This is a genomic window from Hydrogenophaga sp. ZJX-1 (assembly GCF_048590325.1).
In the GTDB taxonomy this organism is placed as follows: Bacteria; Pseudomonadota; Gammaproteobacteria; order Burkholderiales; family Burkholderiaceae_C; genus Hydrogenophaga.
In genome coordinates this window covers 1-56152 of the sequence record NZ_JBMBRA010000006.1, presented here as the reverse complement: position 1 = coordinate 56152, position 56152 = coordinate 1, and the positions used below count along the sequence as shown (strand labels likewise).

Here is a 56152-nt window from a genome sequence, read left to right as displayed (position 1 = left end):
GGGGCGCATCGTCTCTCATTCAGGAGCTGGTGTCGGCGTGGGCGCCGAGTGTGCCGGTCGTCGTGATCAGCGGGGGTCTGTTCGTGGGGCCACGCTCGGCGCGCATCGACACCTATCCGCACATTCCCGGCGCCAACCGGCGCATCGCGGACCTGACCGGCGTCCGCTTCGGCGACAGCTACGACGAGCTGCTGCGCGATGGCAGCTTCGTGCTCGACTCCCTGGGCGCCGCGGCAGCGTTCGCGGCCCTGCGCGCCCAGGCGCCTTCGCGCGCGGCGGGGCTGGCCCATCGCCTTCAGGAAGCTTTCTACGTACACGGGCGCAGTCTGTCCGAGCCGGCAACGGCCATCGACATCGCCCGCCAGGAAGGCCTGGACGCCGTGCAGGTCGAACAGGACCTCGAAAGCGGCCGGGCGCGCGAATGGGCCCTCCGGGATTTCGAGATGGCGCGTGCCCTGGAAGTCAGCAGCTACCCGACCCTGCTGGCCCTTCACTCGGGCCAGGTCATCCCGTTGCCCTGTACGGGCGCTTCTGCGTCGGCGATCACGGCCGCCGCGGGCTGGCCGATCGGCACCGCTGCTTCGGTCCACCACCAGAGAACCACATGACCACCCTTCTCACCCTGAACGGTGTGCACAAGGCCTATGGCCGGACACCCGTGATCCGTGGCCTGGACCTGACGGTCGCCGACGGCGAGTTCGTCGGCGTCATCGGTCCCAACGGCGCCGGCAAGACGACCGCGTTCGGCCTCATCGCCGGCAACCTGCGCTGCGACAGCGGGACCATCCATCTGCAGGGGCAGGACATCACCGCACTGAGCGCCGACCAGCGCTGCCGCGCAGGCATCGGCCGCACCTTCCAGATTCCACAGCCCTTTGCCGGCCTGAGCGTCTACGAGAACGCGCTCGTGGCGGCGACCTACGGCGCCGGCCTGGACTCGGAACCGGCTGCTGAAGCGGCCTGCGATGCCCTGCGCCGCTGCGGCCTGTCGGCACAAGGCAACCAGCCGGCCGGCAGCCTGACGCTGCTGCAGCGCAAACGGCTGGAAGTCGCTCGGGCCCTGGCCACGTCGCCCCGGCTGCTGCTGCTCGACGAAGTGGGCGGCGGCCTGACCGATGCCGAGGTGCACGAACTGCTCGAACTGGTCAGCGAGATCCACGCCCAGGGCGTGACCGTGCTGTGGATCGAGCACCTGGTCCACGCGCTGGTGAAGGTGGCGCGGCGCCTGGTGGTGCTGACCGACGGCGCCTTGCTGGCCGATGGCCGCCCGGCCGAGGTGATTGCCAGCCGGCTGGTGCGCGAGACCTATCTGGGCTCCGAACTGGAAATGGAAGCGGAGGTGGAACATGCTGCAGGTTGAACAACTGGATGCGCACTACGGCCTGTTCCAGGCGCTGTTCGGTGTGAGCCTGCAGGTGGAGCCGGGCCAGACACTGGCCCTGATCGGCTCCAACGGCGCCGGCAAGACCACGCTGCTGCGCACCCTGGCCGGGGCGCTGCGTGCCCGTCCGGACAGCATCTGCCTCGACGGCCAGAACATCAGCGCGGGACACGAGCTGGACCGCCTGCGCCAGGGCATTGCCCTGGTGCCCGAAGGACGGCGGCTGTTTCCCAGCCTCACGGTGCGAGAACACCTGGCCCTGGCGCAGCGCAACGGCCGGCCCGGCGACTGGACCACCGAACGTGTGCTGGACGAGATGCCGGTGCTGCGCGACCTGCTGGCGCGGCCGGCCACCGCCATGTCCGGTGGACAGCAGCAACTGGTGGCGATTGCCCGCGCGTTGCTGTGCAACCCCCGCTACCTGTTGTGCGACGAGGTGTCGCTGGGCCTGTCTCCGCTGGCGGTGGAGGAGGTCTATCGGCTGCTGCGCCAGGCCAGCCAATCCGGCATGGCGCTGGTGCTGGTGGAACAGAACGTCCGCCGAGCCCTCAACGATTCCGACCGCTACGTCTGCCTGCAAAAGGGGCGCGTGGTGCTGGAAGGTGAGTCCCTGCAAGCCAACCACCACGACGTGGCCGCTGCGTATTTCGGAGTCGAGACGGCATGAACACCCTGATTGAAGTCCTGCTCAACGGCATCCTGCTGGGCTCGCTCTACGCCATGTTTGCGCTCGGGCTGAGCCTGAGCCTGGGCGTGATGAAGATGATCAACCTGGCCCACGGCGACCTGATCGTGCTCGGCGCCTACCTGTCGATGGTGGTGATGTCCACCACCGGCTGGTCCGCACTGGCCAGCCTGGCACTGGTGCTGCCCGCCATGTTCTGCATCGGCTGGCTGCTGCAGACCACGCTGCTCAACCGCGTGGTGGGCGCACACGAGCTGTCCCCGCTGCTGGCGACCTTCGGTCTGTCGGTGGTGATCCAGAACCTGCTGCAGGAGGTCTTCAGCGCCGACACGCGCAGCCTGCCGTCCGGCGACCTGACCCTGCAAGGCCTGAACCTGGGTGGCGTGTCGGTGGGGGTGTTCCCGCTGCTGATCGCCGCCGTCAGTGTGCTGATGTACGCCGGCACCCACCTGCTGGTGGCCCACACCCACTGGGGCCGCCAGGCGCGCGCCGTGTCCGACGACGCGCCCACCGCGCGGCTGGTGGGCGTGAACGACAAGCGCTTCTTTGCGCTGATGGCGGGCTTCGTGATGGTGGTCACCGGACTGGCCGCGGTGCTCTACGGCATGCGCACCCCGTTCGCGCCCATGGCCGGTCCGGAACGCCTGCTGTTTGCCTTCGAGGCCGTGGTGCTGGGCGGTCTGGGCAGCCTGTGGGGCAGCTTCTTCGGTGGCCTGCTGATCGGGCTGGCCCAGGTGCTCGGGTCCCAGATCAACCCCGGCCTGGGCGCCTTCTTCGGGCACCTCACCTTCTTCGTGGTCCTGCTCGTGCGCCCGCAGGGTCTGTTCAGCCCCATGAACCGCAAGCATTGACAAGGACATTCCCATGCGCGCAGCCATTCACTCTCTCCTGTCTTCCTGGCGCGGCCTGGCCATGACGCTGGCCGGCCTGGCCCTGCTGGCCGCCCTGCCCTGGCTCACCGGCTTTGGCACCCAGCGCCTGCTGGTGGAGGTGTTCACCGTGTTCGCCATCGCCATGGCCTGGAACCTGCTCGCCGGCTTCGGCGGCATGGTGGTGGTGGGGCTGCATGTGTTCGTGGGCGTGGGCGCCTACGCCCTGTTCTTCCTCTCCAACACCCTGGGCTGGAACCCCTGGGCCACGCTGCCGCTGGCCATGGCCGTGACCGCCCTGTTCGCAGCGGTCGTGGCCCTGCCCATGTTCCGCCTCAGCGGCGCCCACTTCGCGGTGGGCACCTGGGTGCTGGCCGAGCTGATGCGCATCCTGGTGCTCAACGCCGACTCACTGGGCGCGGGCGGCGGCATGCCGCTGAGCAACCTGGGCGACTTCAACCGCGCCGAACGCAACCTGGGCACCTACTGGGCCGCGCTGGCGGTGGCGGCACTGGCCCTGTTCTGGGCCAGGGGTCTGCTCAAGAGCCCGCTCGGCCTGGCGCTGACCAGCATCCGCGACGGCGAGGAAGCGGCACGCGCCAGCGGGGTGCCGGTGCGGCGCACCAAGCTGGCGCTGTGGCTGATGTGCGCCGCCCTCACCGGCGTGGCCGGCGCCGTGGCCTACATGAACACGCTGCAGGTGAGCCCCGACGCCAGCTTCGGCCTGGGCTGGACCGCCATGGCGATCTTCATTTCCGTGCTCGGCGGCATCGGCCGCATCGAGGGCCCCGTCATCGGCACGGCCATCTATTTCCTGCTGCGCGAGCTCGGCGCCGACTATGGCGTCTGGTACTTCGTGGCGCTCGGTCTCATTGCCATCGCCACGATGGTCCTGTCTCCCCAGGGCACCTGGGGGCTGGTGCTGCGCCGCTGGCCCGCACTGGACCCGCTGCGCACCCGGCGATGGATGCCCTGAAGTCCGCCACATCGCCCCATCCCACTTCCCATTCCACAACCCCACCAGGAGCACACCATGGGCATTTCCCACCCCAAGTACAAAGTCGCTGTTGTCCAGGCCGCCCCCGTCTGGCTGGACCTTGACGGCACCGTCGACAAATGCATCCGTCTCATCAACGAGGCCGCCGACAAGGGCTGCAAGCTGATCGCATTCCCGGAAACCTTCATCCCCGGATACTGCTTCCACGTGTGGATGGGGACGCCGGCGTGGACCATCATGCGCGGCTACGTGCAGCGCTACTTCGACAACTCGTTGTCGTACGACAGTCCGCAGGCCGAACGCCTGCGCCAGGCGGTCAAAAAGGCGGGCATCACCGCCGTGTTGGGCCTGTCCGAGCGCGATGGCGGCAGCCTTTACATCGCGCAGTGGCTGATCGGCCCGGATGGTGAAACCATCGCCCAGCGCCGCAAGTTGCGCGCCACGCACAGTGAACGCACGGTGTACGGCGAGGGCGACGGCAGCGACCTGGCGGTCCACGAGACCGCCGAACTGGGTCGCCTGGGCGCCCTGTGCTGCTGGGAACACCTGCAGCCGCTGAACAAGTATGCGATGTACGCCCAGCACGAACAGGTGCACGTGGCGGCCTGGCCTTGCTTCTCGCTCTACGAGCCGTTCGCACACGCCCTGGGCTGGCAGACCAACAACGCCGTGTCCAAGGTCTACGCGGTGGAAGGCAGCTGTTTCGTGCTGGCGCCCAGCATGGTGATCACCCAGGACATGGTGGACGACCTGTGCGACAGCGAGGACAAGCGCATGCTGATCCACGCCGGCGGCGGCCACGCCACCATCTACGGGCCCGATGGCTCGGAACTGGCGCCGAAGTTGCCCGAGACCGAAGAAGGCCTGCTGATCGCCGAGATCGACCTCGGCGTGATCGGCATCGCCAAGAATGCGGCCGACCCGGCCGGTCACTACTCGCGGCCTGATGTCACCCGCCTGCTGTTCAACAAGAAGTCGACGCGGCCTGTCGAACATTTCAGCCTGCCGGTGGACACCGTCGAGACCGCCGAAGGAGACCCGGCTTGACCGAGTCCGCCATCGCGCCGCACCTGCGCTGCCCGCGCAGCCAGCCTGTGCGCACGCCTGTGAACTACGTGCCCCCCGTGCCCGCGTTCACCGCCCGCTATGCGCCCGGCCAGACGCACGCCGTCATGGCCTACCACGGCGTGCAGTACCGGGACCCGGCCGACCGCGCGTCGGCGGTGGCTGGGCTGCAGACCTTGCGCCATGCCGTGCACGGCGCCGACGCACCCCGCTTCTCCGACCTGGCACAGTACCGCGACCCCGAGGGTTGGGACACGCTGGTGTGGACGGCCTACTGGTCCGACCGGGCGAGCCACCAGCGCTGGCAGCAGCATCCGGCGGTGCAGGCCTTCTGGCAATGCGATGAACGCCTGAACGGCAACATGGGATGGTTTCGTGAAATGGCCTGCCCCGGGGTTGAGCGCTTCGAGACCCTGATGTCATCGCCCGACGGGCAGGAGGCCGTGGCGCGCCTGGCCGATGCGGTGAGCGGCGAGATCCTGGAACACGCCTACTGGGGCGGCATGCGCGACCGTCTGCCGGCCTCGCAGACGGATGCACTGGCCGGCGCCCATCCCACCCGCCCCACCCCACCCAGACCTGGCAAACGGGTGGTCATCGAAGGCCAGCACAACATCGCCCTGATCCGCAGCGGCCAGAACTGGGAACACACCGCCGGCGCGGAGCGCGAGCGCTACCTGGGTGAGGTCGAGCCTGTGCTGCGCGAGGGCATGGCGTTCCTGGCCTCGTCAGAGGGCCTGGGGGTCGGCTGCCTGAGCAACCGCTACCTGCGCGTGCTCGACGACCACTGGGCGCCCACCGACCGCAGCTACGGACTGAGCTGGTGGCAGAGCCTGGCGCACATGGAGGCCTGGGCCGAGCAGCATCCCACCCACCTGAAGATCTTCGGTGCCTTCATGGGCATGCTCCAGGCCATCGCCGCACCGCCCAGCCTGCTCCTGTACCACGAGGTGAGCGTGCTGCAGGCCGGCGATGTGCATTTCGAGTACCTCAACTGCCACCCTGGCACGGGCCTGCTGGCGATCGACTGACACGCAACGCGGCGACGTCGGTCTCACCCAGCAGAATCATCGTGCGCTCCAGTTCGCTGGCCAGCGATGTCAGGACGCGCTCGATGCCGGACTGTCCTTTGACCGCAAGTCCATACAACACGGGCCTGCCGATCAACACGGCATGGGCACCCTGGGCCAGGGCCCGTGCCACATCCGAACCGCGGCGGATGCCACTGTCCATCAACACGGGAATGGCCCCACGAACGGCATCCACGACCCGTGGCAGCTGATCGATGGATGTGGGCGCCACGTCGAGCTGCCGTGCCCCGTGATTGGAAACAATCAGCGCATCGACACCTTCTTGCTTCGCACGCCACGCGTCCTCGGGGTGAAGAACGCCCTTGACCAGCAAGGGACCGTCCCAGTGCCGCCTCAACCAGGACAACGAGGCCCAATCCAGGCCACGGTCCATGGCGCGGGCCAACAGCGCAGCCTGGGCCTGGGCAGACATCCGGGCGCTCGGGTCTTCCACCAGGTTGACGAATTTGGGTCCACCGCCCATGGCCTGGCGCATTGACCAGGCCGGATGCCGCATGAGATCGATGGCCAGGGGAAGAGTAGGCTTGAATGGCACCTTGAAGCCATTGCGAACGTCCTTCTCACGCAAGCCGCTCACAGGGACGTCCACGGTCAGCACCAGCGCAGAGAACTTCGCGGCCTTGGCGCGCCGCAGCAACTGCTCGGCGACGCTGCGGTCCTCCATCACGTACAGCTGCAGCCACAACTGCGCTTGAGGCGCTGCCTCGCGCACCGCTTCCAGTCGTTCGTTCGATGCCGTCGACAGGACAAATGGCACGCCCATGGTTTGTGCCGCCGCCGCCCCCATGAGGTCACCGCCCGGCCGGATCAAACCGTTCAGACCCGTGGGAGCGATGGCAAAGGGCTGAGTCCAGGTCTGATCAAACAGGGACACCGTGGGGTCGATGCGTCGGGTGTCCCGCAAGACGCGCGGCGTCAGCGAGACGGCGTCCAGCGCGCTGCGGTTGCGCGCAAGACACCGCTCGTCTTCGGCCGCGCCGTCCACATACTCGTAGACAAAGCGCGGAAGGGTCCGGCGCGCCGCCGCTCTCCAGTCGTTCACGTTCAACATGTCAGCAGCGCGCCGGGTGTTCACTTGCTGAACTGCTTGACCAGCGCACGCGCCTCTTCCAGCAGCTTCTTGCCGTCGGCGCCCTTGGCGGCGGCCTCCTTCATCCAGTCATCGTCCACGGAGTCGGTCGCCTTGACCCAGCGCTGGTACTCCGCGGGGCTCAGGTTCACCAGGGTGCCGCCAGCGTCCTTGGCCGCCTTCTTGTAGGTCTCGACCACGGCGTCGAACCCCACCTCACCGGCCCATGCGGAAGTGGCCAGGCCGCTGTTGTTGTCGATCACCTTTTTCAGGTCGGCGGGCAGCGCGTTGTACTTCTGCTCGTTCATGCCGAACAGGAAGATGGTGTTCGAGATGCGCGGCACACCGTCCGGCACGTCCAGGTGGTACTTGGCCAGTTCGGCCAGACGGATCGCGGGTGTACCTTCCCAGGGCACGGCAGCCCCATCGACCACGCTCTTGGACAGGGCCTCGGGCACCGCAGGCAGCGGCATGGCCACCGGCGTCGCCCCCAGCGCCGAAATCATGCGGGCGTTCGAGCGCGTCGCCGCCCGGATCTTCAGACCCTTGAAGTCTTCCAGGGTCTGGGGCTTCTTGTCCTTGAAGTGGAACAGCGCGCCATCGTGCACGTGCATGAAGATGCGGTGCACGCCCTTGAACTCGTCCTGGGCGTTCTTGTCGACATAGGTCCACAGCGCCTGGCTGCCGGCCTTGGCGGAGCTGGCCATCCAGGGCAGCTCGAACACTTCGGACTTGGTGAAACGGCCCGCCGCATAGGTGGGCACGGTCCAGACGACGTCCACCACACCGTCCTTGACCTGGTCGTACAGCTGGCCCGGGGCACCGCCCAGTTGCATGGACGGGAAGATCTGGCACTTCAGGCGGTCGGCCGATTCCTTGGCGATCTTGTCGCACCAGGGCTGGATGAGCTTGACGTGCGCGCTGGAGGTGGGCGGCAGGAAGTGGTGCACGCGCAGCGTCACCTGCTGGGCGGCGGCGGGCAGTGCCGCCGCGGCGGTCAGCGCCGCGAAAATTCCAGCCAGTGCGGCCTTGGGCATGAATGTCGTCGTGCTCATGTTGTCTCCTTCAGAGTGAATGAAATGGGGGGATCGGACTGAAATGGGGGGATCGGACAGGCACCCGGCGTCAGGACGCCGTCGCCTCCATCTGTTTGACCAGGGTGTGCAGGGTGGACACGCAAGGTGTGGGAACAGCAAGCCGTTCACCGTGCGCGCGGACCTGGCCGTTGATGGCGTCGACCTCGGTCGGCCGCCGGGCCAGCAGGTCCTGCAGCATTGAGGGCTTGTGGTGCACATGGTGTTCCATGGCGTGGTCGAGGTCGTGGTGCACACCGTCGGCATCCACCAGCACGCCCGCGGCCCGCGCCACGTCGATGACTTCCTGCGAGGTCCGGTGCACCAGGGCCCGGGTGTCCGGGCTCTGGCCGAGCTGGCCCACCGTGCTGCCGGTGACCGCGCAGATGCCGTTGAGCGCCGCGTTGAAGGCCACCTTGCGCCAGATGGCGGCCAGCACCTGGTCGTCCATCTCACAGCTCAGGCCGGCCTGGTTGAAATCCGCCGCCAGCTGGACCAGCGCGGGCTTGCGCTGCCCGTCCGCCGACATGAAGCGGCTGTGGCCCTTGCCGTGCGACTGCACATGACCGGGGCCCTTCATATCGGCCGGCACCGTGGTGACCCCGATGGCAATCCGCTCGCGGGGCACGAAGGCCTGCAGCTTCTCGACATTGCCCAGCCCGTTCTGCAGGCTGAGCACACAGGTGTGAGGTCCGATCAGGTGCTGCGCGGCGCGCAAGGCGCTGTCGGTGTGCAGCGTCTTGGTGAAGACGATCAGCCAGTCGGGCGGGGTCGTCCCCTGCTCGGGTCGGCAGGCCTTCACCCGCACGTTCTGGCTGCCCTGGTCCGTGTCGAGGGTCAGGCCCGCACGCTGGATTTCGCCGATGTGCCGTTCGTTGACGTCCAGCAGTTCCACGGTGTGGCCCTGCGCGGCCAGCAGACCGCCGAACAGGGAGCCCATGGCCCCTGCCCCCAGGATGGTGACGTTCATGGCGCGCTCAGAACGGGTAGTGCCGCGGCGTGGTCTGCAGCGTGATCCAGCGCAGCTCGGTGAAAGCCTCGATGCCGGCCTGGCCACCGAAGCGCCCCCAGCCGCTGGCCTTGACGCCGCCAAAGGGCATCTGCGCCTCGTCGTGCACCGTGGGGCCGTTCACATGGCAGATGCCCGACTCGATGCGCTGGGCCACGCGCCAGCCGCGCGCGGTGTCGGCGGTGAAGACCGCGGCTGACAACCCGAAGGCGTTGTCGTTGGCGCAGGCAATGGCGGCCTCTTCACCGTCCACCCGCACGATGGCCTTGACCGGCGCGAAGGTCTCCTCGCTGTAGATGCGCATCTCGCGCGTCACGTGGTCCAGCAGCGTGGCCGGCATCAGCGTGTTCTCGGCCTTGCCGCCGCAGACCAGCTGGGCACCCTTGGCCAAGGCATCGTCGATCAGTTCGTTGACGCGATGGACGGTGCGCATGTCGACCACCGAGCCCAGCACCACCGGGCCCTGGCGCGGGTCGCCCAGCGGCAGGGCCTGGGCCTTCGCCGCGAGCTTGCCCACGAAGGCATCGGCCACCTTGGCATCGACCACGATGCGCTCGGTGGACATGCAGATCTGCCCCGAGTTGGCAAAGGCACCGAAGGCGGCGCCGTTGACGGCCGCATCCAGGTCGGCGTCGTCGAGCACCAGCAGGGGCGCCTTGCCGCCGAGTTCAAGGACAGACGCCTTGAGGTGGGTGGCGCACTTGGTGGCGATGATGCGGCCGACGTGGGTCGAGCCGGTGAAGTTCACGCGCCGCACGGCCGGGTGGGCGATCATGGCTTCCACCACCTCGGCCGCGTCGGCCGGCGCATTGGTCACGAAGTTGACGACACCCTTGGGCAGGCCGGCTTCCTGCAGCGCCTGGATGATCAGGCCATGGGTCGCCGGGCACAGCTCGCTGCCCTTGAGCACCACGGTGTTGCCGCAGGCCAGTGGCACGGCCACGGCGCGCACGCCCAGGATCACCGGGGCGTTCCAGGGTGCCATGCCGAGCACCACGCCAGCGGCCTGGCGCGTGGCCATGGCCAGGCTGCCCGGCACGTTGGACGGAATCACCTGGCCGTTGATCTGGGTGGTCAGCGATGCGGCTTCGACCAGCATGTCGGCGGCCAGGTGCACGTTGAAGCCGGCCCACAGGCCGGAGGCGCCGACCTCGGCGGCCATGGCGGCGGTGAACTCGGCCGCCTTGGCCTCCAGCGCGTGGGCGGCCTTGAGCAGCAAGCCGCGGCGTTCACCGGGCGAGGTGGCGGCCCAGGCCGGGAAAGCCGCAGCGGCGGCCTCGACGGCGGCCACCGCATCCTGCACGGACGCGGCGGGCGCGGTGGTGGCCACCTGGCCGTCCAGCGGGTTGGAACGGGTGAAGGTTGCGCCGCTTTGCGCCTGCACGGCTTCGCCGTTGATGAGCATGTTGATGGTGGTCATGTTTGTCTCCTGGAAGGTGGTTGGTTGAAAGAGGCGGTGATCAACTGACGACCAGTTCAACGAGACAGGGCCCCTTGGCCGCCAGGGCGGTCTCCAGGCTCTTTCTCAGTTGCTCCGGTCGTTCGACCCGACTGGCCGGTACGCCCTGTCCGTTGGCCAGCGACACGAAGTCGAGGTGGGGCAGATCGGTGCCCGCGGGCTTGTCCCCCTTGGCGTAACCGAACACGGGGGCAAAGTCCTGCAGCGCAGCGTAGCGCTGGTTGTTCAGGATGACAAAGGTGATCGGCAACCCCAGTTGCGAAGCGGCGTACAGCGCCTGGATCGAATACATGCTCGATCCATCGCCCATGAGTGCGATGGTGCGGCCCTTGAGCCGCTTGCGTTGGCGACCCAGCGCGACACCGACCGCCGCCGGCATGCCGTAGCCCAGGCCACCGCTGGCCATGGTGTAGAAGCTTTCCGCGCCGTTCATGGGCAGGTTCTGCTGCATCACGCCACGCGAACCGGGCGCTTCTTCGACCACCACGTCCTTGGCATCCCGCGCCTGGTCCAGTGCCTGCAGCACATAGGCCACGCTCATCGGCTGACCCGCCTCCTCGGGGAGGGGTGCCGGGCGTCGACTCGGGGAGCGGCGCTTGACCGCCTTGGTGCCATCGATGAGGGCTGCAATGGCCAGATCCAGACTCGCGACGACACTGTTGCCGCCGGGCGTCCAGGCCGCCATGTGCGGGTCGTCCACGATCTGCCACAGGGTCGTGCCCTCGGGCACGTGTGGCCCCTCCCCTTCGACGTGGTAGGAGAACGCAGCCGCGCCGAGCACCAGCACCAGGTCGTGCTCGGCCAGTGTCGCCACGATGCGCTCGCGCATGGCCGGCAGAAAGCCACCGAACAGGTCGTGCCTCTCGGGAAAACCGCAGCGTGCGCTCATGGGCGCGGTGTAGACCGCGGCCCGGTGCTGCTCGGCCAGGGTCACCAGCAGGTTCACCGCGCCATCGCGGTCGACACCCGTGCCCGCCACGATGGCCGGGCGCTTGGCCTTGTCCAGGGCCTTGGCCACGGCACGGATGGCAACGGGATCCGGCGCGATGGAGCGGGTCACGGTGCGGGGCGGCACCCAGGCGCTGGGCCTGTCCCAGTCGTCGGCCGGAATCGAGACGAACACCGGTCCGCAGGGCGGCTGCATGGCCAGGTGGTAGGCGCGGGCCAGCGCCAGCGGCACGTCCTCGGCACGCGCCGGCTCACAGGCCCACTTGACGTAGGGCTTGGGCAGGTCGGTGGCTTGCGCCGCAAACAGGAACGGGTCGAACGGCAGGATCGAGCGCGCCTGCTGCCCGGCGGTGACGATGAGCGGGGTCTGGTTCTTGAAGGCGGTGAAGATGTTGCCCATCGCGTGCCCCACCCCCGCGGCCGAGTGCAGGTTCACCAGCGCCGCGTTGCGGGTGGCCTGCGCGTAGCCGTCGGCCATGCCCACCACCACCGACTCCTGCAGCCCCAGGATGTAGCGGAAGTCCTCGGGAAAGTCGCGGAACATGGGTAGCTCGGTCGAGCCCGGGTTGCCGAACACGGTGTCGATGCCGACATCGCGCATCCACTGGTGCACCGCCTCCCGCACGGTGGGGCGCCGGGCTTGCTGGTTTGTCTCTGCTGCGGTCTTGCGTTTCATGGGCTTCATGGGCTTCATGGGCTTCCTCGTCTGAAAACGCTCGCAGTGTGTGCGCTCCATCGCAATTCGCCAATTAGATGAACCTACTAAGTGACATGCCTGAAACTTATAATGAGGCAATGGACCTGAACCTGCTCCGCGTCTTTGACGCCATCTACGCAGCCCGCAGCATCAGCAAGGCCGCTGATCGGCTGGGCATGTCCCAGCCGGCGTGCAGCCAGGCGCTGAGCCGGCTTCGCATCGAGTTGCGGGACCCGCTGTTCGAGCGCACGGCGGGTGGCGTGAAACCCACCGAGCGCGCGGACCGTCTGGCCCGTTCGGTGCAGGGCGGGCTGGCGCTGCTGGACGAAGGTCTGCGCGAGCCCGATGCGTTCCACCCCCAGACCAGCCGCGCCGAGCTCCGGCTTCACCTCACCGACATCGGCGAGATGCGCTTTCTTCCCCGCCTGGTGCAGGCACTGCAGTCCCAGGCCCCTGGCATCCGGGTCACCACCATGCCCTGGCCCCAGAAGGACATCGCCGAAGCCCTGCACAACGGCGATCTGCACCTGGCCATCGGCTTCCTGCCGCAAACCCAGGGCACGCAAAAGATAGAACTGCTCAAGGACCGGTATGCGCTGATGGTCAAGGCAGGGCACCCGCTGATACGGGGTCGGACCAAGGGCGGCGTCTCCACCCGCGCCTTGAGCCGCTTCGACTTCGTCACCTTGCGCTCGCACAGCGAGACGCAGCGCATACTCAGCGTGCTCCAGCTGGAAGATCGCATCCGGCTCAGGGCGTCGAGTTTCCTGGCCCTGCCCGCGATCGTGCGCTCAACCGATCTGGCGGTGGTGATCCCCAAGGCGATTGCGCAGGAGTTCGAGCCGCGCGATGAATTTCACCTGCTGGACGCCGACCTGCCGCAGCAGGACTTCACGGTGTCGCTGCACTGGGGACGCAGACATGAGCACGACCCTTTCCTGCGGTGGGTGCGCGCGTTGGTCGTCGAGCTGTTCAAGCAGTGATTGTGACCCTGTACCCGATTCAGTACCGCCCAGAGACAGAGATTTCCGGCTCCTCTGAGATCGTGGTTGCGGGCAGTTGCCTGCAACGACGGCGCAGACCGTCATGCGCAAGCCTCCCGCCTTTCGCTCACGCGTTCCGAGGCATGCGAACGCTGGTAGGCCAGGTAGGCGCACGCGGTATCGGCAAGCCCCGTTCCCACGGACTTGAACACGGTGATGCACGAGCCCGAGCTCGGCCACGGCGCCCGGCCGCCGTACAGCGTGGGCAGGTCCAGCGTCTTGTCCAGCTTCGTCGCTTGTGACGCGTTCCACAGGACGATGTCGCCCGCCTCCTCCATGCTTTGGGGCAACCACTCCACGATCACGCGCGAGGCCCGGTCCAGCGTCGCGTCGTCCAGCTCCCGCCCTTTCGGTGAACTGATGCCGATCGCGGCCACGAACGCCCTGGGTTTGAGCCAATGGCCGAGGAACACCGGCTCCGTCGAACGGGTGGCGGTCACCACGACGTCCGCGCCCCGCACGGCCTCTTCCGCCGAACAGGCATGCACGCTGGCGCCGGTGCGTTGCGCGAGCTGCCGACACCAGTCCTCATCACCCAAGGGATCGACCACCGCGATGTCCTGAAACCGGAACACGCCACACAGCGCATCGGCTTGCGCACGGCCCTGCAGGCCGGCGCCGAACAGCGCCAGCTTGCCCGCGCTCGCCGGAACCACCTTGCGGGCGATCAGGGCCGTCTGTGCCGCCGTGCGAAAGCGGGTGAGTTCATTGCCCTCCAGCACGGCGAGCGCCGTGTTGGTGTCCAGGTCAAACAGATTGACGAGAAAACTGAAGCGACCGGCCAGCGTGGGGTACACCTTGACCGCCGCCACGTTGCGGCCGGTCCAGAGGCCCCCCATCGAACTGAGCCGCGCATTGGCACATTCACTGCGGGTTCGCGGGTGCACGCTGGCACGCCCGGCGCCAAAGTCCTGGTAGGCCTGGTCCAGCACCTCGGCCACGCCCGCGTAGTCGAGGAGCCTGGCGATGTCGGCATCGCTGATGAAGGATGGGTTCATGGATCAACAGAAGTGAATGGGTTGAAAAGAAGACGGGTCATGGAATGCCGTACTTGTTGGGAAACCGGATGTTTTCTTTCATGTAGATGCTCATGGGGATGCGCAGACGTTCACCGTCGAACCACTTCCGGTAGATGGACAGAAGCTCCCCCGAATGCATCAGGTCCAGCAAGCTGCGATCCACCACCTCTCTCAACGCAAGATCTCCCTTGGGCAGCATGAAGGCGTAGGGCTCCACCGTCATGAACGGCCCGCTCACCGCCAGCTCGTCTTTGAGCTTTGAAAGCGCCATCAGTCCATAGAGCAGCACGTCGTCCTGGGCGTAGGCGTCCACCGCGCCCTCCTCCAGCAACTTCAACCCCTCGGCATCGGACCCGACCATGACCACCTGAACGCCCTGCTCCAGCTGCAATTTCCTGAAGCGGGTTTCTGCCGTCGTGCCACGCGTGACCGCGACGCGCTTGCGCGCGAGATCGTTGACCCTGCCCACCCGCAGCGTTTTCCTTGCGAGCAGTCGAAGGCCGGTGTTGAAGAACGTGTGGGAAAAATCCACGTCCTTTTGCCGGGCCAGGGTGTTGGTGTTGCCCCCGCACTCCAGATCGATCGCTCCGGCCTTGAGCATCGGGATGCGATCCGATGCCTGGATAGGCAGGAACTCCGGGGACAGGTCGGGGCGAGCCAGCCGCAGTCGAAGTCTGTCGATCACCCGTTTGCAGATATCGATCGAATACCCCACGGTTTGACCTTGCGCGTCCTGAAACGCGAACGTACCGGGCGTGGGTATGTACCCCACCCGGATGCGACCACTTTGGGCCATGCGGGACAAGGCCGGGCTCTCGTGAAGCGAGGACACGAAATCCGCGGCCCCTGCAGCCAGCGATGCGCACAGCAGCCAAGCGGTCAACAGGTGCCGGCCTGACCGGCGAAGGATCGGGTTCACGTGCCACCCCGCCTTCAGTCCAGACCACCGGGACGCAGCCGGTGCCAGGACGTGGCCTGCTCGAAGGCATGGCCCAGGCGCAACATCAGCGGTTCGTCCCAAGGACGTCCGATGAACTGGATGGAGATCGGCATGCCCTCGGGCGAAAGGCCCGCCGGAACAGCCAGCGAGCACAGGTTCATGAGGTTGACGAAGCGCCCGAAGCGCGAGAGGGGCGTGGCAAGTTCGTCCACATCGGCCACCGGAATCGCCGATATGGCGTTGGTGGGAAACACACAGGCGTCGATGCCATCCATGGCCGCCAACATGTCGTTTCTGGCCAGATCGCGCGCCCGCAGCAGCCGCAGGTATTCCCCCGCCGCCGTATCGCGCCCCAGCAGGATGCGCCGGCGGATGTTGGCGTCGAACTTCAGATCCGAACGTTCAAAGAGCGCCCCCAGGTTGTCGTATCCCTCTGCGCTCATCAACTGGCCTGCGATGCGCATGGAATCGGCGCAGCTTTGAGGAAGCGGCTTCTCCACGAGCTGCATGCCCAGACCCTGGAGCGTGGCCAGCGCCTCGTCGTACGCCGCCAGCACCGCCGCTTCCACCCCTTCCCGCTCCTGCGCGGGCAACACCCAGAGACGGGCGCCGCGCGGCATCGCGTTCACACCGTCGATGACCCGCCGGACAGGCGCGTCTTGCGACACCGGATCGCGCGGATCGGCACCGGCCATCACGTCCAGCAGCAGGGCGCAATCGCGCACGCTGCGCGCCAGCGGCCCCACCGTGTCGTGGGTGGGGCACAACTCGATCAGGCCGTGCCGGCTGATCAGGCCGTGCGTGGTCTTCAGCCCCACCAGACCACACAGCCCGGCGGGTATGCGCACCGATCCACCGGTGTCTGTGCCGATGGCGGCGCAGGCCAGACCCGCGGCCACCGCCACCGCGGACCCGCTGCTGGACCCCCCGGGGACCCGGTGCGTCTGCAGATCCCAGGGATTCCAGGGCGTGCCCATGACCTCATTGGTTCCCCATCCCCCAAAGGCGTACTCCACCGTGTGGGTCTTGCCGACCACGATGGCGCCCGCACTGCGCAGGCGCTCCACCACCGTTGCCGTGGTGGTTGAAATCCTGGCCGGCAGGGCCACCGAGCCACCGGTGATGGGCTTGCCGCCAATGTCGAACAGGTCTTTCACCGCCACGGTGACTCCGTGCAACGGGCCCAGACGGACTCCAGCACGGCGCAAGCCGTCCATGGCCCGCGCGGCTTCGCGTGCTTCCTCGGCATAGACGTCGACGAAGGCATGCAGCTGGTGGTCCAGCCGCTGGATGCGATCCAGTTGCTGCTCCACCAGAGACTCGCTGGTGAGCTCGCCGGCCTCCATGGCATGTGTCACCGCTTCGATGGAAGCAAAAGCAGGATGGAACTGAACAACGCTCATGCCACCCCCAATACACGTCGACCCCGGTTCAGCCGCCGCTCCAGCAGCCGCGAGAGCATCGACAGCGGAAACGCGATCCCGAAATAGAACAGCCCCACCAGCAGGAAGATGTGCAGCGGCAGGAAGGACTCGCTGGAAATGGCCCGGGCCGCCAGCATGAGTTCGTCGGTGGCAATGAGCGCACACAAGGAACTGTCCTTGAGCAAGGCCACATAGGTGTTGAGCAAGGGCGGCAGCATGATGCGCAGCGCCTGAGGAAACACCACGTGGACGAACACCTGGAACGGCGAGAGCCCCACCGCCAGCGCAGACTCCATCTGGCCCCGGTGGATGGACGTCAAGCCACCCCGAAGGATCTCGGCCACATACGCCGAACCATGCAGCCCCAGACCGAGCGCACCGGCCCAATAACCCGACAGCGTCAGCCCCAGCGGTGGAAGGGCGAAGTACAGGGCCAGCAGCAGCGCCAGCAAGGGAACGGTCCGCACGAACTGCACATAGGCATTGGCCGCCACCGCCAACGCCACGGCACCGCTGCGCTGCATGGCGACCAGCAAGGCCCCCAGGCACAAAGCCAGCACGAAGCCCACGAGCGAGAGACGGGCTGTCACGAGGGCGCCGTCCACCAGCCGTGGCCCCCAGTCGGGCAGGTACTCCAGGTAGGTCAAAAAGAACTCTGTCATCGTGCCCTCTCCATGGCCTGTTCGACCCGTTTGAAGCCCCAGGCCACGGGCAACACCATGGCCGCGTACAGCAGCATCGCCGCCAGGTAGATCAGCGTGGTCTCGAAGGTCGATGTCACGAGATTCCTCGCATAGAACATGATTTCGGGCGCGGCTATGGCCGAGGCGATCGAGGTGTCCTTGATCAGCGCGGTGGTGTAGTTCGCCAGCGACGGAAACGTTGCGCGAAACATCTGCGGCACGAGCACGAAGCGCAGCGTCTGGCCCGGCGTGAGGCCGACCGCCAGGGCCGCTTCGCGCTGCCCCACATGCAGCGACTTCAAACCCGCGGCAAACACATCACACAGCACCGCCGCGCCCACCAGGCCCAGCCCGACCACGGCCGCGAACAGCGGCGACAGGCGCACACCGACCGTGGCGAGACCGAAATACAGCAGAAACAAATGCGCCAGCGCCGGGACGTTGCGCATCCATTCGATGTAGGCCGCCAGGCCCAGCTGCAGCAGGCGGTTGCGCGAGAAGACGCGCAGCACCGCCAGGCCAAGGCCCAGCAGGCTGGCGATCACGAAAGCGCCCACGGCCACCTGGAGCGCGGTGACCGCACCGGCCGCCAGGGTGCCCAGAATGCTGGCAAAGGTCCCCATGGCCGGCATCATGTGGCGTGGCCGGCGCTGGCGCCAACCTGTCCGAGAAAGCTGCGCGTGCGGTCCACGCGCGGCGTGTCGATGACCTCGGCAGCGCTGCCTTGTTCCACGATGTGCCCCTGGTCCATGAAGATGACCCGGTCGGCCACGTCGCGGGCAAACCGGATCTCGTGGGTCACCAGGACCATGGAGCGCCCCTCTTCCGCCAGCTCGCGGATCACCCCCAGCACCTCACCCACCAGCTCCGGGTCCAGTGCCGACGTGGGCTCATCGAACAGGATCAGCTTGGGCCGCTGCGCCAGCGCCCTGGCGATGGCCACACGCTGCTGCTGACCGCCCGAAAGCCGCTCCGGGTATTCATCGGCCTTGTGGCGCAGGTGCACCTTGTCCAGCATCTCCTCGGCCATTTCGTGGGCCTCGGCCCGCGCCATGCCACCGGCCCGGATGGAGCCGAGCGCCACGTTGTCGCGAACGTTCAAGTGCGGCCAGAGGTAGAAGCCCTGAAACACCATGCCGATCTCGGCGCGCTGCGGGGCCAGTTCCCGGTCGGACATCAGGCGCAGCCCCCCACGTCCGTCGGGCAACTGCCCGATGCGCTCGTCTTCCAGAAAAATGGAGCCCCCCGTGGGGCGTTCCAGGAAGTTGATGCATCGCAGGCAGGTGGACTTGCCCGACCCGCTCGGCCCGATCAGGGACAAGGTTTCGCCTTTGCGCAGGTCCAGGGAAATGCCCTTGAGGACATGGAGCGGGCCGTAGCTCTTCTGGAGCCCTTCGACGCGCAGGAGGTGCTGGTTCATGGACACGGTCTCACTTGCAGGCGGGGAGTTGCCAGTTGGCCGGGCGGTCAACGCCGGCGCGGAAGTTCTTGCCCGCTGGCACGTACCAGACGTCCTGCACCAGGCCGTAGCGTTCGCCGATCTTCTTGAGCTCGCACTTCTGCCACAGCTTGGCGATCTCGGCGTTCACCGCAGCGGCCAGCTCGGGGTTGTCCTTGCTCAGGCCGAACACCACCTGGCCCAGCCCGGTCAGCAGCGGGAAATCGGGGTTGTTGTCGGTGAAGGCGTTGAAGCGCAGGTTCCACTGCGCATTGCGGGAGATGGCGAACTGCACCACCGGCGGATCGCCGATCACGGCGTCGACGCGGCCTGCCAGCAAGTCGCGCACGGCGGCGTCCGAGGTGTCGTACTGACTCAGCTGCAGGCCGTTGATCTTGCGCAGCTCGGGAATGAAAGAGAAGCCGGTGATGGTGCCAACCTTCTTGCCTTCCAGATCCTTCAGGGTGGACCAGTTCGTCCTGGACGACTGCATGATCCCGTTCTTGAAGTAGTGGATCGGGTCGGAGAGCGTCATGATCTTCGAGCGCTGTTCGGTCCAGCCCATGGTGCCGGCCATCACGTCCACGCGCCTGGATTGGACCGAGGCGATGGTGCCCGACCACTCCATCAGCGCGGGCTTGACCTTGAGCTTGAGGGCGTCGGCCACCCGCTGCAGGATCTCGCCGTCGTAGCCGATCATGCTGCCGTCCTGGTAGCCGGTGCCAGGCATGTCGCCCGTGAACGCCACGGTGAAGAACCCCTTCTCGATCGTCTGGGGAGACGGCTGGGCAATGGCCAGCGGCATGAAAGCCGCGGCACCAACAACGGCGCACATGGCGCGTACCAGAAACGAACGTTTCATATCGACTCCAGGGGAAAAAATGGTTGGTGAAAAGTGGGGGAAGAACGCCGACGTGGCGTGAAATGGATCATCGGTTTGCACTCCCGTTTTGATGTTGCAGGGGACCGCTGTTAAATTGAACGTATGCGACATGCAGGGAAACCCCTAGGCCCCATGGACAACCAGCCCAGCCATCCCGCCCCCACCCCGACGGAGTCCGACGCCAACGTTCTCGGTGAGGAGGACGGAGGGAACCTGATTCACCGCCTGGACGCGGCGACAGGCCGGAACACGCAGGACGGCGCCGTGGAACTGCGCATCGGCATCCTGCTGTGGCCCCGGTTTCCGCTGCTCTCGCTCGCGGGTTTGAGCGACGCGCTCCGGCATGCCGCCGACGTGGGCGACCAGAGCCGGCAGGTGCGTTGCTCGTGGAGCGTGCTGGGCATTCCCGGGACACACATCACCGCGAGCTCGGGGGTGGAGATTCCGGTGCAGGAAGCACTCAGGCCAAGCGAAAAATACGACTACGTCGCCGTCATCGGGGGTTTGCTGCCGTTCATGGGCACCGTCGACCGCCTGTACCTGGACTACCTGCGCCAGGTCGATGCCGCAGGCACGCCCCTCATCGGCATCTGCACCGGCACCTTTGCCCTGGCCGGCGCCGGTCTCATGAAAGGCAAGCTGGCCTGCGTGCACCCCTTCCACGTCGACGACTGGAAACGGATGTTCCCCAAGGAGCGGTACACCACCAACTGCGACCACGTGTTCGACGGCAACCGCATCAGTTGCGCCGGAGGCGTGTCGATCATCGAACTGGCGGCCGAGCTGATCCGCATCCACTGCGGGCCAGACCGCGCCGCCAAGGTCGTGCATCAGATGACCGTCTCACAACGCTCTTCCTCGTCGCACATTGCCCGCCGGCACGCCCTCGGCTATGCGTCGGTGGACAGCGAGAAGCTGCGCCAGGCCATCGTCCTGATGGAGAAGAACCTGTCGACCCCGCTTGAAATTGGTGTCATCGCCCGACTGGTGGACTCCAGCACGCGCCAGCTGGAGCGCGTCTTCCTGGCCGAGACGGGAGCATCGCCTTCGGAGTTCTACCGGAACTCCCGCTTGAAATATGGCCGATGGTTGTTGACCACAACAGATTCAACGGTGAATGACATCGCGTTCGAGTGTGGGTTCTCCGACGCCGGACACTTCATCAGGCATTTTCAGCAGTGCTATGGAGTCTCACCGGGGCGCCTGAGGAAAGCGTTGAAGCAACCGAGTTGAAGAGTGCAACCTGGAGCTGGAATTGACAGACGACTGGTTCTGGAGGTCAAACGGTCGCCCGATGACTTGCTGGGCTGATGTCCGTGATTCCGCCGGCGCGCTCCGAAGCGGCCTGTCAGCGCGGCTCTGTGGCCCCGCTGGTGCTTGACGAGCGACAGCGACGTGGTGACACGAGAGCTCATCCTGCAAGGCCCTGAACTCGATGGGAGACCATTGCGGGCGTCCCGTTTCTGGGTGCAGCACGTCGATGCGACAACCGGCTGAAGGCGCGTCGCGTCCGGAGTTCCGGATCAGGACGGTGCCGTGTGAAATGATGCGGCATGCCATTGAGTTCCGAAGACCTCCAACAAATCGCCGCGCGCACCCTGGCGCACTACGAGCAGCACGCCCAGAGCTACTGGGAAGGCACGCGCGATCACGACGTCAGCCAGAACATCGCTGCACTGCTGAAGCACATACCCGGGCCACCGCCCTTTGACCTGCTGGATTTTGGCTGCGGGCCCGGGCGCGACCTGCACACCTTCAAGGCGCTGGGCCACCGAGCCGTGGGCCTGGAGGGCGCGCCCAGCGCGGCGGCGCTGGCGCGCGTCCACAGCGGCTGTGAGGTGCTGGAGCAGAGCTTCCTGCACCTCGAACTGCCCGCGCAGCGCTACGACGGTGTGTTTGCGAATGCCGTGCTGTTTCATGTGCCCTCCCAGGTGCTGCCGCAGGTGCTGCGACAACTGCAGGCCTGCCTGCGACCGGGCGGCGTGCTGTTCAGCTCCAATCCGCGCGGCGATGGCCAGGAAGGCTGGAACGGTGAGCGCTACGGCGCATTTCACGACTGGCCCACCTGGCGCGCCTTGGTGACGGCCGCCGGCTTCGACGAGTTGGAGCACTTCTACCGTCCGACGGGCCTACCGATCGAGCAACAGCCGTGGCTGGCGAGCGTGTGGCGCAAGCGCTGAGCACTGGCTACACGGCACGGGGCATCTGCTGGTCTCGCCGCTGCGGCCGGTTGGCAGCGATAGCTGTCGACCGAGGCCATTCAGTGCCATTGCTGTTGATTCATCTCCCAGACGGAGCAACCGTGGGTCCCTGAGCGACAGCCTGCCGCGTTGGCACGCTTACGCCCGGATCAGGAAGTTACGCATCATGCCCATGTCCTCGTGCTCGAGGTTGTGGCAGTGATAGAGAAACAGGCCTGGATGATCGGCAAAGCGCAGCAGCAGCCGCACACGTTCGCCGGGCATGAGCAGCACGGTGTCTTTCCAGCCCTCGTCCACCAGGCCGGCGCTCAGGCTGCGCCAAGCCGATGACGCCTGCGGGTGCACGCGCCGGTCCATGACGCGGAACTGGACGCCATGGATGTGCAAGGGGTGCGGCAAGCCGCCCATCATGCCCATGCCGGCTTCGTTGACGAACTGCCACACCTCGGTGCTGCCCAGGCGCACGACTTCATCGTCCGCCACGCGCTCCATCTCGAATACACGGCCATTGAGTCCCCAGGCCATGCCGCCGGCGGTGACGTGGAAGGTGCGCGGATTGTTCAGATTGATCGCCTGCTCCGGCTGCAGCGGCGCGATGTGCGCCAGCCGCGCAGGCACTTTGCCGGCCACGGCAGCCCCTGACCCCATGCGCAGCCCGAGCACGGAAAACGATGCGCCCTGATCCAGCGCGCCTGCGCCGCCACCCATGCGTCCCATGCCACCCATGCCACCCATGCCGCCCATGCCGCCCATGCCGCCCATGCCGCCCATCATGGAGCCGCCTTGTGCTGCAAAGGCCAGACTTTGCAGGCTCAAATCGTCTCCGGCAGCTCGTGCCGAGAAATCGACCCACAGTTCCACGCGCTCGGCCGGCGCCAGCGTGACGTAGGGGCGCTGCACGGGCTCGGCCAGCAGACCGCCGTCGGTGCCGATCACGGTCATGGGCGTTCCGTCGTTCCAGGCCAGCTTGTAGATGCGGGAATTGGAGCCATTCAGCAAACGCACGCGGTAGGGACGGCGCTCGACATCCAGCATGGCATTGGGGCGGCCATTGACCAGGATGTGGTCACCCAGAAAGCCCGCCATGCGCGTCATCATGCCGCCCATGCCGCCACCGCTGCCGTAGTGCAGCTGGTTGTCGGGGCCAAAGCTGCGGTCCTGAATGACCAGCGCGAGATCGTGTTCGCCGCCGGGCAGGTCCAGGGCGCGATCTTCCTCGTCGCTGACGATCAGGAGACCCGCCAAACCGCCGTACACCTGGGTGCCCGTCAGGCCATGCGGATGGGGGTGGAACCAGTAGGTGCCGGCGCGGTTGGTGATTTCGAACTCGTAGACGATCTGCCCGCCCGGTGGCACCGCAAAACGGGGGTGGCCGTCCATGGCCTCGGGCACCAGCATGCCGTGCCAGTGCACCACACTGGGCTGGGGCAACTGGTTGATGAAATGGATGCGCACGCGCATGCCGCGGCGCACGCGGATGATGGGGCCCAGGTAGCTCCCGGGCAAGGTGCTCACCGCGCCGGCATCGCCCTGGAGCACCCTGGCGTGGTAGCGCCAGACCTGGGTTGCCGGCCCGCGCAGGATGCCGACCTGATCGGGCGCGGCGCGCAGTTCCAGCTCCAGATCAGGAATGAAAGCAGCGCGAGCCAGTGTGGGCACGGCACCCAGCAGGGCCGCACCGCTCACGGCGCCGAGAAATTCCCGACGGCCCGGGCGTTGAAAGGCATGCATCTATTGCGCCCCCGCCCAGCCGCTGCCGCGGCGTGCGCGCGCGAGTTCCTTGCGCTGGCTGTCGCTCAGCAGCGCATCCACCTTCTGCTGCAGTTCGATGGCGGCTTCGAGGCGCTGGCGCTGCAGGTCGTGCAGGGCCAGCGCGGCCGTGCGGATGGCGGCCCAGTCGCGCTGTTCGGCGACCTGCAATCGCATCAGGGTCGCCTGCGCAGCCCAGACCTGTTGCGCGAGCGTGTTCAGACGGCCCGAAGGCTCGTTCTGCAAGGCCTCCAGCTGACGCGACTGCTCGGGCGTGAGATCCGGCAACGCCCAGGGCATCATGGCGCCGCCATACATGCCGTACATGCCGTAGCCCATGCCCGGCATGCCTGCGGCGTTGGGGCCCATCGTGCCCCAGCCGCCTTCATCGCCCCAGCCCGGTCCATAGCCACCGCGCCCCATCATGCCCGGCCCCATGCCGCGCCAGAGTGGCCCGCCCTCGCCGCGATAGCCTCCGCCCCAGTTGCCCATCTGACCCCAGCCACCGCCCATGTGGCCCCAGCCGGGTCCCGCCTGGTAGTAGCCACTGCGGCCCTGGCCAAAGGCAAGAAAGCCCACGACGACGACCAGGACCAGCCAGGCGGCGATCCAGTACCCATGTTTGCGACTCATGACTGTCTCCTGTGAATTTCGGGCGCGAAACCGGCGCGACGCCAGGGTTGCACCGGCCCAAGGGTGCCTGCGGCCTCTGCCTATTGCGTCAGCTCACGCTTGATCTTGAGGTACTCGGCCTCATCGATCTCGCCGCGCGCATAGCGCTCCTTGAGGATGTCCATGGCCGAGCGTGAGCCGCCGACGCTGTGACCGTGGTCCGGGCGGCCCGAGGTCTGTCCCAGCCATCGCACCAGCATGACGACGCCCACGATGACGATGACCCACCACAGGACCATGAAGACCCCCCCGAAACCGAAAGGCATGCCGTATCCGTCCATCATGTTCGTTCTCCTTGTTTTTGAATTGTGTGCGAGTCGTGCGAAACGGGCTAGTTCCGTGGTGCGGCGAGCTCGCGCGCCTGATGACTCAAAGCTTGATCTGCCTCAAGCGCAGCGCATTGCCGATCACCGACACGGCACTGAAGCTCAGGGTCATGCTGCTCACCAGCAAGCTGATGGCTGGGCGTTGGGAGGCATGTGACCTCGACGCCGGATGCTGGGACAGACCGGCGTCACGCGTGAAGACGAAGACGCCGCACGTGGTGCCCCGCTCCACCCGGGCGGTCACCCGGCCACGAAGCATGCAAACCACGGGCCAGAAACCGGCCTCAGCGGCGTTATTCAAAACAATCCGAGGTACTGCGGTCATGGGACTTCCGCGCCCGGCTGGCGCCAGGCCAACGACCGTTTTCACACCTCCTCGACTGGAGGGTACCGATCCGTTGCGGGCGTCCGGCTTCAGGCCCGAGCCGGTCACGCAGAACGGTTGTGGAGAATGATCAGACCCGCAGCACGTCGCCCTTCAGCGAATAGAGGATCGCCACCACCTCATGGATTTCGGTGGTGCCGACCCCCTGCCCTTGCATGGCGGCCACGAAGTCGTCGATGGTCGCGATCAGTTCCTGCTCGTTGATGTTCATCCCGGCATGCGCGGTGCGCAGGTCGCGGCCCTCATAGCGCTGTGGTCCACCCGCGCCCATGCAGAAGAACTGCGCGCCCATGCGTTTCGCGTGGGCCAGGTCCTTGCCGCTGAAGCGGGGGGCGAGCAGTGGGTTGACGGCGTGGCGATCCACCGCGTCGTCGACGATGGCGGTGATCCCCTCGGACTCACCGAGTCTCTGGTAAAGCGATGCGGTCATGGTGGTCTCCTGGTTTCAGTGCTGCCGGATCAACCACGAGTCGTACTCGATGGAACCCGGGTCCGGGGCGGTGTCGCCGAGCGCCTGGCTCGGCTCCGCGAGCGCCTGGTCGATGGCCGAGTCGAGCCGGGCGAACGCATCGGGCGTCAGCATCGCGGGCAGCGTCAGCGTCGCTGTGCCGTAGGGGGGAATCAGGATGGAAATCTGTTGCGTGGTCATGGTGCGCTCCTGTGGGTTGTCGCGGGTCTTGGGCAACCCGCGGACCACAGCATCGCCATCCGGTGTTCCTGAAACGTTCCCGGCCGCTGGGGGCATTGCGCTTGCCGGTCGGGAACCGCACACTTGACCCACCATGGTCCTTTCCCTCGCCATCGAAGCATCCGAGCCGGCCAGCCACCTCGGGGTAAGCCTGCTGGGCGGCTTCTCGGTGTCGATCGACGGCACCGAGGTCACCGCCGAGCGCTGGCCCAGCCTGCGCTCGGCCCAGCTGGTGCAGCTGCTGAGCCTGGCGCCGCAGCGGCGCATGACGCGCGACCAGGTCGTCGACACGCTGTGGCCGCAACTCGATCCCGAGGCCGGCGCAGCGAACCTGCGCAAGGCCGCGCACCACGCCCGACAGGCACTCGGTCGGCACGATGCCTTGGTGCTGCACGGCGGCGAGGTGGTGCTGTGGGCCCACGGCCACGTCACCGTCGATGCCGACCGCTTCGAGCAACTCGCGCAGGCGGCGCTTGCCAGCGGCGAGCTTGAAGCCTGCGCGCAGGCGGTCGACGCCTACACCGGCGACCTGCTGCCGGGCTCGACCTACGAAGCCTGGGCCGAACCGGCACGCGAACGGCTGCACGCACGTTTCATGGCGCTGCTTCGGGCCAGCGCCCAGTGGGAACGCCTGGCCCGGGTGGAACCCACCGATGAGCCCGCCCACCGCGAGCTGATGGCGCGCGAGCTCGCGACCGGCAACCGGGCGGCCGCCGTGCGCTGGTACGCGCACCTGCGCGAGGCGCTAGAACGGGAGCTCGGCGTCGCGCCCGACCGCGACACCGAGGCGCTGTACGGGCAGTGCGTCGCGGGCCTGCAGCCAGCGGGTCCGGCCACCATCGGGCGGGCGTTGCTCCGCGCCCAGGCCGTGGCCTGGCTGGGCATGAGCGCCAACGAACGGCCCGGCGGCATCGTGCTGCGCGGCCCCGCGGGTATCGGCAAGACCGCTTTCTGCCGTGAACTCGCTGCGCTGGCCCGGGAGCGCGGCTGGACGGTGGTCTCCGTGGACGCCGCACAGCCGGGACGCGCCTACGCGGTGATCGCCGCCTTGACCGAACGGCTGGTCGTGTCCGACCGCGCCTTGCTCGACCGCATCGGCGCACCGGCGCGCTCGGTGCTGGCCCAGCTCAGCCCGCTCGCGGCACCGGCCGCCGCCCTGGCCGGTCCACTGGGGCGGCACCAGGTGATCGGCGCGCTCCGGCGCCTGCTGCTGGCCGCCTCGGGCGGCGGCGACGTCATGGTGCTGGTGGACGACGCGCACCTGATCGGCGATGCCGACGCCGACGTGTTGATGCACCTGGCCTCCGCCGGTCCACCGGTGTGCGTGGTGCTGGCAACGCGCCCGCCCGCGCTGGGGTCGGCGCTTGGCCGAGGCGTATCGCGCCTGGTCGGCAGCGGCGTCATGCAGGCGCTCGATCTTGAGCCCCTGGACGACGACGAGGCCCGTCGGCTCGTGATCCAGGCGGCACCGTGTCCGCTGTCCGAACAGAATGTGTCGCACATCGTTGGCGTGGCCGAGGGCAACCCGTTTGCCGCGATCGAGCTGGCGCGCTGTGCAGAACCCACGGGCGCGCAGCGCCTGCCCCGCAACATCGCCGAAGCCATCCTCGCCCGTCTGTGCGACGTGCCCGATGCGGCGCTGGCATCGCTGAAGTGGATGGCCCTGGCCGGCGACGCCTTCGACGCCACCACGGCCGCGGCCCTGGCGCCGGACGCCGAGGCACACGCGTTTGCGGCCCTGGACCTGGCGCTGGCCGCGGGCGTGCTGGTTCTGGCCGGCACGGGCTACCGGTTTCGGCACGACCTCGTGCGCCAGGTGCTGATCGAGCAGATCCCGCCGCACCAGCGGTTGAAGATGCACCGCCAGGCCGCGCAGCGCCTGAGCGAACTCGACGCCGCGCCTGCCCTCGTGGCGCGCCACTGGCTCGACGGCGGAAACCCGCGCGATGCCGTGCCCTGCCTGCTTGCGGCGGCGCGCGACGCGGTGCGCCTGGCCGCCTTCAGTGACGCCCTGCGCCATCTGGAGCCCGTGCTGGCCTTCGATGCCGGCCATGCCGAGGCGCTGCGCCTGCGCGCGGAGGCCCTGGATGCGATGGGTGACCCGGCAGCGGTGGCCGCGTACCGGACGGCCGCCCTGGCCGCTGACGAACCGATGTCGCACAACCTGCGTGCCAAGGGTGCCCTGGCGCTGATCAAGCAAGGCAACCCCAAGGGTGCACTCGAAGAGCTGGTGGGCGTGCGGCCAAACAGTGTGGACGGGCTGCTGTGCGAGGCGCTGACCTACAGTGGCGCCGCGGCCCTCGGCGCGGCCGACCCGGCCATGGGCACGCGCAAGGCGGCCGAGGCCAGGCGGCTCGCCTTGCAGGCCGGCGATGTCTCGGCCATCGTGACCGCTTCGTGGGCCCAGGCGGCCGCGGCGCACGCCCGCGGGGAACTGCACCAGAGCGTCTGGGCCGACCTGCAGGACACACGCCAGCTGCCGCACCTGGCCGTGCGCGTGTTCGACGGGCAGCTCTGCATCCTGCAGCGCTTCCTCTATGGGGCTCGGCCCTATCCCGAGGTCATCGCCTTTGCACAAGGGCTGGCGGCCGAAGCCGCGCGCATCGGCGCCGCGCGCGGGCACGCTTTTGGCGTCACGTTGCGCGGCGAGGCCGAGCTGCTGGCCGGCGATCTGGCCGCGGCCGAAGAGCACCTGACACAGGGTGTGCGCCTGCACCATGCCATCGGTGGCGCGACCGGCGAGGCGTTTTCGATGCAGCGGCTGGCCGAGGTCGCGATGTACCGCGGGCGGCTCGACGACGCCCGTGCCCTGATCGACGAGGCGCTGGACCTGGCGCGGCAGACCGACATCGGCTTTCACCTGCTGGACCGGATCTACGGGACGCGCATCCGCCTGGCCCGCAACCCGACCGCCGCGCTGCATGCGCTGGAGGATGCCCGCGAGGCCGTGCGCGGCCCGCTGGAGACCTGCCCCGGTTGCCGCATCACCTTCGCCGTGCCGGCGGCGATCGCCGCAGCGCGGGCCGGGCGCCTCGATCTGGCCGAGGAGTACACCGGCCAGAGCGCCTATCTGGCGGACGTGGTGATGCGCTTGCCGGCCTGGCATGCGGCGCACGACGAAGTGCTCGGCCACATGGCCGTCGCACGCGGCGAAGGCCCGCTTGTGGCTGCCTCGCGCTTTGCGGAGGCGGCTGTGCGCTTTCGTGGCGCCGGCCACCCGATCGATGCGCTGCGCTGCGAGCGGCTCGCGGTGGTTCCCGAATCGGGCGGAACGAAGGGGTCTGGCGCGGCTTGAGTGTTCGGCGATCTGGCCGGCACCCGCCCGATTCCCGTGGAGGGTATCTCCCGACCGGGATGACAGATTCGCAATCGTGCACCCGTGACCGGCCTGCCGGTCTCAGTGGGCACCGTGGCGAACGCGAACGCCGCGAATCCAGGCCATCAGGTCGATGTGGCTGGAAGTGCCGGCGCCGGGGGCCTCGGCCTTGGCAAGGGATTTCTTGAGCTGGGGTTTGTGCCGCGGCTGGTGTTGGGTCGGGCTGCCCAGTGAGAGCTTTTCCAGGATGGCGCAATGGGGTTGGTCGTCGCCGTGGCAGGCGTTCACCAGCACCGACAGGCCGTCCATCATCTGATCGATTTCGCGTCGCTTTTCTTCGAGGTCGGCCAGGTGGCGCTGGGCCACGGCCTTGACTTCGCGGCTGGTGCGCCGTGAATCGCTCCACAGGCCGATGAGCTCGGCGATCTGGGCCACCGAAAACCCGAGGTGGCGCGACTGGCGGACGAATCTCAACACCGAGACTTCGCGATCGCCATAGAGACGGTACCCCGATTCGCTGCGCTCGGCCTCGGGCAGCAGGCCGATCTGCTCATAGTGACGAATCATCTTGGCAGAGACGCCTGCGGCCGCAGCCGCTTCGCCGATGTTCATGAGGGTCGCCATGGTGTGCTCCGTGGGCTGGTTGAGTGCATGGATCGAAGGATGTAGCTTGTCATGGCGGGAAGGTCAAGACCCTCACCGGGAGGGTCTTGACCTTCGCGGGTCAGCGCGGGGGGTAGCCGGCTTCGGTGAGCGCTTCGACCAGGGCCTCGCGCTCTTCACCGCTTTTCACGCTGACAAGCTGCCGTGGCAGATCGAGCTGGATCTCGCAGGCTGGATCGATCAGCTTGAGGGTCACATTGACCTTGGAGGCGCAATGACCGCAGGTCATGTCGGGGAGGTGGAATTCGTGCATGGATGGCTCCGCAAAGGGTTGAGGGAAGCTGCACTCTGGGCATTGCCACGGGGGCAAGGTCAAGCCGCATCGGCGGTTGCGCTTGACACCGTGTCAAGGCCAAACATCCGCTCCACCCTCAATCATTGGAGCCTGTCATGAACACCGCCACCTTGTCGCTCATCGAGCATCAGTTCCCCATCGAAGGCATGACCTGCGCCTCGTGCGTCGGCCGCGTCGAAAAGGCCTTGAAGGCCGTTGCCGGCGTGAAGGCCGTCAGCGTCAACCTGGCCACCGAACGGGCAACGGTGAACGCCGCCCCATCCACCACCGGGGCCAGTCTGGTGGCCGCGGTACAGAAGGCCGGCTACAGCGTTGGCACGGAGCCGACCGAGGACGGCCGTGCCGTGCCGGCCAGAAGCCAGGGCGAGCCCTGGTGGCCGGTGGCACTGGCCGCCGCGCTGTCGCTGCCCCTGGTTCTGCCCATGCTCGCCATGCTTTTTGGCACCCAATGGACGATCAACGGCTGGCTGCAGCTCGCGCTGGCCACGCCCGTGCAATTCTGGCTGGGCGCGCGCTTCTACCGCGCCGGCTGGAAGGCGGTGCGCGCCGGCGCCGGCAACATGGACCTGCTGGTGGCCCTGGGCACCAGCGCCGGCTATGGTCTGAGCGTCTACCTGCTGTTCAAACACGCGGAACACGGTACGCCGCACCTGTACTTCGAGGCCTCGGCGGTGATCGTCACGCTGGTGCTGCTGGGCAAATGGCTGGAGTCGCGCGCCAAGCGCCAGACCACCGCCGCCATCACGGCCCTCAACGCCCTCAAGCCCGAGGTGGCGCGCGTGCGCATGCCCGACGGCGACGTGGACGTGCCGATGGCGCGCGTGAAGGTCGGTGACACCGTGGTGATCCGCCCCGGTGAACGCATCCCGGTGGACGGTGTCATCACCATCGGCTCCAGCCAGGTGGACGAATCGCTGATCACGGGCGAGAGCCTGCCGGTGGCCAAGCACGCGGGAGACAAGGTCACGGGTGGCGCTGTCAATGCCGAGGGCCTGTTGCTGGTGGAGACCACCGCCGTGGGCGCCGAGTCCACGCTCTCGCGCATCGTGCGCATGGTCGAGTCGGCGCAGGCCAGGAAGGCCCCGATACAGCGCATCGTGGACCGCGTGAGCGCCATCTTCGTGCCGGTGGTGCTGGTGATCGCTGCGCTCACCCTGCTCGGCTGGGGCCTGGCCACCGGCCACTGGGAACAGGCCATCCTGAATGCGGTGGCGGTGCTGGTGATTGCGTGTCCGTGTGCCCTGGGCCTGGCCACGCCCACGGCCATCATGGCCGGCACCGGTGTGGCAGCGCGTCAGGGCATCCTGATCAAGGACGCCGAAGCGCTGGAAGTGGCGCACCGCATCGACACCGTGGCGTTCGACAAGACGGGCACGCTCACCGAAGGCAAGCCGACGCTGGTCGCGGCGCTGGCAGCGCCCGGTCATGAAGAGCAGCTGCTGTCCTGGAGTGCCGCCATCCAGGCGGGCAGCGAACACCCGCTGGCACGCGCCGTGATGAACGCCGCCGAACAGGCTGGCCTGGCCCTGCTCTCGGCCGCCAAGGTGAGCGCCGTGCCTGGACGCGGGATGTCGGCCGAGGTACAAGGCCGTGCCTTGCGTCTGGGCAGCCCGCGCTACATGCAGGAACTCGGCGTGGACACATCGGTACTGGCCGAGTCCGCGCGCAAGCTCCAGGACGACGGGCGCACGGTCTCGTGGCTCGCCGATGTGACGGATTCACCCGCTCTGGTGGGCATGCTGGCATTCGGCGATGCGCCCAAGGCCAGCGCCATCACCGCCATCCGAAGCCTGCAGGCCCTGGGCATTCGCACGGTGATGGTCACCGGTGACAACCTGGGCAGCGCCCTGGCGGTGGGCAGTGCGCTCGGCATCGACCAGATCGAGGCCGAGGTGCTGCCCGCTGACAAGGCGTCCATCGTGAACCGCCTGAAAGACGGTGGCCGCTCGGTGGCCATGGTGGGCGACGGCATCAACGACGCGCCGGCCCTGGCGTCGGCCGACGTGGGCATCGCCATGTCCACCGGCACCGACGTGGCCATGCACGCCGCCGGCATCACGCTCATGCGGGGCGATCCTGCGCTGGTGGCCGACGCCATCGACATCTCGCGCCGCACCTACCGCAAGATCCGCCAGAACCTGTTCTGGGCCTTTGCCTACAACGTGATCGGTATCCCGCTGGCGGCGGCCGGCCTGCTCAACCCGGTGGTGGCCGGCGCGGCCATGGCGCTGAGCAGCGTGAGCGTGGTGAGCAATGCGCTGTTGCTGCGGGCTTGGCACAGGAGAGGCTGAGGTGCAAGGGGGCTTCAGTCGATGGGTCGATCCGTCTTCGCGGCCACCGCCCCCCTGGGCTTGCGCATCAGCCGATAGATCACCGGCACCACCAGCATGGACAGCAGTGGTGCGCTCAGCATGCCGCCCACCATCGGCGCGGCAATGCGCTGCATCACCTCGCTGCCCGCGCCCGCGCCCCAGAACAGGGGCAGCAGACCGGCCACGATCACCGCGACCGTCATCGCCTTGGGGCGAACCCGCAAGACCGCGCCTTCGCGGATCGCGTCGAGCAGGTCGACATCGGTGTCCAGCCCCTGCTCCAGCCGCGCGGCCCAGGCCTGCTTCAGGTACAGCAGCATGATCACGCCGAACTCGGCCGCCACGCCAGCCAGCGCGATGAAGCCGACCACGCTGGCCACCGACAGGTTGTGCCCCAGCGCCCAGAGCAGCCAGATGCCGCCGATGAGGGCGAAGGGCAGCGTGGCCATGATGAGCAGGGCTTCGTCGAGGCGGCGAAAGGTCAGGTACAGCAGCAGGAAGATCACCAGCAGCGTGAAAGGCACCACCAGCTTGAGCTGCGCGCTGGCCCGCTCCAGGAACTCGAACTGGCCCGACCACGACACCGAATAGCCAGCCGGCAATGTCACCTGCTGGGCCACCGCCTGCTGCATGTCCAGCACGGCACCCCGCAGGTCGCGGTCGCGGATGTCCACGTAGACGAAACCGGCCAGGCGCGCGTTTTCGCTGCGCAGCATGGGTGGGCCGTCGGCGATGCGCAGACGGGCCACGTCGGCGAGCACCAGGCGCTGGCCGCGCGGGGTGACGATGGGCAGCTCGCGCAGGGCGGTGAGCGAGTCGCGCGCATCGCGCGGGTAACGCAGGTTGATCGGATACCGCTGCAGCCCTTCCACGGTCTCGCCGATGTTCATGCCACCCACCGCGCCGGAGACCACGTCCTGAACGTCGGCGATGTTCAGACCGTAGCGCGCCGCCTCGTCGCGGCGGATGTCGACGTCGATGTAGCGCCCCCCGCTCAGGCGCTCGGCCAGCGCGCTGGTGACACCGGGAACGCCCTTGACCACCGTTTCAATCTGCTGCGTGAGGCGGTTGATGGTCGCCAGGTCGGCGCCGGCCACCTTCACACCCACCGGGCTCTTGATGCCGGTGGCGAGCATGTCGATGCGGTTGCGGATCGGTGGCACCCAGATGTTGGCCAGACCGGGCACGCGCACGGTGCGATCCAGCTCGTCCACCAGTTTCTCTGGCGTCATGCCCGCGCGCCATTGCTCGCGCGGCTTGAACTGGATGGTGGTCTCGAACATCTCCAGCGGCGCCGGGTCGGTGGCGCTGTCGGCGCGGCCAGCCTTGCCGTACACACTGTGCACCTCGGGCACGGTCTTGATCAGGCGGTCGGTCTGCTGCAGCAATTCGCTGGCCTTGGCGGCCGAGAGGCCGGGCAGCGCGGTGGGCATGTAAAGCAGGTCACCCTCGTCCATCGGCGGCATGAATTCGGCGCCGATGTGCTTCAGCGGCCAGAGGCTCGCACCCAGCAGCAAGGCGGCCACCAGCAGCGTGCGCTTCGGCCCCCTGAGAACGGCGTCGAGCACCGGTCGGTACAGCGTGATCAGGCCGCGGTTGAGCGGGTTGGCGGTCTCCTCGGGAATGCGCCCGCGCACCAGGAAGCCCATCAGCACCGGGATCAGGGTGACCGCCAGACCCGCGGCCGCCGCCATGGCGTAGGTCTTGGTGTAGGCCAGTGGCGCGAACAGCCGCCCCTCCTGCGCCTGCAGCGTGAACACCGGGATGAAGCTCAGGGTGATGATCAGCAGCGAGAAGAACAGGGCCGGGCCGACCTCCGCCGCCGCGTTGCCGATGACGCGCCAGCGCGGCTCACCCGCGAGCGTCTCGCCCGGGTGCTCGTGCCCCCAGCGCTCCAGGTGCTTGTGGGCGTTTTCGATCATCACCACCGCGGCATCAACCATGGCGCCAATGGCGATGGCGATGCCGCCGAGCGACATGATGTTGGCGTTCACGCCCTGCTGGTTCATCACGATGAAGGCCGCCAGAATGCCCAGCGGCAGCGAGACGATGGCCACCAGGGCGCTGCGCAGGTGAAACAGGAACAGCGCGCACACCAGGGCGACCACGCCAAACTCCTCCAGCAACTTGATCCCCAGGTTGCTGGCCGCGCGCTGGATCAACCCAGAGCGGTCGTACACCGGCACGATCTCCACCCCCTCGGGCAAGCCACGCTGCAGCTCCGCCAGCCGCGCCTTGACCGCTTCAATGGTCTGCAAGGCGTTTTTGCCCGAGCGCATGACCACCACCCCGCCGACCGCTTCGCCCTCGCCGTTGAGCTCACCGATGCCGCGCCGCATCTCGGGCCCGATCTGAACGCGTGCCACGTCGCCCAGCCGCACCGACACACCGGCGTCGGTGGTCTTCAGCGGCAGGGCACGGAAGTCGTCCAGGGTCTTCAGGTAGCCGTTGGCGCGCACCGCGTATTCGGCCTCGCCGAGCTCCAGCACCGAACCACCGGCCTCCTGGTTGCCACGCGCCACGGCCTCGCTCACCATCTTTTGCGTGATGCCATAGGCCGCGAGCTGGTCGGGGTCGAGCACGATCTGGTGCTGGCGCACCATGCCCCCGATGCTGGCGACCTCGGCCACGTCCGGCACGGTCTTGAGCTCGAAGCGCAGGAACCAGTCCTGCAGCGAGCGCAGCTGGGCCAGGTCCTGCCGCCCGGTGCGGTCGATCAACGCGTACTGGTAGATCCAGCCCACACCGGTGGCGTCGGGGCCGAGCGATGACTTCGCCGTGGCCGGCAGCCGGGACTGCACCTGGTTCAGGTATTCGAGCACCCGCGAGCGCGCCCAGTACAGGTCCACACCGTCGTCGAACAGCACATAGACAAAGCTGTCGCCGAACATGGAGAACCCGCGCACGGCCTTGGCGCCGGGCACCGAGAGCATGGTGGTGGTCAGCGGGTAGGTGACCTGGTTTTCCACCAGCTGCGGCGCCTGCCCGGGCCAGCTGGTGCGGATGATGACCTGCGTGTCCGACAGGTCGGGCAGCGCGTCCAGCGGCGTGCGCAGCATCGACACCACGCCCCAGGCGGTGATCATCACCGAGGCCATCAGGACCAGAAAGCGGTTGGCGATGCTCCAGTGGATCAGGCGCGCGATCATCGTTTCGCTCCGGTGGCCGCGGATTCGATGCGCGTGATCTGCGGCAGGTCGCCGTCGCGCATTTCAAATTCGATGCGCACCGCGCTGCCCGCAGACAGGCCTTTGGGTCGCTGGTCGGCCGGTGGCAGCTGGAAATCCATGGCCATGGCCGGCCATTTGAGCGCCGGTATGGCCGGATGCTGCAGGGTCACGGTGTCGCCGTCCACCGCTTCGACCAGGGCATCCGTCTGGTGGGTCGTGGGCGGGCTGGCCGCCGGCTTTTCTGCAGCAGCCTCTGGCGTGGGGCTCAGCCGTGCCAGCAAGCCGTTGAGGCTGGCCTCGGAGTCGATCAGGAACTGGCCCGAACGCACCACCTTTTGCCCCACCTGCAGCCCTTGCAGGATCTCGGTCTGGTCGCCCGCTTCGCGCCCGGTGCGCACCTCGACCGGGGAGAAACGGCCCTCGCCCTCGGCCAGCATCACCACGCTGCGCTGCCCGGTGTGGATCACCGCGTCACTGGGCAGCAGCAGCACGTTCCTGGCGCCGGGGTTGGCGAAGCGCATCTGCACAAACATGCCCGGCACCAGCCGGCCCTGGGGGTTGGCGAGTTCCAGCCGCGCCTTGATCGTGCGCGTGGCCGGGTCGACCGAGGGCAGCAGCGCCTGCAGGCGGCCGGTGAAGGTCTGGCCCGGGGCGGCCGGGCTGGTGGCGCTGACCTCGATACCGGGCTGGAGCTGGGCGGCCTGGCTCTCGGGCACCTGGCCTTCGGTCCACACGGTGGCCGTGCCTTGCAGCCGCAGCAAGGCCATGCCCGGCATCACGGTCGCGCCTTCGCTCACCATCAGTTCCGTGACCACGCCGCCGAGGGGCGCGGTGAGCGTGAAGCGGGGCTGCAGGCTGCCACTGCGCACCACGCGCTGAATCTGGGCAGGGCTCATGCCCGCCTGGCGCATGCGCTGCTCAGCCGCGTCGCGCAGGGTGGCCAACTGCGGGTCCTGCTCGGCCATGCGGGCCACCGCCAGGTACTCTTCCTGCGCCGCCACCCAGCTGGGCACGTAGATGTCGGCCAGCGGTGCACCCAGCGCCACGCGGTCCTGCGTGGCGCGCACATGCAGGCGTTCGACGAAGCCCAGCGATCGTGCGCTGACCAGCACCTGGTCGCGTTCGTTCCAGGCCACGTTGCCGGCCACCGACACCGCGCTGTCCAGCCGGCCTTCCGTCACTTCCACCGTGCGCAGCCCGAGGTTTTGCTGCGTTCGGGCACTCACGGTGACGCCGCTGGTATCGACTTCGTTGCCACCGGCGTAGCGGGGCACCAGCAGCATGTCCATGAACGGCGACTTGCCGGGTGCGTCGAAGTGCTTGCCCGGCACCATGGGGTCGTGGTAATTCAGGATCTTCAGCCCGGTCACCGGGTCCACATCCCCGGCTTTCAGGCCATCGCGCAGGTGGCGCTCGGTGGCTTCGAAACCTTGCGTGATGGTCCAGGCGCTGGGGTCCTGCGTGGATGCGGTGGCCGCCCCATCGGGTGCGGTGGGCGCACCTTGTGGCGTGGTCATGGCCATGCCGGCGTTCATGCCGACGGTCCAGGCGCCATAACCGACGGCGGTCAGGGTGGCCAGGGCCAGGGCCGTCAGCCCGATCAACGTGTTCTTTTTCATGGGGTCAGTCCGTTTCTGTTGGGTTCAAGGCCGCATCGATGGCCTCAGCCGACCGGGGAGCGTCGTCGGGCAGGAGGTACGCCAGCCGGGCCCACAGGCGCGCGGTCGAAAGGTGCAGATCGACGCGCTCCATCTCCAGGGCCAGGGCCGTGCGCCGGGCGGCGAGCACGTCGCCCAGCCGGGCGTTGCCGCCGCGGTAGGTGGCCTGTGCCAGGTCCACGCGCTGACGTGCCCAGGGCAGCCGCTCGCGGTCGATCAGTGCCAGCTGTTCCAGCCCGGCCCGCCAGGCAGCCAGCCAGCGCTCGGTCTCGGCGAGCGCCTCGCGCGCGCGCTCCTCGCGCTCGGCCTGCAACTCGTCCGCACGCGCCAGGCGCGCAGCCAGCACACGGTCCTGGCGCTGCGCCCGGTCCCATTGCAGCGGCACCGACATCGCCAGCGAAACCATGTTGTCGTAGCGTGGGCGCCGGTGGCTGAACATCAGCTCGGCACTCCAGTCGGGTTGGCGATCCTGTCGCGCCCATTCGGCGTCGGCCTCGGCGGTGGCCAGGCGCGCGCTCGCCAGCACCAGGTCCGGGTGTTGCTGCAGATGGGGCGCGAAGCCTGTGGTCGACAGCGCCAAGGGCGTCAGCGCGGGCGCATCGCCCAGGGGCCGATCGGGCGCCATGCCGGTCCAGCGGGCCAGCGCCTGGCGCGCGTTGACCAGGCCGGCCTCGGCGCCCAGCAAGGCTTGCTGTGTCTGGGCGACTGCGTCGCGCGCATTCAACCAGTCCACCGACGGGCTGCTGGTGCCAGCGGGCAGACCGCCGCGGGTGGCGGCTTCGGCCGCCTGGAGCTGCAGCCGGTTCTCGTTCAGCTGTGCACGCAGCAAGGCGACCCGTTGCTCCTGGGCGTGCCTTTCAAACCACGCGATGGCGGTGTCGCGCCGCAGGCTGGCGGCGCGCTGTGCCCGCGTGGCCAGGGCCACCTCGGCTTCGCGCTCGAAGCGTTGCGAGCGGGCCTGGCGCTTGCCCTCGGCGGGGAACGCCTGCATCAGCGAAACGGCCTTGCTGGTCATGGGCTCGGCCGATGTGCTGAAGCGGTTGTCGCCTTCGATGGGCAGGCTGTTGAGCGAGACCCGCAGCACCGGGTCGGGTCGCTGACCCGCTGCCACGGCGGCTTCCCGCGCCGAGCGGGCCGCGGCGTCCTGCGCACTCAGGGCCTGTGAGCGTGCCAACGCAGCTTCAACGGCCATTGAAAGATCCAGCGGTCCGTGGTCCGATGCCCGGGCGGGCAATGCGATGCCCAGCCACAGGGCCATCAGCAGGGCGGTGGTGTTGACGATGTGGTTGCGCGCCAGGGCGCGAACCACCGGCCTTGCGGGCTTGCTCATGCCCGTTTGAAAGGCTTGCATATCTCTGCTCCATGAAGATGAACATGGGCTGCGCGCGCCACTGGCGGGCAGCCGCGTCACGGACCGCACGCCAGCCTCAGCTGCGGTGCGCGGTCCGGATCAACGGAGTCAGAGCGTGGGGGGGCGCCAGACGCTGGCGGGAGCGCCGCGGGGCGGTGTGGGTGTGGCGGTCACGAGCAGGACGCTCGCCGGCAAGGCCTGAGCCACGGGCTGTGAGCGCGGAGCGAACCAGCCGGTGGGCGCCTGGCAGTCCTGGTCGGTCTTGCAGAGCTTGCCGGTGAGCGCCGCGGTCGCTGCGTCGTTGCAGCAGTCGCCGAGGTCGGCCATCGCTTCGCTGGTGTCAGCGGCTTGCATCGCCATCGCCTCGCCCATGGGGCAAGGCGCTTGCACAACGGCGCCCGCAGCCCAGCCCTGAAGCGGGATGGCGAGGCACAGCAGGAGCGCGATGAAAAAACGCATGGGACGGATTCTAGGCGGGCGAACAGGACACGGAGCGCGTGTTGCGTTTGATCTCGATCAACGGCGGTCGCAATGGCTGGCGCTGCCGGCCTGCCGCGGAGGACAAGGCACCGAACCGTAGGAGCAAAACACGCAGCAGTCGCCGGTTTGGGGTTTGAGCACGGCGTGGCACTGTTCGCATTCGTAAAACCAAACGCACGCGTCGGTGGGCATGGTTTCGGTCTTGCGGTGCCCGCAATGGGGGCAGGTCAGTGTGGAGCTGAGCTGGAGCGTGGTCATGGTGCTCTGCGATGGCGCCAGACATGCAGCGCAACGATCAACATCGCCAGGTAGTTGGCGACCATGAACCACGGTGTGTTCCAGGCCAGTCCGTCAAATCCCCAAGACGTCACCGGATAAAAAACGGGGGAGGGATAGAACTCGGCGGAATGCGTGAACACGTCGATCACGATGTGCGACCACCAGCCCAGCAAGGGTATCCAGAACCGGCCCAACCAGACCCAGCTGATGGCGGTGACCACACCGGCCGACAGGGCACTGTGCATCACACAATGCAGGTTGTGGGTGAGTGCCGTGTAAACCGGAGACGGCGGGGGCTCGTACCCCGGAAGGGCGTTGGCGTAGGCCAGCAGCACCGTCCAGCCGTCGGGCGAGAACAGGGCCAGATAAACGAGAGGCAACAACTGCGCAAGGTCGGGCACCACGGCCAGACCCACCGCCAGCACCGCGGTTCGGCGGTCCAGGCGCCGGTGCCGGTGCATCCAGGCCGCGCCAACGCCCACCCACAGACCATGCGCAAGGATGTCCATGCTCAATGACCCGGGTGTGGTGCTCCGCGATGAATGGGGACCGCCCGAAGGCGCAGCGCATTGCCAATGACCGAAACCGAACTCAGGCTCATGGCCAGCGCGGCAATCATCGGCGAGAGCAGCCAGCCGGTGAACGGGTACAGAAGACCCGCGGCCAGGGGAATACCCAGCGCGTTGTACATGAATGCAAAGGCCAGGTTCTGCTTCATGTTGGCCACAGTGGCCACCGAGAGCTCGCGCGCGGTGGCGATGCCGCGCAGGTCCCCCTTCACCAGCGTGAGCTGGGCGCTGTTCATGGCCACGTCGGTACCGGTGCCCATGGCGATGCCGACATCGGCGCGCGCCAGCGCCGGTGCGTCGTTGATGCCGTCGCCGGCCATCGCCACCACGCGGCCCTCGGCCTGGAGGCGTTCGACCAGCTGGAGTTTGTCGGCGGGCTTGACCTCGCCATGCACCTCGTCGATGCCCAGGCGCTGGCCCACGGCGCGCGCGGTGGTCAGGCCGTCGCCCGTGGCCATCACCACGCGGATGTGGGCCTCGCGCAGCGAGGCCAGGGCATCGGCCGTGGTGGCCTTGACCGGGTCCGACACCGCCAGCAGACCGGCCAGTGTCCGGTCCACCGCCAGGTGCATGACACTGGCCCCCTGCCCTCGCAGCGCTTCGGCTTCGGTGGCCAGCGGTGACACATCCACTCCGAGTTGATCCATCAGCGCCGTGTTGCCCAGCGCCAGCGACTGCGAACCCACAACACCCTGCACACCGATGCCGGATCCGGAGTCGAACCGTTCGGGCTTGTCCAGCACCAACCCCTGCTGTTTCGCGGCGGCCACGATGGCGGCGGCCAGCGGGTGTTCGCTGCCCTGATCGAGGCTGGCCGCCAGGCGCAGCACCTCGTCTTCGGAAAACCCACCGAAGCCGACCGCCCGCTCGAAGGTCGGCCGCCCTTCGGTCAGCGTGCCGGTCTTGTCCACGATCAGGGTGTCGACCTTGCGCAGATTCTCGATCGCGGCGGCGTCTCGGAACAGCACGCCGCTGCTGGCGCCGCGCCCGGTTGCCACCATGATGGACATGGGCGTGGCCAGACCGAGCGCACAAGGGCAGGCGATGATCAGCACGGCCACGGCGTTGATCAGCGCGTAGACCCAGCTCGGTTCGGGCCCGAACAGGCCCCAGCCCAGGAAGGTGAGCAAGGCGGCGCCCACCACGCCGACCACGAAATACCCCGCCACCTGGTCGGCCATGCGCTGCATGGGCGCGCGCGAGCGCTGCGCCATGGCCACCATCTGCACGATCTGCGCCAGCACGGTGGCCGATCCCACGTGTTCGGAGCGCATCACCAGCGCGCCGCTGGTGTTGAGCGTGGCGCCGATGAGCTTGTCGCCCACCCGTTTCGTGACCGGCAGCGGCTCGCCGGTGAGCATGGACTCGTCGAGTGCGCTGCTGCCCTCCACCACGGTGCCGTCCACCGGCACCTTCTCGCCAGGTCGCACACGCAGCAGGTCACCCACGTGCACATGCCCCAGGGGCACGTCTTCTTCCTGGCCGTCGGCGCCGATGCGGCGCGCCGTCTTGGGTGCCAGACCCAGCAGGGAGCGGATCGCCGCAGAAGTCTGCGAACGGGCCTTGAGTTCGAGCAATTGCCCCAGCAGGGTGAGCGAAATGATCACCGCCGCCGCTTCGAAATAGACCGCCACGCGTCCCATGGAGAGAAACGAATCGGGGAAGACCTGCGGGGCCACCGTGGCCACCACGCTGTACACAAAGGCCGCACCGGTGCCCAGACCGATCAGGGTCCACATGTTGGGACTGCGGTTCACGATCGACTGCGCGCCACGCACAAAGAAGGGCCAGCCCGCCCACAACACGATCGGCACCGAGAGCACGAGTTCGATCCAGCTCTGCACCGCCATGTCGAACCAGCCGAGCTGGTGACCGGCCATGGCCAGCACGGTGACGGCGATGGTGAGTGGCAGCGTCCACCAGAAGCGCCGCTGGAAGTCCTGGAGTTCGGGGTTCTCCTGTTCCTCCAGCTCGGGCAGCAAGGGCTCCAGCGTCATGCCGCACTTGGGGCAGTTGCCGGGGTGGTCCTGGCGCACCTCGGGGTGCATGGGGCAGGTGTAGACGGTGCCTGGCGCCCGGGTCGGGACGTCCACAGGGGCCGCGGTCGGCGCGGATGCATTGGTCGGCGAATGCACGGGGTGGTGGTGGGAGTGATCCATGGTCAGTGGCCTTGCCTTTGTGGGTGATGGGCCGTGGCGCCTTCATGGCGTCCACCGCTGTCTTCGGTTGCCCTCAGTGCTTGCCGGCGTTCCGATCCTGCAGTGCTTTCGCCTGCTCGTAGGCTTCGGGGGTGATTTCGCCCCTGGCCAGTCGCCGCTGCAGCAGTTCGTGCGGCGACCGACGTTCCGACCGCCGGGAGCGCTGCTGCGGAGACCAGAACGTGTAGACGACGATGATCACCAGAATCAACCAAAAAATCCACCAGAAGGTGTGCATGCCACCCATGTCGTACCCGTGATCAAAGAACATGGCGCCACTTCCTGGCTCAGTTGGGCGCTGCGATGGGCATGCGCTGCATCACCCTGTCCATGCCCTCGTGCATGGCCTGCGGGTGATCGGCCATCAGGGCGTGGCACTCGGCCGGCGTTGGGGCGGCAGCCGGGTGGTGCTGGGTGTGCTCGACCCCCTGCTGCGCCGCAGCGGAAAACGCCACACCGGTGACGGCCACCGCCAGAAGGGTCTGAATACGTTTGGACATGTCGATTTCTTTTCATGACTGAACGCTGGCGGGATGGCCACGCGGTCACTGTAGGCATCGGCTGGGGTCGGCAGAATGACCCGAAGATGACAAGAATGTCAGGATCAGCGCGACGAGGTCTGGCTCGCCTGGCGGTTGATCCCGTTGTGGTGGGCCTGGGTGTCGGACGGCCAACGGGACTTGATCCAGGACAGCACGGCCACGATGTCGGCATCACTGAGCGTGTCGCCAAAGGCCGGCATGTTGGAGGCGTAGTCCGCCAAGCCTGCAGCCTTGGCCACGCCCTCTTTGGTGAGGCGAATCAACACATCGTCAGGGTGGTGCCAGGTGTGACCGGTTTCGTCATGGGGTGGCGCTGGCAAGCGCCCGTCGGCACCCCGCTCCCGCCAGTTCGCCTGCCCCTCCAGGTTTGCACCGTGGCAACTGGCGCACTGCGCCTGATAGATCTGCGCCCCCCGCTGCAGCAACGCAGCGTCATCCAGGCGAAACACGCCCGCAGGGTTCGACCCGAACGGATCGGCGAAGCGCCACCAGAAAAAAGCTGCGGCCACCCCTGCCAGTGCAAGGCCGGCCGCAACAACACGGTAGGACCGGGATCGCAGGATCACTTCGCGGGCTGGATGTCGGTCACCATCATCTGACCATTTTCGTTCGCGGCCATGAACTGGATCTTGGCACCGACGGTGGTCTTGTCCAGCAGGGCCTTGTCCTTGACCACAAAGACCATGGTCATCCCGGGCATGTCCATGTGCTTGATGTCACCATGCTTGATGGTGATCTTGCTGGCTTCCTTGTTGATCTTGCGGACTTCACCATCGGTCATGCCGGGCATTTCCGCCATTTCCGCCATTTCCATTTTCCCGTGGTCCATGTTCATCTGGGCGAAAGCTGGGCTGCCGACAAAAGCCGTGACAGCCAAAACGGTTGCGTTCAAAAAAAGTTGCATCTTCATCGTGGTTCCTTGAGCGGTTGGGTTGAAACGTTGCTTGATGGAAATCGGGTTACTTGGCCGCCACCTTGACCTGCCCCTTCATGCCCGCGTCGAAATGCCCCACGTGCAGACACGCGAAATCAACGGCGCCAGCTTTGGTGAAATGCCAGATCACCTCGCCTTGTTTGCCGGGCGCGAGTGAAATCTTGTTGGGTTCATCGTGTTCCATGTCGGGAAATTTCTTCATCACCTCGTAGTGCTCCAGCAGCTCTTGTGGCGTCCCCAGGCTGAACTCGTGTTTGACGCTGTCGGTGTTCTTCAGCACGAAACGGATCGTTTCGCCTTGCTTGACCCGGATGTCCGAGGGCTGGAACCGCATGCCGCTGTTCATGTCGACCTGGATCGTGCGAGTGACCTTCGTGGCGACACCGGGCTTCCCGATCGGGGATTCGTGGTGTCCGCCGGCGTGGTTGCCGGCGGCCAGGGCGGCCGTGGTGACCAAAAGAGCGCCAGAGAAGACCAGAGCGGAGCGCAGGGATGGGACGGAGCGGGCAAATGACATGGAGGTTCCTTCGGGTGCGGGTGGGAAAGTGGTTGAGGAAGACAGTGTGGTGCAGTTCAGTGCGACATGCCTTTGGCGGTGGGCTTGATCGCCTTGGCGGTCGCCGGCGTCGTGTCGCTGTTGGCTGCGGGGCGTGGCGCCGGAGGGAGCGCGCCATTCCATTCGTAAGCGACGGTACCTTCCGGGAATTTGTAAGGACCCGGGTCCTTGTAATCACCCGGTTTCTGGTCCTTGCGGACCTTGAAGACCGTGAACATGCCGCCCATTTCCAGCGGGCCGAACTGCCCGGTGCCGGTCATCATGGGGGCCGTGTTGTCGGGAATGGCCATCTGCATCTCGCCCATGTCGGCCATGCCGCGCTCGCCCATCAGCATGTAGTCGGGTGCGACCTTCTGGATCTTCTTGACCAGGCCTCGGTGGTCCACGCCGATCATGGTCGGCACGTCGTGCCCCATGGCGTTCATGGTGTGGTGGCTCTTGTGGCAGTGCATGGCCCAGTCGCCCTCTTCGTCGGCGATCAGCTCGATCTGGCGCATCTGGCCCACGGCCACGTCGGTGGTGACTTCGTACCAGCGGGTGGACGGTGGCGTCGGCCCGCCATCGGTGCCGGTGACCAGGAACTCGTGCCCATGCAGGTGGATGGGGTGGTTGGTCATGGTGAGGTTGCCGATGCGGATGCGCACGCGATCGTTCAGGCGCACGTTCAGGCTGTCGATGGCCGGAAACACCCGGCTGTTCCAGCACCAGATGTTGAAGTCCGTCATGGTGTTGATCTTGGGCGTCTTGCTGCCGGGCTCCACGTCAAACGCATTGAGCAGGAAGCAGAAGTCACGGTCCACGGCGCTGATGTGCGGGTGTTGGGCCTTGGGGTGCGTCACCCACATGCCCATCATGCCCATGGCCATCTGCACCATCTCGTCGGCGTGCGGGTGGTACATGAAGGTGCCTGGTCGACGGGCCTCGAATTCGTAGACGTAGGTCTTGCCCACGGGGATGGCCCGCTGGGTGAGTCCGCCCACGCCGTCCATGCCGCTGGGCAGGCGCTGGCCGTGCCAGTGCACCGTGGTGTGCTCGGGCAGCTTGTTGGTCACGAAGATGCGCACGCGGTCGCCTTCGACCACCTCGATCGTGGGTCCCGGGCTCTGGCCGTTGTAGCCCCACATGTTGACCATGAAGCCCGGTGACACCTCACGCACCACGGGTTCGGCCACCAGGTGGAATTCCTTCACACCGTTGTTCATGCGCCAGGGCAAGGTCCAGCCGTTGAGGGTCACCACCGGGTTGTAGGGTCGGCCGGTTGTCGGGATCAAGGGTGGAGCGGTTTCGACCGACGTCTGGATGACGGGCTCTGGCAAACCGGCCAGGGCGGAGCGGGCCACGGCCAGGCCCGCCACGGAAGCGGCCGCGCCTGCGAAAAACTGTCGTCTGGAGTTGGTGTTTGTCATGTGTTGTGTCCTTTCAATGTGCAGCCGCAGCAGGGGCGTCTCCACCTGCTCCACCCAACGAGACAAAGCTGTCGGGTGCGCCACCTTGCAAGACCCACTGCAGATCGGCCTCGGCGATCCAGAAGTCGCGTTGCGCACCAATGGCCTCCACCGTGGCTTGTGACTGGTTGCGAACTTCGTCGAGAAGGTCCCAGACACTCTTGAGCATGCCGTTGTAGTGAAGGACCGTTTCTTCGGTGACGAACTCACGGATTTTCAGGACGTCCCCCTGGCTGTCGAGCGCCAGCGCATGGGCTGCCATGTAAGCGTTCATGGCCCCTTTGAACAGCGCCCGGTTGCGGAGGCTTTCTGCGGCAGGCAACTGGTTGCGAATCGCATCGGCGCGCTTCTGCAGATCGGCCTCGGCCATGGGCTGCGCCGGGATGGCTGGAAGTTGGTCCGGGAGCGAAAAAGCCTCCTGCAGGCCCGTTTGCCCCATGGTTTTGACCAGATTGCTTTGTGCCTGGGCGGCGGCTTGCTGCGCACGCCGGAGGTTCATCCGGGCGTTTGATGCGGCCAGTTGAACAGGCGACAGCTGCAACTTGCTCCAGTTGCCCACCGTCACCATGCGCTGTCCCAGCTCATGGGCGGCCTGGGCAGCTTCCAGCATGTCGCGCTGGTGCTTCAAGACCTGCTGAGCCGCCACGGCCTCCAGCCAGGCTTTGCGCCCTGCTGCCGCCACCTCCAGCACCTCGTCGGCATCCTCGATGCGACGTTGCAGGCTGGGGTCGAGCGCTGTCAAGCGGCCCTCAGCGATCAATTGCTCGTTCTTCGGACCCAGTTTCGACAAAGGACGGGCGAGTTCGCGATGCACCGTCCAGGCCATGCGAACCGCCGCCTCGGCCGTCGGGATGGCAACATCTGTGGTGCTGCCTGCCATCGTGGCGGATTCACCCGGATGGGCCTGCTCCCACTTGAGCACGTCGACATGGCCACGTTTGAGCGCACCCACCGCGTCATTGGCCCGACGCCAGTCGGATTCTTGAGAAGAACGGGCCGTCTGAGCGGAGAGCGCAAGCGGCAGGGCCAAGATGCCCGCCACCAGCAGTTGGCTCGTGGCCCGGTGACTAAACGAAGATTTCACTGCAATCGCTCCTTTTTGATATGGATCAAAAGGGGCGGATTCTGCGGGTGGTCGTCCGTCAACTCCCTGTCGGTTTGATTACAAAACTGTCATTTTTCTCCGAGCGGCCGCCCGCGCGGGCAAACTAGCGGTCAGGAGCACGACCGTGAAGATTCTGATTGTTGAGGACGAGCCCAAGGCGGGTGACTATTTGAAGCAAGGCTTGCGGGAGGCCGGCTATGTGGTGGATCTCGTCACCAATGGTGTTGACGGTCTCCACCATGGGCTCGAAGGCGACCACGACCTGTTGATCCTGGACGTCATGCTGCCCGGCATGGACGGGTGGCAGGTCTTGAGCAGCCTGCGCAGCCAGGGGCGGGAGATGCCGGTGCTGTTTCTCACCGCCCGCGATCAGGTGGAAGATCGCGTCAAGGGTCTGGAGCTGGGGGCCGACGACTACCTGGTCAAACCGTTTTCGTTTGCCGAACTGCTGGCCAGGGTGCGCACCATCATGCGGCGCGGTCGCTCGGGACTGGAAGCCACCACGCTGCAGGTGGCCGACCTGGAGCTGGATCTGTTGCGCCGGCGCGTGACCCGGGCGGGCAAACGCATCGACCTGACGGCCAAGGAGTTCGGCTTGCTGGAACTGCTGATGCGCCGCCATGGCGAAGTCCTGCCGCGCTCCTTGATCGCTTCGCAGGTGTGGGACGTGAACTTCGACAGCGACACCAATGTGATCGAGGTGGCCATGCGCCGCCTCCGGGGCAAGGTGGACGACCCCTTTGAACCCCGTCTGATCCAGACCGTGCGCGGCATGGGCTATGTGCTGGAAGAGCCGGAGGCTTCGAACTGATGCTCGGGCGACTGCCACTGACCGCGCGCCTGACCGCCTTCTACGCGCTGGTGTCGGCCACTGTGCTGGTGGGGCTGGCGGTTCTGGTGGCGTTTGCGACAAGCCGCCACTTTGTCGAACTGGACCGGGATTACCTGCAGGACAAGATCGGGCTGGTCCAGAAGATCGTCAGCGAATCCGAGTCGCCGGAACTGCTGTCCCGCCGGCTCGATGAGCTGCTGGGCAGCCACCACGGGCTCTTCATCGAGCTGCGCCAGGGCGACGGTGCGGTGCATGGCACCGAAGACATGGTGTTCCCCTCGGGCCTGGCCCCGGAAGGTGCCACCCCCACCGACTGGACCCAGGGTGATCAAACCCTGCGCGGCCTGAGCGCGCGCATCGAACCGCCCTCGGCTGCGTCGAACGCGGCGGGCGCGGACGGCGCGCCCATGCAACTGCTGATCGCCCTGGACACCGGGCACCACCTGCATTTCATGCGGTCCCTGAGCCAGACGCTGGCGCTCTACTCGCTGGGGGCCATCCTGGTCAGCGGCCTGCTGGGTTGGTGGGCCGCGCGCCGCGGCCTGGCGCCACTGCGCATCATGAAAGAGCGTGCCATGACGGTCACCGCGCAAAAGCTGGACCAGCGCATGCCCGTCGAAGCCGTGCCGGTGGAGTTTGCCGATCTTGCCGAAAGCCTCAACACCATGCTCGCGCGCCTGCAGGCGGACTTTGCACGTCTGCAGGAATTTTCCAGCGATCTGGCCCATGAGCTGAGAACCCCCATCAACAACCTGCTGACCCAGACCCAGGTGTCGCTGGCGCAGAAACGGGATGCCGAAGCCTACCGGGACATCCTGGCCTCCAACGCGGAAGAGTTCCAGCGACTGGCGCGCATGGTGTCCGACATGCTGTTCCTGGCCAAGACGGAGCACGGGCTCGAACTCCCCTACCCGGAAGCGATCTCGCTGGATCAGGAAGCGCTGGACCTGTTCGATTTCTACGATGCCGTGGCCGATGAAAAGCGCATCCACTTGAAGATCGCGGGAGAAGCCCAGGTCATGGGGGACCGTTTGATGGTCCGGCGAGCCATCGGCAACCTGCTGTCGAATGCACTCAGGCACTCGCCTGCTGATGCCGAAGTCGAGGTGGCCATCGAAGAGAGGACTGGCGAAGCCACCCTTTGCATCTCCAACAGGGGATCGACCATCGCGCCCGAGGTCTTGCCACGGTTGTTCGATCGTTTCTTCCGCGTGGACAAATCGCGCAGCCATCCGGAATCCGATGGCACAGGTCTCGGCCTGTCCATCACCCAAGCCATCATGGCGGCCCACGGCGGTTCCGTTTCAGTCACATCGGCCGAAGGGAAGACCACCTTCTGCCTCACGTTTCGCAGCACGCCTGCGATTTGAGCCTTGAACACCTTCCGCCGGGCCATTGGCGTGGGGGTGCCGGAACTCGATGCCTGCTTTGCCGCGCTGGCGTGTGAGTTGCCGTTCCGCTTCAGTTCTGGACAAATGCATGGCAATTGCAGCAGGCGGCGAGAACAGTGCTTGCTGCAACAGCGCTCGCCTTGCCAGGGCCTGGTGGTGTTTTGGGTGGCACCTTGAAGTTCGGATCACAGAAAACGGAGGTTTCATCCGCCTTCCCGCCCATGATGTGAACGGGCGCACCGCCAAAAATGCGTTCCAGGACGTCCCGGGACGTCTTGCAGGACACCCTGAAAGCCCCGTTTCCCCTGGAGAAACGGGGCTTTTTTTCTGGGCGTCCCGTCGCGGTTCCTGCCATCCCAGGTTTTCCTCGCAAGCGGGTTGGCACCCTCGGTCGTCAGGAAGACCCCGTCGTCGTCTCCATCAGGCTGCGGGTGACGCGCGGTGGCTCCTCACCGAGGTGAAAGGCCAGCTTGCGGTCACGCAGCGCCACGTCGGCGGCGGTGACGCGGTCGAAGCGCCGCAGGTGATCGGTCCAGGACTCGTCGATGATGACTTCGACAAAACGGCTGGGGTCGTGGATGTCGTGCAGCAGCTCCCATGACAGGGCCCCGTGGCGCAGGCGGCTGCGGCGCCCCTCGCCCAGCATCAGGTCGCGGAAGTCGGCCGCGCGTGCCGGATCGATGCGGTACTCGACCATCACCATCACATGGCCCCGGGGCGGCGGTTCTGTGATCTGTGGCGCCGGAAAAATGCGCTTGGGCGTGAGGTCGTCCTCCAGCCCGGAGTCCGGCATCAGGCGGTTCGCCAGAAACATGGAGAGCAGCCCAGTCACGGAAGCGATGCCCAGGCTCACCGGTACGCTGGTCCAGGTGGCCACCTGGCCCCAGATCGCGGCCCCCAGGGCGCTGGCGCCCATGATCGCCATCTGGTACATGGACATGCCGCGCGCACGCACCCAGTCGGGCAGGCCCATCTGGATCGAGACGCTGAGCGTGTTGGCGGAGGTGATCCAGGCCGCGCCGCCCAGGAATATCGCCGGCACCGCCACCCAGACCTGGTCGGTCAAGGCCATGGTCGCCATGGCACCCGCCTGCAAGGCCGTGCCACGCAGGACGAGACCGTTACGCGGATAACGGCGGCGCAAGGCGGGCAGGAACGCCGCAGACGCGATGGCGCCCGCGCCCATGGCCGCCAGTAACAGCGTGAAGGTGCCGGCACCGCCGCCCTGCATGCCGCGTGCCAGCAGGGCCAGCAGCGCCAGCAGCGCGGTCGAATGGAAGAAAAAGATCGAGATGCGCAGCAGCACGCCCTTCAGGTGGTAGGACTGGGCCACGTACTGCAGGCCCACGCGCATCGCGGTGCCCAGGCGCTCGCGCCCCAGCGGGTGCGGCTTGTGCTCGTGCTTCCAGCGGCTGATGATGACCGCGGCCACCACGGACAACACCGCGTTGAGCAGGAACACCCAGGCGCTGCCGGCACTGGCGATCAGCGCGCCGGCCACCAGCGGGCCGATGATGCGCGAGGCGTTCATCGACACGCCGTTGAGCGCCAGCGCCGCCGGCAACTGGTTCCGGGGCACGATCGTGGGCACGATGGCCGAGAACACCGGCCAGCGCATCGCCATGCCGATGCCATTGAAAAACGTCAGTGCCAGCAGCAGGGCCGGGGTCATCGCGCCCAGGAAGATGAAGGCGCTCAGGATCGACGCCACCACCGCCACCCACAGCTGGGTGAAGAGGAAGAAACGCTTGCGGTTCAGGCCGTCGGCCAGCGCGCCGCTGGGCAGGCCCAGCAGGAACACCGGCAGCGTGGACGCTGTCTGCACCAGCGCGACCCAGATCGGTGTCGTGGTGAGCGAGGTCATCATCCAGGCGGCCGCCACATCGCTCATCCACATGCACACGTTGGCCATGAGCCAGGTGATCCACAACATGCGGAAGACCGGCTGGCGAAGCGGCGCGATGGGGGACAGGTCGTCGTCGGTGCGTGGCATAGGGGCACTACTGTAGAGGGCGCAGCTCCCTTCACGCTGAAATGGTTGGAATCACCCTTGAAATGGCCTGTGCCTCGAACCGTTGGCCGCAGTGGCCCGCTGCCTGGTGACCGCCTTTGGCGTTGTGACGTCTCCCCGGATCCGATCACTTCCCAACCGGCGTTGGGCGGCTCCCGGCTTGTTGATCCGACCGCTCCCCAACCCCTCTCAGCGTCGCGGTCGCGGGTTCAGACGCGCTCGATGATCAGAGCGATGCCCTGCCCCACCCCGATGCACATGGTGCACAGCGCGTAGCGCCCGCCCGTGGCGTGCAGGCGGTTGACCGCCGTGGTGGCCAGGCGGGCGCCACTGGCGCCCAGCGGATGACCCAGCGCGATGGCGCCGCCCCAGGCGTTGACCCGTTCATCGTCGTCCTGCAGACCCAGGGTGCGCAGCACCGCCAGGCCTTGGGCGGCAAAGGCTTCGTTGAGTTCGATCACGTCCAGCTGCTCCAGCGTCAGGCCGGTGAGCGCGAGCACCTTCTGCGTCGCTGGCGCCGGGCCGATGCCCATGATGCGCGGGGCCACGCCGGCCGTGGCCATGCCGACGATGCGGGCCTTGGGCGTGAGTCCGTTCTTGGCGGCGGTGGCTTCATCGGCCAGCAGCAGCGCGCAGGCGCCGTCGTTCACGCCGCTGGCGTTACCCGCCGTCACCGTGCCGTCGGGCCGCACCACGCCCCTGAGCTTGGCGAGTGTTTCGAGGCTGGTTTCGCGCGGGTGTTCATCGGTGTCCACGACGATGGCGTCGCCCTTTTTCTGCGGAATGCTCACGGCGCAGATCTCGCGCGCCAGATGACCGGCTTTGATCGCGGCGACGGCTTTCATCTGGCTGGCCAGGGCCATGCGGTCCTGCGCCTCGCGCTCGATGCCGTAGTCGGTGGCGACGTTTTCTGCCGTTTCGGGCATGGAGTCCACGCCGTACTGGGCCTTCATCAGCTTGTTGACGAAGCGCCAGCCGATGGTGGTGTCGTAGACGGCGTTGTTGCGGCTGAAAGCGCTCTCTGCCTTGGGCATGACGAAGGGTGCGCGGCTCATGCTTTCCACGCCGCCGGCGATCATCAGGCCGGCTTCACCGGCCTTGATGGCGCGTGCGGCCGTGCCCACGGCGTCCAGGCCGGAGCCGCACAGGCGGTTGATGGTGGCGCCCGGCACCTCCAGCGGCAGGCCGGCGAGCAGGCTGCTCATGTGGGCGACGTTGCGGTTGTCTTCACCGGCCTGGTTGGCGCAGCCGAAGAGCACGTCGGTGATGGCGCCCCAGTCGACGTTCGGGTTGCGCGCCATCAGGGCACGCAACGGGATGGCGCCGAGGTCGTCGGTGCGCACGCTGCTGAGCGCGCCGCCGTAGCGGCCGAAGGGGGTGCGGATGGCGTCGCAGATGAAGGCCTGGGTCATGGGTGTCTCACGCAATCGGGTTGAAGGAATGTGTCGGTGCGATGCAGGTCATGCCCGCTGCCGCCTGAGCCAGGGGCTGATGCGGTAGCGTTCGCCGCGGTAGTGCGCGTCCAGCGCCTCCAGCACCTGCGTGGCGCCCGCGACGCTCCAGCGCGCCAGCCACTCGAACGGCCCGGCCGGGTAGTTGACGCCGAGTTTCATCGCGGCGTCGGCGCCTTCGGGGGTGCACACGCCTTGCAGCACGGCGTCTGCGGCCTCGTTGATCAGCATCGCGATCGTGCGCGCCACCACCAGCCCGGGCGCGTCGGCCAGGGGCACGGGCGCAAAGCCGAGCGCGGCGAGCCAGGCTGGAGCCTGCTCACGCCAGGCGGCGCCGGCCTGGGGCGCCACCGCATACGCGAGCGCGCCGCCGGACACCGTCGGCCACAGCAGCGGGCGGTCAAACACCGCCACGTCGGCCACCCCTTCACGCGCCGCGATCTCACCCGCGGTGCGACCGTCCGTGAGCACGAGCCGGGCGTCGCCGATGTCCAGGCCCACCCAGGCACTGTGCCGCTCACGTGAGGGTGCGGCGTCGCAGGACAGCCCGCCCTGGATGACGAGCTGTTCCAGTCGGTCGGCGATCTCGCCGTCGCCGTGCACGGTGACGGGGCCCGCCGCCATCGGTGCCTCGTGCGCCGTCGCGGGCAGCGCGGGTGCGCCCTCGGGGTAGGTGTAGAAGCCGCGCCCGCTCTTGCGGCCCAGCAGGCCACCGTCCACCAGCTCGCGCTGGACCAGCGACGGCACGTAGCGCTTGTCGCCAAAGTTGGCCTCGAAGACCGAGTTCGTGACCGCGAAGTTGGTGTCGTGGCCGATCAGGTCCATCAGCTCACAAGGCCCCATGCGAAAACCCGCCGCCTTCAGGCAGGCGTCCAGGCGCTGCGGCGTGGCCGCCTGCTCCTGCAGCAGGGCCAGGGTCTCGGCGTAATACGGCCGCGCGATGCGGTTGACGATGAAACCCGGCGTGCTCCGGGCGTGCACCGGCACCTTGCCCCAGGCCACGCTCAGGGCTTCGATGACCCGGGCCACCGCCGCATCGGTCTGCAGCCCGGACACCACCTCCACCAGCTTCATCTGCGGCACGGGGTTGAAGAAGTGCATGCCCACGAATCGCTCGGGCCGTTGCAGGCCGTTGGCGATGGCGGTGACGGAAATCGACGAGGTGTTGGACGCCAGGATGGCGGTCTCACCGACCACCGACTCCAGCTGCCGGAACAGGCTGCGCTTGGCATCGAGGTTTTCGACGATAGCCTCGACCACCAGCGCGGCGCCCGCGGCCGCGTCCAGCGAAGGGATCGGCTCGATGCGCGCCAGCGTGGCCGCCGCAGCCTCGGCGGTGATCTTGCCCCTGGCCACCAGGCCATCCAGCGTCGCCGCGAGTTTCGTCTTGGCCTGCGCCGCGGCACCCTCGCGCATGTCGAAAAGGAACACCGGGTGGCCCGCCTGGGCCGCCACTTGCGCGATGCCCGCACCCATGATGCCGGCGCCGACGACCAGCACCGGCGCGTTGTTGAGAGAGGTCATGTTGCGCTCGGAATCCAGGGGGCGGGTCGTTTGGCAAGGAAGGCGGCGAAGCCCTCGCGCGCCTCGTCGGTGCCGCGCACGCGGCTGATGGTCTGCGCGGTCAGCTCTCGCGCCTCGGGCGTGATCGGCCCGACGTGCAACTGGGCGAACAGCTGCTTGATCTCGGTTTGCGCGTTGGGGCCGCCAGCAAGCAGCTCCTGGACGGTCGCATCCACCGCGGCGTCCAACGCTTCCAGGCGCACCACCTGCTGCACCAGGCCGATGGCCAGCGCTTTCGCGGCATCGATGCGCGTGGTGGTGAGGGCCAACCACTTCGCCTGGCGCTTGCCCACCGCGTTGGTCACATAGGGGCCGATCACGGCCGGCAGGATGCCGAACCGGGCTTCGCTGACGGAGAAACTGGCGTTGTCGGCGGCCACTGCGACGTCACACGCGCAGGTCAGTCCGACGCCCCCACCGAGCGCCGCGCCCTGCACCCGCGCCACCGTGGGTTTGGCGCAGGCTTCGATGCGCGCCAGCATGCCGGCGAAGCGGCGCGCGTCCGCCAGGTTCCATTCGTGGCTCGCGGCGCTGGCGCGCTGCATCCACTGCAGGTCGGCCCCCGCGCTGAAATGTTTGCCGTCGCCCGCCAGCACGATCACGCGCACGGTAGGGTCGGCCTCCAGCCCGGTGAACGCGGCGTCGAGTTCACCGATCATGGTTTCGTCGAAGGCGTTGAACACCGCCGGGCGCGACATGGTGACCTGGGCCACGCCAGGGATGCGCCGCGAGACGACCAAGGTATCAAAAATGCTCATGTCCATCATTCAGTAGGTTTCCAGATGCAGGCGCCCTTCGCGCTTGAGCGCCGCGCCGATCTGCTCCCAGCTCAACCCGGCCTGGGTGGCCACGTCGCGCAGCGCCAGCACCACGCCCTCTTCCATGCTTTTGAGGCCGCACACATAGAAGTAGGTGTTCGGGTCCTGCAGCAGCACGGCCAGGTCGGCCGCGCGTTCGCGCATCGCGTCCTGCACATAGCGCTTGGGCTGGCCCGCCGTTCGGCTGAAAGCGAAGTGGGTGTCGATGAAGTCCTTGGGCAGGTTCTGCAGCGGGCCGAAGTACGGCAGTTCTGCCTGCGTGCGGGCACCAAAGAACAACATGAGCTTGCCGCCTTCGAACTTGCCCGACTGCCGCAGGCGGCGGCGCCACTCGGTCATGGCCCGCATCGGCGCCGAACCGGTGCCGGTGCAGATCATCACGATGTTCGATTTGGGGTGGTTGGGCATCAGGAAGCTGGTGCCGAAGGGGCCGATGACTTCGACCGTGTCGCCCACCTGCAGGTCGCACATGAAGTTGCTGGCGACCCCACGCACGGGCTGACCGCTGTGGTCTTCGAGCACGCGCTTGATGGTCAGCGAGAGGTTGTTGTAGCCCGGGCGTTCGCCGTTGCGCGGGCTGGCGATGGAGTACTGGCGGGCGTGGTGCGGTTTGCCTTTGGCGTCGGTGCCGGGCGGGACGATGCCGATGCTCTGGCCTTCGAGCACGGGGAAGGGCATGCTGCCGAAGTCCAGCACGATGTGGTGGGTGTCGTAGTCGTGGCCGGCCTGTTTGCCGACTTCGGTCACGCGCACGTTGCCGGTGACGGTGGCGGTGACGCTCTTGTGCGCGGCCTTGGGGCCGTAGAGGTTGGTGTAGGCGTGGGCGGCGCTCCAGGGGGGAATGGTGGCACCAAAGGCGGCGGACTTGAAGGCTTCCTGGCCGGTCGGGTCGGCCGTGGTTTCTGCGGTGGCTTCGGTCTCGGCCTCGGCTTCGGTCTCGGCGCTGACCACATCGGCCGCTTCATCACCCACCAGTGCGGCGCGTTCGGCCGCCGACAGCTCGACGGGCAGCGTGTCCCAGGTGAGCTGCTCGGCCAGCGAATAGGCCTTGATGCGCGGCATGGTGCGGTAGTTGTCGATGGAGCCGGTGGGGCACGGCGAGATGCAGTCGTTGCACCAGTTGCACTTCTCGGCATCGACCACATAGTTGCGCGAGTCGTGCGTGATGGCCTGCACCGGGCAGATGGATTCGCAGGTGTTGCAGCGGATGCAGATTTCCGGGTCGATCAGGTGCTGCTTGATGACGGCGGCTGCGGCAGGCGCGTTCATGGGGTGTCTCCGTGGGGGTGTTCTTTGGGCAGTGTAGGTCGGGGGGTTTGGCCTGGTTCGGGGGATTGCTTTTGCCTTGGGTTTCTGCGTTGGGCTCTTTCTGGCTTCTGGGTTGGCGTTGGCCTGGCGCCGCGCGACACGGTGCGGCCG

General features: G+C 67.3%; 53 protein-coding genes (1 of these 53 cut by a window edge). 14 read left to right on the top strand and 39 right to left on the bottom strand.

Annotated features, from left to right (window positions below):
- The 7 genes in view from ACN5W5_RS17200 to ACN5W5_RS17170 are tightly spaced (at most 57 nt apart) and all read left to right on the top strand, a layout consistent with a single transcriptional unit that may run on beyond the window.
- Window positions 1–608, top strand: the 3' portion of a protein-coding gene (locus ACN5W5_RS17200) for a DsbA family protein (protein ID WP_420049715.1). The gene continues 109 nt to the left of window position 1, outside the view; the window shows 608 of its 717 coding nt (coding positions 110–717); the start codon falls outside the window, past its left edge; its stop codon occupies window positions 606–608.
- Window positions 605–1360, top strand: a complete 756-nt coding sequence (locus ACN5W5_RS17195; protein ID WP_420049714.1) for an ABC transporter ATP-binding protein — start codon at window positions 605–607, stop codon at window positions 1358–1360. The genes ACN5W5_RS17200 and ACN5W5_RS17195 overlap by 4 nt, the downstream gene beginning before the upstream one ends.
- Complete coding sequence (locus ACN5W5_RS17190) at window positions 1347–2048, top strand: ABC transporter ATP-binding protein (protein ID WP_420049713.1); 702 nt, start codon at window positions 1347–1349, stop codon at window positions 2046–2048. Before ACN5W5_RS17195 ends, ACN5W5_RS17190 begins: the two co-directional genes overlap by 14 nt.
- Entirely contained in the window at window positions 2045–2917 is an 873-nt protein-coding gene (locus ACN5W5_RS17185; protein WP_420049712.1) for a branched-chain amino acid ABC transporter permease, read from the top strand. Before ACN5W5_RS17190 ends, ACN5W5_RS17185 begins: the two co-directional genes overlap by 4 nt.
- A gap of 13 nt (window positions 2918–2930) precedes the next feature.
- Entirely contained in the window at window positions 2931–3911 is a 981-nt protein-coding gene (locus tag ACN5W5_RS17180) for a branched-chain amino acid ABC transporter permease (protein ID WP_420049711.1), read from the top strand.
- A gap of 57 nt (window positions 3912–3968) precedes the next feature.
- Window positions 3969–4979 carry a carbon-nitrogen hydrolase family protein gene (locus tag ACN5W5_RS17175; protein WP_420049710.1) on the top strand — a complete coding sequence of 337 codons (1011 nt, stop codon included), beginning with the start codon at window positions 3969–3971 and terminating at the stop codon, window positions 4977–4979.
- The gene (locus ACN5W5_RS17170; protein WP_420049709.1) at window positions 4976–6028 is read left to right on the top strand and encodes a phenylacetaldoxime dehydratase family protein; all 1053 of its coding nucleotides are present in this window, start codon (window positions 4976–4978) and stop codon (window positions 6026–6028) included. Before ACN5W5_RS17175 ends, ACN5W5_RS17170 begins: the two co-directional genes overlap by 4 nt.
- Here the strand turns inward: ACN5W5_RS17170 and ACN5W5_RS17165 are convergent.
- From ACN5W5_RS17165 to mdlC, 5 genes are all read right to left on the bottom strand, one after another.
- Window positions 5988–7163, bottom strand: a complete 1176-nt coding sequence (locus ACN5W5_RS17165) for an alpha-hydroxy acid oxidase (RefSeq protein ID WP_420049708.1) — start codon at window positions 7161–7163, stop codon at window positions 5988–5990. The two genes, ACN5W5_RS17170 and ACN5W5_RS17165, sit on opposite strands and share 41 nt — an antisense overlap.
- On the bottom strand, window positions 7160–8212 hold the full coding sequence (locus ACN5W5_RS17160; RefSeq protein WP_420049707.1) for a TRAP transporter substrate-binding protein: 1053 nt from the start codon (window positions 8210–8212) through the stop codon (window positions 7160–7162). The genes ACN5W5_RS17165 and ACN5W5_RS17160 overlap by 4 nt, the downstream gene beginning before the upstream one ends.
- Before the next feature lie 70 nt (window positions 8213–8282).
- Window positions 8283–9200: a ketopantoate reductase family protein gene (locus ACN5W5_RS17155; protein WP_420049706.1), complete on the bottom strand. Its 918-nt coding sequence runs from the start codon at window positions 9198–9200 to the stop codon at window positions 8283–8285.
- Between the two features lie 7 nt (window positions 9201–9207).
- Window positions 9208–10659: an aldehyde dehydrogenase gene (locus ACN5W5_RS17150; RefSeq protein WP_420049705.1), complete on the bottom strand. Its 1452-nt coding sequence runs from the start codon at window positions 10657–10659 to the stop codon at window positions 9208–9210.
- Between the two features lie 40 nt (window positions 10660–10699).
- A complete protein-coding gene (gene mdlC, locus ACN5W5_RS17145; protein ID WP_420049973.1) occupies window positions 10700–12331 on the bottom strand; it encodes a benzoylformate decarboxylase in 1632 nt (543 codons plus the stop codon).
- Between the two features lie 110 nt (window positions 12332–12441).
- Here mdlC and ACN5W5_RS17140 point away from each other — a divergent pair, with 110 nt between their 5' ends.
- Window positions 12442–13326: a LysR family transcriptional regulator gene (locus ACN5W5_RS17140; protein ID WP_420049704.1), complete on the top strand. Its 885-nt coding sequence runs from the start codon at window positions 12442–12444 to the stop codon at window positions 13324–13326.
- Window positions 13327–13427: 101 nt separating this feature from the next.
- Here the strand turns inward: ACN5W5_RS17140 and ACN5W5_RS17135 are convergent, their stop codons facing one another.
- From ACN5W5_RS17135 to ACN5W5_RS17105, 7 genes are read right to left on the bottom strand one after another with little or no spacing between them, the layout of a single operon-like run.
- Complete coding sequence (locus tag ACN5W5_RS17135) at window positions 13428–14384, bottom strand: ornithine cyclodeaminase family protein (RefSeq protein WP_420049703.1); 957 nt, start codon at window positions 14382–14384, stop codon at window positions 13428–13430.
- 37 nt (window positions 14385–14421) lie between these two features.
- Entirely contained in the window at window positions 14422–15324 is a 903-nt protein-coding gene (locus ACN5W5_RS17130; protein ID WP_420049702.1) for an amino acid ABC transporter substrate-binding protein, read from the bottom strand.
- A 14-nt stretch (window positions 15325–15338) separates the two neighbouring features.
- A complete protein-coding gene (locus ACN5W5_RS17125; RefSeq protein WP_420049701.1) occupies window positions 15339–16748 on the bottom strand; it encodes an amidase in 1410 nt (469 codons plus the stop codon).
- Window positions 16745–17431, bottom strand: a complete 687-nt coding sequence (locus ACN5W5_RS17120) for an amino acid ABC transporter permease (RefSeq protein WP_420049700.1) — start codon at window positions 17429–17431, stop codon at window positions 16745–16747. Before ACN5W5_RS17120 ends, ACN5W5_RS17125 begins: the two co-directional genes overlap by 4 nt.
- Window positions 17428–18075 carry an amino acid ABC transporter permease gene (locus tag ACN5W5_RS17115; protein WP_420049699.1) on the bottom strand — a complete coding sequence of 216 codons (648 nt, stop codon included), beginning with the start codon at window positions 18073–18075 and terminating at the stop codon, window positions 17428–17430. The genes ACN5W5_RS17120 and ACN5W5_RS17115 overlap by 4 nt, the downstream gene beginning before the upstream one ends.
- Before the next feature lie 8 nt (window positions 18076–18083).
- Complete coding sequence (locus tag ACN5W5_RS17110; RefSeq protein ID WP_420049698.1) at window positions 18084–18872, bottom strand: amino acid ABC transporter ATP-binding protein; 789 nt, start codon at window positions 18870–18872, stop codon at window positions 18084–18086.
- Between the two features lie 10 nt (window positions 18873–18882).
- Window positions 18883–19752 carry an ABC transporter substrate-binding protein gene (locus tag ACN5W5_RS17105; RefSeq protein ID WP_420049697.1) on the bottom strand — a complete coding sequence of 290 codons (870 nt, stop codon included), beginning with the start codon at window positions 19750–19752 and terminating at the stop codon, window positions 18883–18885.
- Between the two features lie 153 nt (window positions 19753–19905).
- Between ACN5W5_RS17105 and ACN5W5_RS17100 the strand changes: the two genes are divergently transcribed.
- Window positions 19906–21006, top strand: coding sequence for a GlxA family transcriptional regulator (locus tag ACN5W5_RS17100; RefSeq protein WP_420049696.1), 1101 nt, complete (start codon window positions 19906–19908; stop codon window positions 21004–21006).
- Window positions 21007–21326: 320 nt separating this feature from the next.
- A complete protein-coding gene (locus ACN5W5_RS17095; protein ID WP_420049695.1) occupies window positions 21327–21953 on the top strand; it encodes a class I SAM-dependent methyltransferase in 627 nt (208 codons plus the stop codon).
- A gap of 159 nt (window positions 21954–22112) precedes the next feature.
- On the opposite strand, the gene ACN5W5_RS17090 is transcribed toward ACN5W5_RS17095, so the two are convergent.
- From ACN5W5_RS17090 to ACN5W5_RS17065, 6 genes are all read right to left on the bottom strand, one after another.
- Window positions 22113–23705, bottom strand: coding sequence for a multicopper oxidase family protein (locus ACN5W5_RS17090; protein ID WP_420049694.1), 1593 nt, complete (start codon window positions 23703–23705; stop codon window positions 22113–22115).
- Complete coding sequence (locus ACN5W5_RS17085; RefSeq protein ID WP_420049693.1) at window positions 23706–24356, bottom strand: Spy/CpxP family protein refolding chaperone; 651 nt, start codon at window positions 24354–24356, stop codon at window positions 23706–23708.
- An 80-nt stretch (window positions 24357–24436) separates the two neighbouring features.
- The gene (locus tag ACN5W5_RS17080) at window positions 24437–24679 is read right to left on the bottom strand and encodes an SHOCT domain-containing protein (protein WP_420049692.1); all 243 of its coding nucleotides are present in this window, start codon (window positions 24677–24679) and stop codon (window positions 24437–24439) included.
- Window positions 24680–24764: 85 nt separating this feature from the next.
- Window positions 24765–25046: a hypothetical protein gene (locus ACN5W5_RS17075; protein WP_420049691.1), complete on the bottom strand. Its 282-nt coding sequence runs from the start codon at window positions 25044–25046 to the stop codon at window positions 24765–24767.
- A gap of 130 nt (window positions 25047–25176) precedes the next feature.
- Window positions 25177–25536, bottom strand: coding sequence for a group I truncated hemoglobin (locus ACN5W5_RS17070; protein ID WP_420049690.1), 360 nt, complete (start codon window positions 25534–25536; stop codon window positions 25177–25179).
- Window positions 25537–25551: 15 nt separating this feature from the next.
- Window positions 25552–25755: a hypothetical protein gene (locus ACN5W5_RS17065; RefSeq protein ID WP_420049689.1), complete on the bottom strand. Its 204-nt coding sequence runs from the start codon at window positions 25753–25755 to the stop codon at window positions 25552–25554.
- 133 nt (window positions 25756–25888) lie between these two features.
- On the opposite strand from ACN5W5_RS17065, the gene ACN5W5_RS17060 reads away from it, so the two are divergent.
- Window positions 25889–29089: an AAA family ATPase gene (locus tag ACN5W5_RS17060; protein WP_420049688.1), complete on the top strand. Its 3201-nt coding sequence runs from the start codon at window positions 25889–25891 to the stop codon at window positions 29087–29089.
- 102 nt (window positions 29090–29191) lie between these two features.
- On the opposite strand, the gene cueR is transcribed toward ACN5W5_RS17060, so the two are convergent.
- A complete protein-coding gene (gene cueR / locus ACN5W5_RS17055) occupies window positions 29192–29734 on the bottom strand; it encodes a Cu(I)-responsive transcriptional regulator (protein ID WP_420049687.1) in 543 nt (180 codons plus the stop codon).
- Window positions 29735–29834: 100 nt separating this feature from the next.
- Complete coding sequence (locus ACN5W5_RS17050; RefSeq protein WP_420049686.1) at window positions 29835–30026, bottom strand: heavy-metal-associated domain-containing protein; 192 nt, start codon at window positions 30024–30026, stop codon at window positions 29835–29837.
- 137 nt (window positions 30027–30163) lie between these two features.
- Between ACN5W5_RS17050 and ACN5W5_RS17045 the strand changes: the two genes are divergently transcribed.
- Window positions 30164–32359 (top strand): heavy metal translocating P-type ATPase, encoded by a 2196-nt coding sequence (locus ACN5W5_RS17045; protein WP_420049685.1) that lies wholly within the window; start codon window positions 30164–30166, stop codon window positions 32357–32359.
- Window positions 32360–32373: 14 nt separating this feature from the next.
- Here the strand turns inward: ACN5W5_RS17045 and ACN5W5_RS17040 are convergent, their stop codons facing one another.
- From ACN5W5_RS17040 to ACN5W5_RS16975, 14 genes are all read right to left on the bottom strand, one after another.
- Window positions 32374–35529 (bottom strand): efflux RND transporter permease subunit, encoded by a 3156-nt coding sequence (locus tag ACN5W5_RS17040; protein WP_420049684.1) that lies wholly within the window; start codon window positions 35527–35529, stop codon window positions 32374–32376.
- Window positions 35526–37169 (bottom strand): efflux RND transporter periplasmic adaptor subunit, encoded by a 1644-nt coding sequence (locus tag ACN5W5_RS17035; RefSeq protein ID WP_420049683.1) that lies wholly within the window; start codon window positions 37167–37169, stop codon window positions 35526–35528. Before ACN5W5_RS17035 ends, ACN5W5_RS17040 begins: the two co-directional genes overlap by 4 nt.
- A gap of 4 nt (window positions 37170–37173) precedes the next feature.
- The gene (locus ACN5W5_RS17030) at window positions 37174–38559 is read right to left on the bottom strand and encodes a TolC family protein (RefSeq protein WP_420049682.1); all 1386 of its coding nucleotides are present in this window, start codon (window positions 38557–38559) and stop codon (window positions 37174–37176) included.
- Window positions 38560–38667: 108 nt separating this feature from the next.
- Complete coding sequence (locus tag ACN5W5_RS17025; protein ID WP_420049681.1) at window positions 38668–39018, bottom strand: hypothetical protein; 351 nt, start codon at window positions 39016–39018, stop codon at window positions 38668–38670.
- 57 nt (window positions 39019–39075) lie between these two features.
- Window positions 39076–39297, bottom strand: coding sequence for a GDCCVxC domain-containing (seleno)protein (locus ACN5W5_RS17020; RefSeq protein ID WP_420049680.1), 222 nt, complete (start codon window positions 39295–39297; stop codon window positions 39076–39078).
- Window positions 39294–39827, bottom strand: a complete 534-nt coding sequence (locus ACN5W5_RS17015; protein ID WP_420049679.1) for a hypothetical protein — start codon at window positions 39825–39827, stop codon at window positions 39294–39296. Before ACN5W5_RS17015 ends, ACN5W5_RS17020 begins: the two co-directional genes overlap by 4 nt.
- A 2-nt stretch (window positions 39828–39829) precedes the next feature.
- Complete coding sequence (locus ACN5W5_RS17010; RefSeq protein ID WP_420049678.1) at window positions 39830–42046, bottom strand: copper-transporting P-type ATPase; 2217 nt, start codon at window positions 42044–42046, stop codon at window positions 39830–39832.
- A gap of 73 nt (window positions 42047–42119) precedes the next feature.
- The gene (locus tag ACN5W5_RS17005) at window positions 42120–42356 is read right to left on the bottom strand and encodes an SHOCT domain-containing protein (RefSeq protein WP_420049677.1); all 237 of its coding nucleotides are present in this window, start codon (window positions 42354–42356) and stop codon (window positions 42120–42122) included.
- Window positions 42357–42372: 16 nt separating this feature from the next.
- A complete protein-coding gene (locus ACN5W5_RS17000; protein ID WP_420049676.1) occupies window positions 42373–42585 on the bottom strand; it encodes a hypothetical protein in 213 nt (70 codons plus the stop codon).
- 104 nt (window positions 42586–42689) lie between these two features.
- A complete protein-coding gene (locus ACN5W5_RS16995; RefSeq protein WP_420049675.1) occupies window positions 42690–43136 on the bottom strand; it encodes a c-type cytochrome in 447 nt (148 codons plus the stop codon).
- A 53-nt stretch (window positions 43137–43189) separates the two neighbouring features.
- The gene (locus ACN5W5_RS16990; RefSeq protein ID WP_420049674.1) at window positions 43190–43456 is read right to left on the bottom strand and encodes a copper-binding protein; all 267 of its coding nucleotides are present in this window, start codon (window positions 43454–43456) and stop codon (window positions 43190–43192) included.
- A gap of 130 nt (window positions 43457–43586) precedes the next feature.
- Window positions 43587–44078 carry a cupredoxin domain-containing protein gene (locus ACN5W5_RS16985; protein ID WP_420049673.1) on the bottom strand — a complete coding sequence of 164 codons (492 nt, stop codon included), beginning with the start codon at window positions 44076–44078 and terminating at the stop codon, window positions 43587–43589.
- Window positions 44079–44134: 56 nt separating this feature from the next.
- The gene (locus tag ACN5W5_RS16980; protein ID WP_420049672.1) at window positions 44135–45523 is read right to left on the bottom strand and encodes a multicopper oxidase family protein; all 1389 of its coding nucleotides are present in this window, start codon (window positions 45521–45523) and stop codon (window positions 44135–44137) included.
- A 13-nt stretch (window positions 45524–45536) separates the two neighbouring features.
- Window positions 45537–46646, bottom strand: coding sequence for a TolC family protein (locus ACN5W5_RS16975; RefSeq protein WP_420049671.1), 1110 nt, complete (start codon window positions 46644–46646; stop codon window positions 45537–45539).
- 145 nt (window positions 46647–46791) lie between these two features.
- On the opposite strand from ACN5W5_RS16975, the gene ACN5W5_RS16970 reads away from it, so the two are divergent.
- Both ACN5W5_RS16970 and ACN5W5_RS16965 read left to right on the top strand, forming a co-directional pair.
- On the top strand, window positions 46792–47478 hold the full coding sequence (locus ACN5W5_RS16970; protein WP_420049670.1) for a heavy metal response regulator transcription factor: 687 nt from the start codon (window positions 46792–46794) through the stop codon (window positions 47476–47478).
- Window positions 47478–48869: a heavy metal sensor histidine kinase gene (locus tag ACN5W5_RS16965; RefSeq protein WP_420049669.1), complete on the top strand. Its 1392-nt coding sequence runs from the start codon at window positions 47478–47480 to the stop codon at window positions 48867–48869. Before ACN5W5_RS16970 ends, ACN5W5_RS16965 begins: the two co-directional genes overlap by 1 nt.
- Window positions 48870–49284: 415 nt before the next feature.
- Here ACN5W5_RS16965 and ACN5W5_RS16960 read toward each other — a convergent pair whose 3' ends face one another.
- The 5 genes from ACN5W5_RS16960 to boxA all read right to left on the bottom strand — a co-directional run bounded on the left by ACN5W5_RS16960 (window position 49285) and on the right by boxA (window position 56002).
- Window positions 49285–50883 (bottom strand): MFS transporter, encoded by a 1599-nt coding sequence (locus ACN5W5_RS16960; RefSeq protein ID WP_420049668.1) that lies wholly within the window; start codon window positions 50881–50883, stop codon window positions 49285–49287.
- Between the two features lie 227 nt (window positions 50884–51110).
- Window positions 51111–52313 carry a 3-oxoadipyl-CoA thiolase gene (gene pcaF / locus ACN5W5_RS16955; protein ID WP_420048526.1) on the bottom strand — a complete coding sequence of 401 codons (1203 nt, stop codon included), beginning with the start codon at window positions 52311–52313 and terminating at the stop codon, window positions 51111–51113.
- A 48-nt stretch (window positions 52314–52361) separates the two neighbouring features.
- Window positions 52362–53876: a 3-hydroxyacyl-CoA dehydrogenase gene (locus tag ACN5W5_RS16950; RefSeq protein WP_420049667.1), complete on the bottom strand. Its 1515-nt coding sequence runs from the start codon at window positions 53874–53876 to the stop codon at window positions 52362–52364.
- Window positions 53873–54673, bottom strand: coding sequence for an enoyl-CoA hydratase-related protein (locus ACN5W5_RS16945; protein ID WP_420049666.1), 801 nt, complete (start codon window positions 54671–54673; stop codon window positions 53873–53875). The genes ACN5W5_RS16950 and ACN5W5_RS16945 overlap by 4 nt, the downstream gene beginning before the upstream one ends.
- A 9-nt stretch (window positions 54674–54682) precedes the next feature.
- On the bottom strand, window positions 54683–56002 hold the full coding sequence (gene boxA / locus ACN5W5_RS16940) for a benzoyl-CoA 2,3-epoxidase subunit BoxA (protein WP_420046582.1): 1320 nt from the start codon (window positions 56000–56002) through the stop codon (window positions 54683–54685).
- Window positions 56003–56152 lie beyond the last annotated feature (150 nt).

Coding starts and splice junctions, on each gene's coding strand:
- ACN5W5_RS17195 (WP_420049714.1), top strand. CDS start 605: ATGACCACCCTTCTCACCCTGAACGGTGTGCACAAGGCCTATGGCCGG.
- ACN5W5_RS17190 (WP_420049713.1), top strand. CDS start 1,347: ATGCTGCAGGTTGAACAACTGGATGCGCACTACGGCCTGTTCCAGGCG.
- ACN5W5_RS17185 (WP_420049712.1), top strand. CDS start 2,045: ATGAACACCCTGATTGAAGTCCTGCTCAACGGCATCCTGCTGGGCTCG.
- ACN5W5_RS17180 (WP_420049711.1), top strand. CDS start 2,931: ATGCGCGCAGCCATTCACTCTCTCCTGTCTTCCTGGCGCGGCCTGGCC.
- ACN5W5_RS17175 (WP_420049710.1), top strand. CDS start 3,969: ATGGGCATTTCCCACCCCAAGTACAAAGTCGCTGTTGTCCAGGCCGCC.
- ACN5W5_RS17160 (WP_420049707.1), bottom strand. CDS start 8,212: ATGAGCACGACGACATTCATGCCCAAGGCCGCACTGGCTGGAATTTTC.
- ACN5W5_RS17155 (WP_420049706.1), bottom strand. CDS start 9,200: ATGAACGTCACCATCCTGGGGGCAGGGGCCATGGGCTCCCTGTTCGGC.
- ACN5W5_RS17150 (WP_420049705.1), bottom strand. CDS start 10,659: ATGACCACCATCAACATGCTCATCAACGGCGAAGCCGTGCAGGCGCAA.
- mdlC (WP_420049973.1), bottom strand. CDS start 12,331: ATGAAGCCCATGAAACGCAAGACCGCAGCAGAGACAAACCAGCAAGCC.
- ACN5W5_RS17140 (WP_420049704.1), top strand. CDS start 12,442: ATGGACCTGAACCTGCTCCGCGTCTTTGACGCCATCTACGCAGCCCGC.
- ACN5W5_RS17135 (WP_420049703.1), bottom strand. CDS start 14,384: ATGAACCCATCCTTCATCAGCGATGCCGACATCGCCAGGCTCCTCGAC.
- ACN5W5_RS17125 (WP_420049701.1), bottom strand. CDS start 16,748: ATGAGCGTTGTTCAGTTCCATCCTGCTTTTGCTTCCATCGAAGCGGTG.
- ACN5W5_RS17120 (WP_420049700.1), bottom strand. CDS start 17,431: ATGACAGAGTTCTTTTTGACCTACCTGGAGTACCTGCCCGACTGGGGG.
- ACN5W5_RS17115 (WP_420049699.1), bottom strand. CDS start 18,075: ATGGGGACCTTTGCCAGCATTCTGGGCACCCTGGCGGCCGGTGCGGTC.
- ACN5W5_RS17110 (WP_420049698.1), bottom strand. CDS start 18,872: ATGAACCAGCACCTCCTGCGCGTCGAAGGGCTCCAGAAGAGCTACGGC.
- ACN5W5_RS17105 (WP_420049697.1), bottom strand. CDS start 19,752: ATGAAACGTTCGTTTCTGGTACGCGCCATGTGCGCCGTTGTTGGTGCC.
- ACN5W5_RS17100 (WP_420049696.1), top strand. CDS start 19,906: ATGGACAACCAGCCCAGCCATCCCGCCCCCACCCCGACGGAGTCCGAC.
- ACN5W5_RS17095 (WP_420049695.1), top strand. CDS start 21,327: ATGCCATTGAGTTCCGAAGACCTCCAACAAATCGCCGCGCGCACCCTG.
- ACN5W5_RS17090 (WP_420049694.1), bottom strand. CDS start 23,705: ATGCATGCCTTTCAACGCCCGGGCCGTCGGGAATTTCTCGGCGCCGTG.
- ACN5W5_RS17085 (WP_420049693.1), bottom strand. CDS start 24,356: ATGAGTCGCAAACATGGGTACTGGATCGCCGCCTGGCTGGTCCTGGTC.
- ACN5W5_RS17080 (WP_420049692.1), bottom strand. CDS start 24,679: ATGATGGACGGATACGGCATGCCTTTCGGTTTCGGGGGGGTCTTCATG.
- ACN5W5_RS17075 (WP_420049691.1), bottom strand. CDS start 25,046: ATGACCGCAGTACCTCGGATTGTTTTGAATAACGCCGCTGAGGCCGGT.
- ACN5W5_RS17070 (WP_420049690.1), bottom strand. CDS start 25,536: ATGACCGCATCGCTTTACCAGAGACTCGGTGAGTCCGAGGGGATCACC.
- ACN5W5_RS17065 (WP_420049689.1), bottom strand. CDS start 25,755: ATGACCACGCAACAGATTTCCATCCTGATTCCCCCCTACGGCACAGCG.
- ACN5W5_RS17060 (WP_420049688.1), top strand. CDS start 25,889: ATGGTCCTTTCCCTCGCCATCGAAGCATCCGAGCCGGCCAGCCACCTC.
- cueR (WP_420049687.1), bottom strand. CDS start 29,734: ATGGCGACCCTCATGAACATCGGCGAAGCGGCTGCGGCCGCAGGCGTC.
- ACN5W5_RS17050 (WP_420049686.1), bottom strand. CDS start 30,026: ATGCACGAATTCCACCTCCCCGACATGACCTGCGGTCATTGCGCCTCC.
- ACN5W5_RS17045 (WP_420049685.1), top strand. CDS start 30,164: ATGAACACCGCCACCTTGTCGCTCATCGAGCATCAGTTCCCCATCGAA.
- ACN5W5_RS17040 (WP_420049684.1), bottom strand. CDS start 35,529: ATGATCGCGCGCCTGATCCACTGGAGCATCGCCAACCGCTTTCTGGTC.
- ACN5W5_RS17035 (WP_420049683.1), bottom strand. CDS start 37,169: ATGAAAAAGAACACGTTGATCGGGCTGACGGCCCTGGCCCTGGCCACC.
- ACN5W5_RS17030 (WP_420049682.1), bottom strand. CDS start 38,559: ATGCAAGCCTTTCAAACGGGCATGAGCAAGCCCGCAAGGCCGGTGGTT.
- ACN5W5_RS17025 (WP_420049681.1), bottom strand. CDS start 39,018: ATGCGTTTTTTCATCGCGCTCCTGCTGTGCCTCGCCATCCCGCTTCAG.
- ACN5W5_RS17020 (WP_420049680.1), bottom strand. CDS start 39,297: ATGACCACGCTCCAGCTCAGCTCCACACTGACCTGCCCCCATTGCGGG.
- ACN5W5_RS17015 (WP_420049679.1), bottom strand. CDS start 39,827: ATGGACATCCTTGCGCATGGTCTGTGGGTGGGCGTTGGCGCGGCCTGG.
- ACN5W5_RS17010 (WP_420049678.1), bottom strand. CDS start 42,046: ATGGATCACTCCCACCACCACCCCGTGCATTCGCCGACCAATGCATCC.
- ACN5W5_RS17005 (WP_420049677.1), bottom strand. CDS start 42,356: ATGTTCTTTGATCACGGGTACGACATGGGTGGCATGCACACCTTCTGG.
- ACN5W5_RS17000 (WP_420049676.1), bottom strand. CDS start 42,585: ATGTCCAAACGTATTCAGACCCTTCTGGCGGTGGCCGTCACCGGTGTG.
- ACN5W5_RS16990 (WP_420049674.1), bottom strand. CDS start 43,456: ATGGACCACGGGAAAATGGAAATGGCGGAAATGGCGGAAATGCCCGGC.
- ACN5W5_RS16985 (WP_420049673.1), bottom strand. CDS start 44,078: ATGTCATTTGCCCGCTCCGTCCCATCCCTGCGCTCCGCTCTGGTCTTC.
- ACN5W5_RS16980 (WP_420049672.1), bottom strand. CDS start 45,523: ATGACAAACACCAACTCCAGACGACAGTTTTTCGCAGGCGCGGCCGCT.
- ACN5W5_RS16965 (WP_420049669.1), top strand. CDS start 47,478: ATGCTCGGGCGACTGCCACTGACCGCGCGCCTGACCGCCTTCTACGCG.
- ACN5W5_RS16960 (WP_420049668.1), bottom strand. CDS start 50,883: ATGCCACGCACCGACGACGACCTGTCCCCCATCGCGCCGCTTCGCCAG.
- pcaF (WP_420048526.1), bottom strand. CDS start 52,313: ATGACCCAGGCCTTCATCTGCGACGCCATCCGCACCCCCTTCGGCCGC.
- ACN5W5_RS16950 (WP_420049667.1), bottom strand. CDS start 53,876: ATGACCTCTCTCAACAACGCGCCGGTGCTGGTCGTCGGCGCCGGCATC.
- ACN5W5_RS16945 (WP_420049666.1), bottom strand. CDS start 54,673: ATGAGCATTTTTGATACCTTGGTCGTCTCGCGGCGCATCCCTGGCGTG.
- boxA (WP_420046582.1), bottom strand. CDS start 56,002: ATGAACGCGCCTGCCGCAGCCGCCGTCATCAAGCAGCACCTGATCGAC.